The organism is Phaeobacter sp. CECT 5382, assembly GCF_001457775.1.
Lineage (GTDB): Bacteria > Pseudomonadota > Alphaproteobacteria > Rhodobacterales > Rhodobacteraceae > Pseudophaeobacter.
In genome coordinates, this window is the sequence record NZ_CYSG01000003.1 from 55,860 (window position 1) to 111,649 (window position 55,790).

Below are 55,790 nucleotides of genomic sequence, written 5' to 3' on the forward strand. Positions count from 1 at the left end.
GGCATCCCGCCGCGCGCCATACACGCGTCGTAGCTTAGCGACATGGCTATCAAAGCAGTGTTCCGCCACCTGATGCACTGCGATCTGGTTGATCGTCGCCGAATGCAGATCCGCTGCTTGCTTCATCAAAACCATCTGGGCGATCACCGGCTTGGCCGCCACCACCCAACCCACGCGCAGCCCCGGCGACAGAGTCTTTGAAAAGGACCCGCAGTATATCGTCCGGCAGCCCTCGATACTGCCGCGTCGCTGGATCTCCAGAGCCAGAATTGGCGCAACCGGTTCGCCGTCATATCGCAGCGCCTGATAGGCACCATCTTCGATCAGGGCACAGTCGAGATCCTCGACCAGATCCAACAGCCCTTGGCGCTGCGGCAACCCAAGGGTTTCGCCGGTGGGGTTGGCAAAATCTGCCGACAGATAGGCAAATTTCACTTGGCTATCCGCCGTTTGAGCCGCCTCCGCATAGCTGCCAGCCGTTCGATTGCCACCAGCGTTCAGCTGATCATAACGCGGCTCATAGGCGTTGAATGCCGCCAGTGCGCCCAGATAAGTCGGCCAGCCTACCAGTGCCGTGTCCCCGGGGGACAAAAACAGTTTGCCCAGATAGTCGAGCGCCTGCTGCGAGCCGGAGGTGATCAAGATATTGTCCACTTCGCAGGGCACACCGATGCGCGCCATCTCAACCTGGATCCACTCGCGTAGCGGCATGTAGCCTTCGCTGACGGAATATTGCAGGGCCTGTGCCTGATGCTCTGGCGTCAGCGCCTGCTGAAAGGCTTGCGCAAACTCCGCAGCCGGGAACAGTGCTGGATCAGGAATTCCGCCAGCAAAGGATAGCAGCCCCGGGCGATCCAACAGCTTGAGCAGTTCCCGAATTTCCGAAGCCTTCATCCGTAAGGACCGGCTGGCAAAGATCTGTTGCAGCGACATAGAGGCCTCCTTTGAACTGTTGAATGTGGCAGCGCGTATATTAACTTATGAAAATTCCAAATAGAGTCAACATTACTGACCTTTTATTTCTACGATCGTGAACTGTTTTTGCACTTATTGCGCGCGCCTTGCAGCCTTGCGCCGGGCGTGGTCATATGTTTTGACCAATTAGAGCGAGGCTCCCCAGCCTCTGTTTTCAAGCCCTGACAGCACAAAGGCGTCTAAATGCCGTTTCAGAAAGTCCAGCCCGAGAAACTCTCCGCCTCTGTGGTGCGCCAGATTGAGGAGTTGATTCTGCGCGGTATCCTGTCCCCCGGAGAGCGGCTGCCCTCCGAGAGAGAGCTGGCAGATCGTTTGGGGGTGTCACGCCCCTCACTGCGCGACGCCATCGCCGAACTGCAGGAAAGCGGGTTGCTAAGCGCCAAAGCCGGATCAGGGGTGTTTGTGGCCGATGTTCTGGGATCAGCCTTTTCGCCCGCTCTGATCCGGCTGTTTGCCAGCCATGATGAAGCAGTGTTCGACTACCTCAGCTTTCGCCGCGACATGGAAGGCCTGGCTGCCGAACGTGCCGCCAAGTTCGGATCCGACGCCGACCTGAAAGTGATCCAGAGGACATTTGACAAGATGGTGGCAGCAGGTGATCCGGCGCTATCGGATGCGGCCGCCAGTCTGGACGCACAGTTTCATTCGGCGATCATGGATGCCAGCCACAATGTGGTAATGCTGCATATGATGCGGTCGATGTTTGATCTGCTGCACGAAGGCGTCTTTTACAACCGTCGTATCATGTTCAGTCGTCACACCACCTATGAAGCCCTGCTCGCCCAGCACAGTGCCATCAACGCCGCCTTGCAGGCCCGCGACCCCGAAGGTGCCCGTGCCGCTGTCGAGGCGCATCTGGACTATGTGAAACAATCACTGATCGACCACCAACGCGCAGAGCGCAACGCCGAGATCGCCCAGCAAAGGTTGGAGCATGAGAGCGCCAAAAGGTAAATCAGTGTTCTTGCCAAAGCAGGCAGGCTTCAACGCTGCAGCGCAAGTCCGGTTTGAGCCCAGACTGCGTGATGCTGCGATGCGCACGAATGTCGGCTGCAAATTCAATGTGTCCAAAGGTGTTTCCGGTTCACCTTAGGTTTTACAAAAGGTTTTTGCGCGGAAATTCCTAAAGGTTTTGTCGGTCGAACGACCGATGACCAAGACGTCATTTGCCTTTGAGTGACAAAGCCCACAAGCGAGCGATCACGTATAAATTATGAATCATGATATCGCCAATGAAGCCAATGAAGCCAATGAAGCCAATTGTTGACTCAGCAACTACATTCACTAGTGTGAATATTTGAATAACCAACGATAGGTCAGTCGTGCCGATTGCAAAAGCCGAAAACGAACGGTGCTATTCTAATTGGGCGGGATCAATGGCCCTTGGCTTGATCCTCACATTTCCCGCCGCTGGAGCCTGTGCAGGCGAAATCGGCGACCCCGAAAACGGTGCCAAGGTCTTTCGCAAATGTTCGGCCTGCCACCAAATCGGTGATGGCGCGGTAAACAGGGTAGGCCCGCATTTGAACGGTGTCTTTGGTCGATTGGCTGGATCAGTAGAGGGGTTCAGGTATTCTGAATCGATGGATCGTGCCGGGTCTGACGGCGTCGTCTGGACCCGAGAGACGCTGGACGCGTTCTTGGAGAACCCAAAATCGCTGGTGTCCCGATCCCGAATGAATTTCAGAGGCTTGCCAGCCGCCGAAGACCGAGATGATCTCTTGGCTTATCTCAGAATTTTTTCCGATGACCCCGCCAATATTCCAGAGGCAGAGCCAACGGCTCAGGCAACGGATCACGGCCTTGATCCTGAAATTCTGGCGCTACAGGGCGACCCGGAATACGGTGAATACTTATCGACCGAATGCACCACCTGCCATCAAATTGATGGTAGCAACGATGGCATCCCGGCGATCACCCAATGGCCCCAAGAGGACTTTGTGATCGCAATGCATGCCTACAAACGCAAACTGCGTCCGCATCCTGTGATGCAAATGATGGCCGGACGCTTATCAGACGACGAAATCGCGGCCCTTGCGGAGTATTTCAGTGAACTAAAATAAAAAATCTTAGGGAGGAAGACCAAATGAAACTAGATAGACGTACCTTTTTGGGCACGGCCACTGCGGCGACTGCAGCTCTGTCGGCGCCAATGGCATTTGCGGCTGGTCACGGGAAACCAAACGTCGTGGTCGTAGGTGGCGGCGCAGGAGGCGCAACAGCCGCACGTTATATAGCCAAGGACAGCGCGGGTGAAATCAACGTCACACTGATCGAGCCGAGCCGGGCATATTACACCTGCTTTTTTTCCAACCTCTATATCGGCGGTTTCCGCAACATCGATGACATCGGCCACACTTATGGCACTTTGGCGTCCACTGGCGTGAACGTCCTGCATGACTGGGCCGTTGGCGTTGATCGCGACGCCAAGACCGTTTCTTTGGCTGGCGGCGGCTCTGTCCCTTATGACAAGCTGATCCTTAGCCCCGGCATCGACTTTGTTGATGGCGCAGTAGAAGGTTGGGACATGAGCGCCCAGAACGCTATGCCCCATGCGTATAAGGCGGGATCCCAGACCGAGCTTTTGAAATCTCAGATCATGGCCATGCCTGCGGGCGGCACCTTTGCAATGGTCGCGCCGCCCAACCCCTATCGCTGCCCTCCTGGTCCGTATGAGCGGGTCTCTATGGTGGCGCATCTGTTAAAGGCTCACAATCCGACGGCAAAGATTATCGTCGCTGATCCAAAAGAGAAATTCTCTAAGATGGCCTTGTTCCAAGAAGGTTGGGCAGACCACTACGGCGGCATGATCGACTGGATCGGGTCGGGCTTTGGGGGCGGCGAGGTTTCGGTAGACCCCAGCGCAATGACCCTTACAATCGATGGCGAAGTCACGAAGGTGGACGTCTGCAATGTTATCCCGGCAATGAAGGCGGGGCAGATTGCTCATTCGGCGGGTGTCACTGACGGAAATTGGGCGCCAGTCAATGCCGCGGACATGAGCAGCAAAGCGGACGCAGATATCTATGTCCTTGGCGATTCCAGCCAGCAAGGCGACATGCCCAAATCGGGCTTTTCGGCCAACAGCCAGGCCAAGGTCTGTGCAAACGCTGTTCGGGGTGCTCTGACCGGCTCAAAGGTCTTCCCGGCCAAATTCTCCAATACATGTTGGTCGCTGATCGACACCGACAATGGGGTCAAAGTTGGGGCAACCTATGAGGCAACTGAGGCCAAAATCGCCAAAGTTGACGGTTTCATTTCACAAACCGGAGAGAGCGCCGAAGTCCGAAAGGCGACCTACGAGGAATCCGAGGGCTGGTATGCGGGTATAACCGCAGACATGTTTGGCTGATAAATTGGCGGGGCTGGTCTCAGGACCGGCCCCGATCCAATTCGGGGAAATAGGCGCCAACAGATTTTGGTTTCGACCCGACGATTCAGGCGCTGAGATACCAATCAAATGGATACGACAATCAACAAGACGCGCTTTCGTAGTTTGCCAAAGCCGTCTTTGGTTCAGCTGTAGCGAATTGGCGCTTCGTCCGCTCAGCCGACCTTTAACCTCAGATACCAAAGCGCGCATTATGGAACGTCACGTTTCAGACCAAAACAAAAAACCCGGCCACGAAGGCCGGGTTTCTTAACAGTCAGATACAATGATCTGGTTGGATCAGTGCAGCTTATCGTTGACGTCGGTGATAGCCGCGTCGATCAGCTTGTTGGCTTCAGTTGCGGTCATCTGCTTGGCGATCACTTGATCGGCGGCAGCAACAGCAATCGAAATCGCTTGATCACGAACTTCCTTCACAGCCGAAGCTTCAGCAGAAGCAATCTGCTCTTCTGCGGCGGCCAGACGGCGGGCGATGGAAACTTCCAGCTCCGCCTTGGCGTCTTCGGCGGCAGCAGCAGCATCGTCACGGGCCGCAGCCACGATACGATCTGCCTGCGCCTGAACTTCCTGCTGCTTACGCTCGTAGGACGCCAGAATGGTCTGAGCTTCGTCACGCAGGGCGCGTGCCTCGTCCAGTTCTTTCTGGATACCTTCAGCGCGGGCGTCCAGCTGCCCACCCAACAGGCTGGGGACTTTGACGAAGAGCAGGATGCCGACAAACAAAAGGAAGCCGAGCAGAACAACAAAGTTGGTGTTGCTCATCGACAGGAACGGACCAGAGGCTGCGAAGGCCGGGCTGGTGGCCCCAAGGGTGAGGGCAATTGCCAGAACTGTGCGCATGTCCTTATCCTTTCATCCGGTCAGCAACCGCGGCAGCGACTGCTTTTGTATCTGCTTTGCCACCAAGTGCTGCAACCAGTGCTTCGGCGGTATCGGCGGCCACAACTTTTACGCTTTCCAGCGCACCAGCTTTGATCTCACCGATGGCTTTTTCAGATTCAGCCGCTTTGGCCGAAATCTGTACGTCTGCCTTGGCAATCGCTTCGTCCAGACCAACCTGGATTTCAGCGCGCGCCTCAGCCGCGATACGCTGTGCCTCGGCGCGGGCGTCTGCCAGGGCCTTGTTATAAGCGTCTTCGGCCTCAACTGCCTTGGCTTTCAGATCTTCAGCCGCGGCGAGGTCGTTTGTGATGGTCCCCTGACGCTCTGCCAGAACCGCAGCAATGCGGGGCAGCGCGACACGCGACAGAATGAGATAGATCGCGACGAGCGCGATTGCCAGCCAGAAAATCTGGTTCCCGAAGGTCGAGAAATCCAGCTGCGGCATGCCCGGAGCAGAGCCGTGCGCGGCCTCGGCGGCGCCGTGAGCTGCGTCTTGCGTATTAGATGCCATGTCGTCCTCCTAGGGAACTTGCCGTTACATCGGGCGGCAGGGTTTGGGCCTACCGCCCGACCGTAAGGATAAAGTGTCCTAAGGTCTTAGACTGCGAACATCAGCAGCAGAGCAACCAGGAACGAGAAGATGCCCAGGGCTTCTGCAAAGGCGATGCCGATGAAGAGAGTAGCTGTCTGGCCGGCTGCTGCCGAAGGGTTGCGCAGTGCGCCTGCCAGGAAGTTGCCGGCTACGTGGCCAACACCGATCGCGGCTGCGCCGGAACCGATTGCTGCGAGGCCTGCGCCGATGAACTGACCGAGTTGTGCGATATCGCCTTCCATGGGTATTCTCCTTACGATGGAATGTGGTGATTTGGGATCCGGATGACCCAGGAACGGGCCCTCCGGTAACTTGTTGGATCTAGACCTTAGTGGCTCGGATGCAGGGCATCTTTCAGATACACGCAGGTCAGGATGGTAAAGACATAGGCCTGGATAAAGGCCACCAGAACTTCGAGAGCGTAGACTGCGGTGATGGCAAAGATCGGCAGGAAGCTGAACAGGCCCAATGCGCCTGCGAAACCTGCGAACACCTTCAGAACCGCGTGGCCCGCCATGACGTTGCCAGCCAGACGAATGCTGTGGCTCACGGGGCGTACGAAGTAGGAAATGAGTTCAATGATGGCCAGGATGGGGCGCAGGGCCAGAGGCGCGCTGGAAACCCAGAATAGGCCAAGGAAGCCAACACCGTTTTTGACAAAGCCAACGATGGTAACGGTAAAGAACACCAGACCTGCAAGGATCGCGGTAACGGCGATATGCGAGGTGGTGGTGAAGGACATCGGGATCAGGCCGAGGAAGTTGGCCATCAGGATGAACATGAACAGGGTCATGATGTAGGGGAAGAACTTGACGCCATCTTTACCGGCGACGTCTTCGACCATTTTGTAGATGAAACCGTAGGTCAGTTCCGCGATCGACTGAGCCCGGCCAGGCACGATGGCGCGGCGTGAAGAACCGACGACCATCAACAGGAAGACACAGATCACGGCCAAGGCAAGCCACAGAGTGACATTGGTAATTGCGAAAGTGCTAACTGCGCCGCCAGTCAGGGAGGCCACGTTGAACTGATCCATCGGGTGGATCGCCAGAGCTGCGTGCTCAGGTGCAAAAAGCACGCCAGACACTACCACCAGCGCCAATGCTACGTAAAAGAACAGCTTGCCCATCGTTCCGCTTCTCCTGTCGTCGGGTGTTGATCCTGCGATCAGTCCCGAGCCTTTGCATTTTCATCGGCCTCTTCGGCCAGTTTCTTTTCCTGGATCTCCTGCGCGGTGCGAAGCATCACCTTCACGCCAGCGGCAAGTCCCAGCATTATAAACAGCACCATAAAGATAGGCAGGGTCCCAAAGAGCAGGTCCAACCCGTATCCGATGCCAAAGCCGATCCCTAGACCGACCACCAATTCTATCACCATCCGCCAAGCCTGATTGGCCAGAGAGTAGTGTTCATCCGCGCGCGGCTTGGGCGCTTGCGCCTTACGCGCCGCTGCCAGTTTGGCCTCCAGCTGCGCCATGCGCTGCTTTTGGTCGTCATCTGTCACCGGCGCCATCCTCACGCGAATTCTTGACAGTGTGCTAAGGCGCTGGGGCTTCAGAGTCAATTGTTCAAGCGTCGCAGGGAGAAATACCTCAAGCACATGAAATTAAACCACTATTTTTGATGCGAATATGGCAAAGTTCGTGTCCCGGCAGACGGCACTCCGGGTTTCAGGCGATTTTCACATATTCAACCGATTGGTTGATTTTGAAATTGGCCGACTATTCTGCTCACCATACGCCGAAAACGGCTACATCTGAGAAGACACCCCTTGCCCCGGGATATCTGCCCGGAAGGCCCTTTGGAGATAACGATGAACGAATACGCCTGCGCGCTCATTATAGACCATGGACGATTGCTGCTCGGCAGACGTGCGCCCTACCGTAAAAGCTATGCGTCAAAGTGGGACCTCATCGGAGGTCGCATTGAAACAGGGGAAACCCAGTTGGAAGCCCTGACAAGAGAGCTGCAGGAGGAGATTGCGATCATCCCGCAGACCCCAGCCTATTTCGACTCCCTGCCAGACCCGCATGTTGCGCCGCAGGAGCCACCGCTCTATCACTTTTTCCGCGTTGAGACATGGTCCGGCACGCCCTGCATCAACAACCATGAACACACGGAACTGGCCTGGGTCCCGCTGAGCCGAGCCGGGACTTGGCCCGATCTGGCGCTCCAAGAATACTCTGACCTCTTTCGTCGGCTTGCCGCCTTTTATTCAGTGCCATAGCAGGTTAGGATCTCTCCTGATGTCCAGCGAACTTGATACCGTCTTTGCCGCCCTGGCCGATCCAACCCGTCGGGCGATCCTGACGATGTTGCTGGAAGACGACATGGCCGTGACCGACGTGGCAGAGCCGTTTGAGATGTCATTGGCTGCAATTTCCAAACATCTAACCATCCTCACCCGCGCCGGCCTGATCGCGCAGGAAAAGCGCGGCCGGGTGAAATGGTGCAAGCTGCAACCCGATGCCCTGCGCGCGACCTCGGTCTGGATGCAGGGGTTTGGTCAGTTTGAGCCGGTGAACCTGGACGCTTTTGAACGCTTTCTGGAAAGCGAGCTCGGTGACAGCACTGCCCTGCCCACTCAGAAAGCTTAGGTCTTTCGGCTCAGGACTTGGCCCGCTGTGGTTTGGCAGCATCCTCCAGTAGCAGCACCAGCGCCACCACCGTGAGGCAGATACCTACCAGGATCAGCCCTGTTGGTGCTGGATTGCCCAGCGCCATTTGCCAAACGATCACCCAGCTGGGCGTCAGATAGGTATAGGCCATCACCTTGGCCGATGGCAGATGCAGCGTGGCAAACTGCAACAACACAAAGGTCATAGCACTGGCAAAAATGGCCACATAGAACAGACCGATCCATACCAGCGGCGACAGGTTGCTCCACTCGGTCGCCTGAATATCGCGCCACCCGACCACCAGCAGCACCAGCGCCCCAGCAACCAGCGTGCCAAAGGTAAAGGCAATCGCAGGCTCGCCCCGGTTCAGTTTGCGCACCACGGGCGTATAGATGGCATGGGCGACACAGCCCAAGAAATAGATCATCTCTCCGCGCCCGATATCAAAGGCGCGCAGAGCCGCCAGATCGGCGCGAAAAATCACCCACAGGGCCCCCGCTGCGCCGATCGCCAGCGCTAGCGCCATGCGCGGCGTCATGATCTGGCGCAGCAGCAGATAGCCAAAGATCGCGCTCAATACCGGCGTCAGGGTGAAAACAGCTGCCGCGCTAACGGGGGCGGCGGTCTGCAACCCGTAAAACATCAGGACGAAATAGCTGGAAAACAGCGCCCCCATCACCAGATAGCGCCAGGAAGCGGTGAAATAGCTGCGCCGCAGCTGGCCCTGCACTCCGGCAACCGCACCAATCAGCACGGCTGCAATGACAAAGCGCGCCGCATTCAGCGCCATCGGAGCTATGTCGTTGGCAATCAGTGAGCCCAAAGAGAACGAGCCCGCCACCAGCATGGAAAACAGCAACATCGCCGCATGGGCACGTTGTATCGCGCTCATGCGCTCCACTCTTTCGCGCGGTCTTTCAGAAAGCTGAGGAAGCTTTGCACCTTGTTGGTGCGATGCAGATCCACGTGAGTCACCAGCCAGATGCTGCCCTCCCACTCCACCTGCGAGTCCATCATCTTGACAAGGCCGGGGCGCCGTGCGGCCTCCCACATCGACATGAAACCAATGCCAGCCCCTGCCATGATCGCCTCTTGCATGGCCACCCCGTCAGAACAGCGAAAGACGATGGTCTCTTCGGTGGTATGTTCGCGCAGCCACTTGTTGAAGGGCGCCCGGCTGTTTTCATTATCGGTGCCGACGAACTGGTGGTTGGGCAAATCCTGCGTGCCCTTCAACATACCGTGCCGATCCACATAGCTTTGTGCCGCAAAAAGACCAATCCGCTGCTTCAGGAAGGGCTGCACCACATTGTCCGGCTGATCCGGCGCATTGCCGGCCCGCAGCGCCACATGGGCCTCGCCATATTCCAGCCGGAACAGGCGCTCGCCGGTCAGGTACCGGATGACCAGCCCCGGATGCATCTGCTGAAATTCAGTCAGCACCGGCACCAAAAGATGTGACATCGAGGACAGTGATGTCACCACCAGCTCGCCCGAGACCTCATCACCCTGGCCTTTGAGGCGTCCAACCAGCTGACTGAACTGGTCATCCGTGGCCTGCGCCACCCGCAGCAAGTCCTGCCCCGACTCTGTCGGTGTATAGCCGCGTGCATGGCGCTGAAACAGCTTCACTCCCAGACGAGCCTCTATCGCATCGATATGGCGGATCACGGTGGCATGGTGCACGCCCAGCACCTCGGCGGCGCCACTGACGGTTCCCATGCGGGCCACCTGATAGGCGGTACGAACCTCGTCCCAGTTTTCCATCTCAAATCTCCACTCAAAAAGCGACACAGATTTTGCGGCCCGACAAATATGCACAGAACCTGTGCCAAAACCACAATTGCGTTCATAATTGCAATAACCCAATTGTGAAGCAGACGAAACACACAAATGGGAATTTAGATCATGACCTCCACCGTCTTGCATATCGACTCTTCCGCCCGCAGCGAAAACTCTGTCACCCGCGGATTGAGTGCCGAAATCACGGCACGCCTGAATGCTGATCACGTTATCCGCCGCGATCTCGCAACACCTCTGCCACTGCTGGACGAGGCCTGGGTTGGCGCCAACTTCACCCCTGCTGATCAGCGCACCGATGATCAAAAGGCACTGCTGGCCCAGTCTGACGCACTCATTGCCGAGCTGAAACAGGCCGACACAATCGTCATCGGCACGCCAATTTACAACTTCTCGGTCCCCTCGACCCTGAAGGCCTGGATTGATCTGGTTGCCCGTGTCGGTGTCACCTTCAGCTACACTGACAACGGCCCCATTGGCCTGCTGGAGGGCAAGCGTGCCATTATCGCCGTAGCCTCCGGTGGCACCCAGGCCGGGTCGGACATTGATTTTGCCACCACCTACCTGCGCCACGTACTTGGCTTTATCGGTATCACCGAGGTCGAACTGGTTGCCGCCGACCAGCTGTCGATGGATGCTGATGGCTCCATGGCGCGGGCCAAATCTGCGATTGCCGCCCTCGCCGCCTAAGGCCCCGTTCAGAAACAACACTGCAAAACACCGTCCCGCCTGTCCGGCTGGCGGTGTTTTCAGTTCTATTTGACAGCTCGGAAGCAAGCAGGAGCGTCTGTTGTTAAATCCAGACGACAGCGCAGCCGATGCGCTCCAGGAACTTCAGAAAATCCTCCCGCGTTATCACCACGGTGCGGTCATTGACCAGCGGATGCATATTGATCACGTCAACCTCCTGAGCCGCAGCATCCATATAGAATGCCACCCCTTTGGGCACGCCGTTGATCATCGCCAATGGGCTGACAGATCCGGGCAGAATGCCAAGGTTCTGCATCAGGCGATCACTGGAGCCAAAGCTGAGCCCCGCAGCACCGATCTCCTTGCCCAGCGCTTTGAGATCCATCACCCTGTCCTGCTCAACCGAAATCAGATAGTTGCGCTTCTTGCGATCCCGCAGATAGAGGTTCTTGATCTTCAGGCTGGACACGCCGGGCTGCTGCATCTCTGCCTCGACCTTTTTGGCTTCTTCGACCGTGCGCAGAGGCACGTGTTCGTGCAACTGGTAAGGCAGCCCCCAGTCAGTCAGCTGCGCCAAAAGCGCATCCGAGCTGAGCGGCAGGCTGTCTTGCGAGCTGGGGGGCGAGCTGGGGGCAGCGTCCATCTGAAATCTCCGGGCCGGTCTGTTTGCGATCCTCCGTAATTCGCTCAGAAATCCCTATGGATGCAAGGGGCAAACCGCCCCCATCCCAACGGACCACCGCATAGCTTTCACATCATCAATCATGCCTCACGCTGGCTCAAAATCACCGCGCCGGGCCTCTTGATAGTGATCAAAACCCGTCTCGAACCAAGCCGTCCCCCGCGTGGCACTTGCCAGGGCATGACAAAGATCATCCTGCGCCGCCAACGGCAGCAGGGTTTCAAAGACATCCCAGCCCGAGGCGCCCTCTTCGGCGGCGAACCCCAGAATCTGCCCCTTCATGCCACTGACCACCGGCACCAGGCCGCCGGTAAAAACAGATGGCACATGAATTGCCACCTTCATGATGGGCTGCAAAAGCACCAGACCTGCCTCCTCGAGCGCCTTGCGCACGGCATTCTTGCCTGCTGTTCGAAAGGCGTAGTCTGAACTGTCCACCGCGTGATGTTTGCCATCCTTGAGAGTCACGGAAAGGTCAACCACCGGATGGCCATTGCTGCCCTGTGCTAGTGCTTCACGCACCCCGGCCTCGACTGAAGGGATATAGTTCTTGGGTACAGCCCCGCCCTTGACCGTGTCAGAAAACTGGAACCCTGCGGCGCGGGGCAATGGGGCAATCTCAATCACCACATCGGCGAACTGCCCGGCACCACCGGATTGCTTGCGATGACGATGCAGAACCTCCACCGGTTTGGTGATCGTCTCGCACAATGCCGGTGGCACTTGTTCGCCGATTGCGTCAACGCCAAATTCACTATCCAGCGTCGCAAGGACCCGGCGCAGGTGCAGCGGCCCCTGAAGATGCAGCAAAGCCCGCCCTGAAGCAGTGTCCTGTTCAATACCCAGCGCCGGATCAATTTCCGACAGACGTTCCAACGCTGTCGACAGCCTGGTTTCATCGCGTTCATGCACCGGGCTGACCACCCTGCGATAATTTGACGGATGCGGCTGCGCCCAGGCGGGCAATGCGACACTGCCATCCACCGAATAGCTGTAGCCCAGCTTAAGGTGATCGGATTTCACCGCCTGCCCCAAGCCCCCGGCAGCAATCCCGCCGCCGTTTACCTCCGGTGCCAGGTCCGTCAGGTTGCCCAATGCCCTGCCTGCAATGGGTGCTCCATTGGCAAGCCCACCATCCAGCGCCCGCAACAGAACCGATTTCCCCAGATGTTTGACCTGATCTGCCATGCAGCCGACCGCAACAACATCCCGCGCAAGCGCGTCACTTGCGGCGCCCAATCGTGCCTGTGTGGCACCGACCTGAGGCACCTCGTGACGCAGGCTCTTCATCAATCGCAAAATCCCGTTGCTATGCTCTGCCGATCCCAGCAGCGCCGGAAACAGATCGGTGTGCTGCAGCACCCGGGTTGCGATCTCATAGGCTTCTTCGGGCAGCACCTTCTGATCCTCGATCAGCTCTTCCATCAGGTGGTCGTCATAATCCGCCAGCGCCTCGAGCATTTCGGTGCGGGCCTGCTGTTCGCGCCCCAGCATCGCATCCGGCAGCTCTATCAGGGCCGAGGGCTGGCCTTCGATGTATTTCCAGGCCCGTTCGGAAATCAGATCCACAGCCCCGACCACCTGACCCGCTTCGCGGATCGGCACCTGGCGCAGCACAATGCTGTGGTTGCAATAGGTCTGAAGCGCCGCCACGATATCAGCCACCCGACCTGCGGCCTGATCCATACGATTGATGAACAGGAATGCGGGGATGCCCGCCTCTTCGATTTTGCGCAGATAGGGCGCTGCCAGCACTGCGGCTTCCGCATCTGCGGGCACGCAAAGCACCGCCGCATCACTCGCCGCCAGAGCAGGGCCCGCCTGCGCCAGGTTTTCCGACCCACCGGCGAGATCAATGGCCGCCCAGTGCTCTGACATAAAAGAAAACGGCTGCATCGCTGCAACCGTAGCCGTTTCCTGCCGTTTACCTGTGACCCCTTCAAGGCCGACCAGCGCCTGTGTCAGCGTCGTTTTGCCAGAATGCGACGGCCCTAGAATGGTGAATACGCGCATGTCTCCTGTTCCTCCTTCAGCTGAGTGGCTGCCCGGAGAAGGAAGCGGCGCAAACATCGCACCGCATGACTTGCCAGAAGGGCCAGCCAGACCGGCCAGCCGGAGAACGCCCTGCCTCAAAAAGCGTCGGCGCCGACCGGTCCCACAGAAGGCAGAAGAAAAAGACTCACCTCATGAGGCGACCGGCCGATGTCTCCTGATCATCGCCATGCGCACCAAGATCTGTCAAGCAACCGGCCTCAAACGGGCCAATAGCCGCTGTATCCCGCGACAAGTCAGGGCTTTCCGGGGCTTTGCCCTATATAGCGTTGACTCGCGCGTTCAATCGTCGTAACGCAGGGCCATATCCGGAAGCTCTGTCATGTCTTCCGGTCCCTGACTTGTCAGGGATCGCCCTCCACCAGCGTGTTACGCCCGTGGGGGCAAAGCCGTTTGGCTTGCCCTCACGACTGACATCAGGACTGAGGGGGCAATTGTGCATGGGCGTCCCGCTCACTACATTGGGGCTGTCTGGTTTTGAAGTCGGCGAAGGAGGCCGTAAGCCATGTTTGAAAATCTATCCGAACGGCTTTCCGGGGTCTTTGACCGGCTGACGAAACAGGGCGCGCTCTCTGAAGAAGATGTAAAAACCGCCCTGCGCGAAGTGCGTGTTGCCCTGCTTGAGGCCGACGTCTCGCTGCCCGTGGCGCGTGACTTTGTCAAAAAGGTTCAGGAACAGGCCACTGGCCAATCGGTGACCAAATCGGTAACGCCTGGCCAGCAGGTCGTGAAGATCGTCCATGATGCGCTGGTTGACGTGCTCCGCGGTGACGAAGATCTCGGTGCGCTGAAAGTGGACAGCCCACCAGCCCCGATCCTGATGGTGGGTCTGCAGGGCTCTGGTAAGACCACCACAACCGGGAAATTGGCCAAGCGCCTGAAAGAAAAAGAGGGCAAACGCGTCCTCATGGCCTCGCTCGACATCTATCGCCCTGCGGCGATGGAACAGCTGGCCGTGCTTGGCACCCAGATCGGTGTCGACACGCTGCCGATCGTGCCCGGCCAGACCCCCGTCGATATTGCCAAACGCGCCAAACAGCAGGCCGCCCTGGGTGGCTATGATGTCTACATGCTGGATACAGCAGGCCGGTTGCATATCGACGAGACCCTCATGCAAGAGGTCGAAGACGTCCGCAACGTGGTCTCGCCGCGTGAGACCCTGCTGGTGGTCGATGGCCTGACCGGTCAGGTCGCGGTTGAGGTTGCCGAAGAATTCGACGCCAAGATCGGCATTTCCGGCGTGGTGCTCACCCGGATGGATGGCGACGGCCGCGGCGGTGCAGCCCTGTCGATGCGCGCTGTGACCGGCAAGCCAATCCGCTTTGTCGGTCTGGGCGAAAAGATGGACGCCATCGAGACCTTCGAGCCCGAGCGGGTCGCTGGTCGTATCCTTGGCATGGGCGACATTGTAGCCCTGGTTGAAAAGGCCCAGGAAACCATCGAGGCCGAACAGGCCGAGCGCATGATGAAGCGCATGATGAAGGGTCATTTCAATATGAATGACCTGAAGATGCAGCTGGAGCAGATGCTGCAGATGGGCGGCATGGAGGGCATGATGTCGATGATGCCCGGCATGGGCAAAATGGCCAAGCAGGTGCAGGACTCCGGCATGGACGACAAGGTGCTCAAACGCCAGATCGCCATGATCCAATCGATGACCAAAAAAGAACGCGCCAACCCAGCCCTGCTGCAGGCCAGCCGCAAAAAGCGCATCGCTGCAGGTGCCGGCCAGCAGGTTTCCGAGCTGAACAAGCTTCTGAAGATGCACCGTCAGATGTCGGACATGATGAAGAAGATGGGCAAGATGGGCAAAGGCAAGATGCTGAAGCAGGCCATGAAAGGCATGCTCGGCAAGGGCGGCGGCATGGGCGATATGGCGGGCATGGATCCTAGCCAGATGGACCCCAAAGCGCTGGAAGCCGCAGCCAAGGCGATGGGTCAGGCCAAAGGCATGCCTGGTGGTCTGCCAGGCCTAGGTGGCATGGGCGGCATGGGCCTGCCCGGCGGTCTCTCCGGTTTTGGCAAAAAGAAGTAGCATGTTCCAGGTTCCCACCATAGAAACCCAGCGCCTTGTGATGCGCATGCCTGCGTTGAGAGATTTCGAGCCGCTCTGCGCCTTCTATGCGTCACCACGTGCGGACTTTGTTGGTGGACAGATGGAGCGTGACAAGGTCTGGCGTCACTTGGCGCTGGAAATCGGCCATTGGCAGATGCTGGGCTATGGCCGCTGGACGCTTGTGGAAAAAGACACCGGCAAGCCCGCAGGCATCATCGGATTGTGGAACCCCGAAGGCTGGCCCGAGCCCGAAATCGGCTGGGACCTGTTTGAGGGCTTTGGCGGCAAGGGCTACGCCACCGAGGCCGCAACAGCAGCACGCTCTCATGCCTATGGCACCCTCGGCTGGACAACAGCAATCAGCCTGGTCGCACCAGAAAACCACGCATCACGCGCAGTTGCGCAGCGGCTTGGCGCACAGCGCGACGGTGATTTCACCCATGTGCGGATGGGCACTCTGGAAGTCTGGCGCCACATGAGCCCCGAGGATCTTTCCGCTGGCGGCATGGAGGCCTACGCATGACCACCATGACCCTGTCTATTCCAGTGATCGAGACCGCGCGTCTGACCCTGCGTGCGCCGCAGCTGGATGATCTGAAGCCCATGGCCGCATTTTTTGAGACAGAGCGCAGCCATATGGTTGGCGGTCCCCGCGACGCCATGGGCAGCTATACCTCGCTGGTCTCACGCCTTGGACATTGGGTGCTCAATGGCTATGGGCTGTGGCACATCGTTGAAAAAGCCAGCGGCGCCTTTATTGGCTGGACCGGCATGATCTTTGCCCCGGCATGGTCGGAGCCGGAACTGGGCTGGACCCTCTTTGAGATGGCCGAAGGCAAGGGCTATGGATTTGAAGCAGCAACAGCGGCGCGGCGCCATGCAGCACGGCATCAGAGCCTCAATGGGGTGATCAGCTATATCGCCCCTGCCAACATCCGTTCAATGGCACTGGCCGAACGTCTGGGTGCGCAGTTTGAAAGCGAGGCTGAACTGCTGGGCAAGCCCTGCCAGGTCTGGCGTCACCCCAAACTGGAGATCGCAGCATGAGCAGCCACAGCATCCCAGTGATCGAAACCAAACGCCTGATCCTGCGCGGCCCCGAAGCCGAGGACTATCCTGATTTTGAGGCGACGTTTTCGTCGTATCGCGCGCGCTTCATGGGTGGGCCTTTGAACACCTATGAAGCCTGGATGCTTTATGCTGCCGAAATCGGCCACTGGCAGATCCATGGCTTTGGCATGTGGATGATCCACGACAAAGTGACAGATGAAACCTACGGCATGGCCGGTGGCTGGATGCCCGCAGGCTGGCCCGAGCGCGAGATCGCCTGGATCATCTGGCCCGATGCGGCCGGGCACGGCTACGCGCTCGAGGCGACCAATGCAGCGCGCGCCTATTTCTACGAAACCCTGGGCTGGGACACTGCTGTCAGCTATATCGACCCAAAGAATTTGGATTCGATCCGCCTGGCGGAACGTCTGGGGGCCGTCAAGGACCACGACGCAGCCACAATCGACGGCAATGATGCGGTCTATCGCCATCCCAGCGCTGAGGGCCTAAAGGGCAGCCAGCTGGCACATGGCATCGAGATGGAAATCAGCCATTACGCCGACCCCCTGTTCAAACCAAAAGGATGGGCTCTTGACTGATACTGTGAACACACCCGAGGTTGATCAAAACGATGTGGCCCGCGCCGCAGAGATCCTTATGGGGCACCGCGAGAGCATCGACCGGCTAGATGCCATCCTCGTCTACACATTGGGCGAGCGGTTCAAACACACACAGGCCGTGGGCCAGCTAAAGGCTGAACACGACCTGCCGCCCTCCGATCCTGCCCGCGAGGCAAAACAGATCGCGCGGCTCGAAGATTTGGCGAAACGGGCCAACCTGGACCCCGATTTTGCCAAGGCTTTCCTGAATTTCATCATTCAGGAAGTCATCAGACACCACAAGAAACACCAGGAATAACAGGGACCTCCCTGTAAACGCCATCAAAGGAGACTTGACTCATGGCTATTAAACTTCGCTTGGCCCGTGGCGGCTCGAAAAAACGCCCCTTCTACCGCATCGTGGCTGCTGACAGCCGTATGCCCCGTGACGGCCGTTTCGTAGAAAAGCTCGGCACCTATAACCCGCTGCTGCCCAAAGACAGCGAAGAGCGCGTGAAAATGGACATGGAGCGCGTTCAGTACTGGCTGGGCCAGGGCGCACAGGTCACCGACCGTATCGCCCGTATGCTCGAAGCCGCTGGCGTTCGTGAAAAAGCAGAGCGCGCCAACCCTAAAAAGGGTACCCCTGGCAAGAAAGCCCAGGAACGCGCCGAAGAAAAAGCAGCCAAGGCTGCCGAAGCTGCTGACGCGGAATAAGCACATGGGATCGCGGGACCTGCCCCAAATGGGGCCGGAGGAAGACATCCTCTCAGGGGCTTTCCCCGATGGGTTCCGCACCCAGCTTGATCTTTTGATGCGTCTGCGCCGCGATGTGCGCCGCTTTCGCAGGGATCCGGTTGATGAGGCAGTGCTCACGCGCTGCCTCAACGCCATCCAGCACGCCCCGTCCGTGGGGCTGAGCGAACCCTGGCGCATTCTGCGTATCAACAGCGATGCCGCACGTGATGCCGCCCTGAAGAATTTTGAACAAGCCAATGCTGCCGCTCTTGCCGGATATTCCGGCGATCAGGCTGAACTCTACGCCAACCTGAAACTTTCAGGCATGCGCGAGGCCCCTGTGCAGCTGGCAATCTACTGCGATGATGAAACCACCCAGGGCCACGGCCTGGGTGCCGCCACCATGCCGGAAATGCGGCGCTATTCAGTGGTTGCCGCCATCACCCTGTTCTGGCTGTCTCTGCGCGCCGAAGGATTGGGGCTGGGCTGGGTATCGGTGCTGGATCCGGATCAGCTGAACCGGGATCTAGCCGCGCCTGATGGCTGGCAACTTATCGGCTATTTCTGCATCGGCACCCCCGAAGCAACCTCGGGCACGCCTGAGCTGGAAAGCAAAGGCTGGGAAAGTCGGCAGCACGCCCTGCTGATCGAAGCCCGGTGAAACAGGCATTGCAATCATGGGACGTCTGATCCGCCTTGTGTTTTTTGTCGGGATCGCCTTTACCTCAGGCATTCTATTCGAGCGCAGCCATCAAAAGGACCTATGCGCACAGTCTGGCGGCCAATGGATGCGCGCCGGATTCTGCGCCGGAGAGTGACCCCCATGAGTGCCACAAACGATAGTGCCCCTTTGAACGATCTGATCTGCCTAGGCGCCGTGTCCGGCTCTTACGGCGTGCGCGGCGAAATTCGCCTCAAAAGCTTTTGCGCCATCCCCGAAGAGATCGAGAGCTATTCTCCGCTGACCAATGAAGACGGCAGCCAGAGCTACACGCTGACCCTGACCCGCGCCATCAAAGGCGGCTTCACCGGTCATCTTGGCGGAGTTGAGACCAAGGAACAGGCGGATGCCGTCAAAGGATTGCGGCTCTTTGCACCGCGCGAACGCCTGCCAAGTCTTCCCAACGATGAATACTACTACACCGATCTTGTCGGGCTGGAGGTCTATGACACTGGTGGCGCATTGCTGGGCACGGTGAAGTCGGTGCAGAACCATGGTGCCAGCGATCTGCTGGAGTTGACGGGCGCAGAGCTGAAAGGCACGGTGTTTCTGCCCTTTACCCTCGCAGCGGTGCCCACGGTCGATCTGGAACAGGGTCGCATCATCGCAGATCCGCCAGAAGGGCTGTTGTAACCCTACAGGTCAGTCAGCTTCGTCTGCAAGCAATGCATCCAGAACTTGGACAACCGAAACCGCCACCAGTGAGCTTCGCTGCAGCTCCGGCAGTTTTCGACCCAGGCTGACCCAGAACCTGAACAGGCGCCAGGCAAACAGGAACCGAAAAACCGGGTCATCTGTCAGCTTGGCACCGTAGCCCTCTTCGAAAGCCGCCCAATCCGCCTGAGCGACCAACCCGAACCCGGGAATGTGGCCATCAGAGGCAAGGTGCTCTGGGCAGTTTGCCAGCCAGATATCGGCAATGTCGCGCTGTGGAAAAATGGCGTCATGATTCAGAAAATCAATAAACGAAACCTCCTTTTCCGACATGATGATATTGCGCAGATGCAAATCACCATGGGCCAAAGCACTGCGGAACTCGGTCCCGCGCGCAAACCGGGCAGCCCGGTGCAAATGCGCACACAATCCCAGAAACCTGTTAGGTTTGGGCAGCCAAAGCCGTCCTTCGCGCACCGCCAGTGCCCGGTCAGAGACCATGTTCAGAAACGGTTTTGGCCAAAACTGCCTGACCCCAGCATCCGATACCCGGTGCAGTTCCGCCACAGCCTGGCCAATCCGTCGCAAAACATCTTCTCTGACACCCAAGCCATAATCCGTCAGGGCTAATGTACGATAGGCCGTATCGCCCTGGACAAAGCCCATCAATGCATAGGGGTGCTGCGGATCCTGCCACAACAATTCCGGAGCCGACACCCCAGGCACTGGCTTCAGGCCTTCGGCGGCCTTCCTTTGCCGCTCAAGCTCCCGGATCAACGCCGCTGGCTTCGCCGTATCAAAATCAGCCCGCAACACAAAGCTCTGCCCATCTGCTGTCTTGACCTCCAGCACGCAGCGGCGATGCTCAAGCAAACGATTGGAGCGCAGCCTGCGAAAAACGGCCCCTTCTTGGGCCAGGCCGGCAGCAAATGCCGCACGGGGCCAAAGCGCCTGAGTGCGAGCCTGAACCTCTACAAGGGCCGCATCGGGATCGAGGCTTGCTGCATTGGGCCGCATTTCTGAATTCATCCAAACACCAATGCTTTCTATTGCGCAAAAACCTGATTGCACTAAACAGCAACTTTATGACTACACCAAACAAATCCCATGGCCGCAAGGCCATCCGCCAGACCCTGAAGCCGCGTGAGCTGATGACGCCCACGCCGGAACTGGTTGGTGTGTGGAAGGCCAAGATCCTGACGCTGTTCCCGACCGCCTTTCCCGGCGTGCTGGGCGAAAGCCTGACGGGCAAGGCCCTACAGGAAGGGCTATGGCAGTTGGAGACGGTGGATCTGCGCGAATTTGGCGTCGGCAAACACCGCAACGTCGATGACACCCCCGCGGGCGGCGGGGCCGGCATGGTATTGCGTCCCGATGTGCTGGGCAATGCGATTGAACACGCCATGGAGGGCACCACTGCTCCGCAGGGCGGCAACTGGCCGCTGATCTACCTCACACCGCGCGGGCGTCCCATGGATCAGGCGATGATGCAAAACCTGGCGCGCTGTGATGGCATAACCCTGCTGTGTGGCCGCTTTGAAGGCGTCGATGAACGGGTACTGGAACACTACAACATCCAGGAAGTCTCTTTGGGTGATTTTGTCATGACTGGCGGGGAGCTGGCCGCGCAGGCGTTGATCGATGCCACCGTGCGGCTAATCCCCGGTGTGCTGGGCAATCAGGCCTCGACTGAAGAAGAGAGCTTTTCCTCCGGCCTGCTGGAGCATCCGCAATATACCCGCCCCGCCGAATGGCAGGGCCGCAAGATCCCCGATGTGCTGATGTCCGGCCACCACGGCAAGGTGGCTGAATGGCGCCAGGAAATGTCAGAGGAAATAACCAAAGCCCGCCGCCCGGATCTGTGGCACGCCTATGAGGCCAGCCGCCCCGCACCAAAGCCCAAGCGCAAAAAGAAGTGACGCCTAGTCAACCACGACAGACGCCAACCTCCCGTGCATCATGCGCAGCAAAGCATAAGACACAAACGCTATAACAGGACCCGGTATGCGCACATGATCGCGACCGGTCCGCGGGGAGATATTTGATGAAACGCATTTTTCTGCGCATTCTGGCCGGGCTGGCCTTGCTGATCGGCGCCCTCGTTGCGGTGCTCGGCGTAAATACCCTGCGCTATGCGCCTGATCCCGTTCGCGAGGATACCGAGGTTTTCGACCTGGGCGCGGATACAGAACAGGCGACAGCAGATCTGTCACGTGCGGTGCAGTTCAAAACCATTTCCACCGACATGCAACATCCGGATTTCGAGGCTTTCCTCACCTTTTTGCAACAGACATATCCAGCCGTACATGACACCATGTCGCGCGAGGTTCTGGCCCGCAAAACACCGCTCTATAAATGGCAGGGCAGCGAGCCTGATCTGGCGCCAATCCTGCTGGCGGCCCATTACGACGTGGTGCCAATTGCTCCCGGCTCGCTCGATCTGTGGGACCATGAGCCCTTTGCGGGCACCATTGCCGATGGCTTTGTCTGGGGGCGAGGCACACTGGATGACAAAGGCGCAGCTATCGCCATGCTCACCGCTGCTGAACATATGATCACCCAGGGGTTCACCCCGAAACGCACGGTCTATTTCAGCTTTGGCGGCGACGAAGAGGTCGGCGGTCTCGGTGCTATCGCCGTGACCCTGCACCTGAACGAGCAGGGCGTCGAGCTGGACTGGATGCTGGACGAAGGCTCCTTTGTGCTCGACAAGATCATTCCGGGATTGGAGCAGCCCGTGGCCAGCATCAACCTGTCTGAGAAGGGCTATGTCACACTAGAGCTGGTAGCCAAGGCCGAGGGTGGCCATTCATCGATGCCGCCGCGCGTCACAGCCGTAGGCCGTATCGCCCGCGCGGTGGAACGTCTGCAGGCCAATCCGGTCCCCGGCGGGCTGAGCGGCATTTCGGAAGAGTTCTTTGACGCGCTTGGGCGCCATTTCCCGCTGGGGCAGCGCATTGTCTTTGCCAATCGCTGGCTGTTCAATCCGCTGATCGAAAACCTGCTGGCGGGCTCTCCCTCGACCGATGCGATGCTGCGCACCACCACTGCTCCCACCATGCTGACAGGATCAAGCAAGGACAATGTGCTGGCCGCAGAGGCGTCGGCCAAGATCAATTTCCGCATCCATCCACGCGACAGTATCGAAGACATCGTCGCCCATGTGCGCACCACCATTGACGACCCCAAGGTCGAGATCCGCTATGATGCTGCAGCCTCAAACCCGGCGTCGCCGGTGTCTTCTGCTGCGTCCGAGGGCTACGCCCAGATCAAAACGTCGATCCTGGATGCCTTTGGGCCCTTGGCCACCGTCCCCGGTCTGACAATCGCCGCAACGGATGCGCGCCACTATGGCAAAGCAGCCAAAGACGCCTATCGCATCAACCCCTTCAAGATTACCGGATCAGACCTGCCGCGGATCCATGGCACCAATGAACGCCTGTCGATCGAGAACCTGGAACGCGGCATCAATTTCTTTGGCGCCCTGCTGCAAAAGCAATAAACAAAGACTCCAGATGCGCGCCAGCTCTTGATCCGGGCGTGCATTTCCCCTACAGACCGCCTACTTGGATTCGCTTTTGCGTATCCGGGGCGTTTGGTATTGCGCAGCACATATCTGCCCGGTCTTCTTCGGCCACCGCAGAGCAGCGCAAACCAGCAACCAAGGAACGGACGATCTGATCTCTGGCGGGCTGCGCATGCAGGACCCGGTGAAGGCCAAGAGCTCTCGGGACGCGCAAATCTTCGTGGAACAAACCACGAGCACAATTTAGGAGACCTGCGATGGACCTGATCGCACAGCTCGAGGCGGAGCAAGTTGCCGCCCTGGCGAAAGACATTCCCGACTTTAAAGCCGGTGACACCATCCGTGTTGGCTACAAAGTGACCGAAGGCTCGCGTTCGCGGGTTCAGAACTACGAAGGCGTTTGCATCAGCCGTAAAAACGGCTCCGGCATTGCCGGGTCGTTCACTGTTCGCAAAATTTCCTTTGGCGAAGGCGTGGAACGTGTGTTCCCACTGCACTCGACCAATATCGACAGCATCACCGTCGTGCGTCGTGGCCGCGTTCGTCGCGCCAAACTGTACTATCTGCGCGCCCGTCGCGGTAAGTCCGCACGTATCGCTGAAGATACACACTACAAAGCCAAAAAAGCCTGAGGAGCGGTATCATGAAAAAAGATATTCACCCCGATTACCACTTCATCGACGTCAAAATGACCGATGGCACCATCCTGAAAATGCGTTCCACTTGGGGCAAAGAAGGCGACCAGCTGGCGCTGGACATCGACCCCACAGTGCACCCTGCCTGGACCGGTGGTAACACCCGTCTCATGGATGCCGGCGGTCGTGTTTCCAAGTTCAAAAAGAAATACGAAGGCCTGGGCTTCTAAGCTCTGCTCCTTTGCAGTTTCGAAAAGCCGCACCTTCGGGGGCGGCTTTTTTCGTTGGTGCCTCCGCGATCCCCTCCCCCGTCTTTGACCAGACTTTGACCCGAAGGAATGCTCGCCTGACTACCGGCCATACTACCGGCCTAAAGACCCGCCTGAATACCGGTGGCATTCTCCTCAATTCAGGCCCTAACACGGGCGGTTTACGCAATTTGCCCGCTTTTCATTGATTCGCGCCGGTCCTATAGTCACGCCAACACAAAGCCGCGCGGCGCGGCGAACCAAAGGGACCAATAGATGGCGCATATCATAGTCGTCGGCAACGAAAAGGGCGGCGCGGGGAAATCCACCGTCTCGATGCATGTGGCCACCACCCTGGCCCGGATGGGCCACAAGGTGGCAGCACTGGATCTGGACCTGCGGCAGCGCTCTCTCGGGCGCTATCTGGAAAACCGCAAAGAGTTCATGGCCAAGGCGGCACTGGATCTGCCCATCGTGGACTTGCACGAGCTGCCCGAAATCGATGCTGACAGCCTGCAGCCTGGTGAAAACATCTATGACCACCGGCTTTCGGCGGCGGTATCCAGCCTGGAACCTGACAATGATTTCATCCTGATCGACTGCCCCGGCTCCCATACCCGGCTCAGCCAGGTGGCGCATTCGCTCGCTGATACCCTAATCACGCCGCTGAACGACAGTTTTGTTGATTTCGACCTGCTGGCGCATACCGACCAGAAGGGTGAAAAGATCACCGGGCCGTCGGTCTATTCCGAAATGGTCTGGAACGCCCGCCAGCTGCGGGCGCAGGCGGGGCTGAAACCCATCGACTGGGTGGTAATCCGCAACCGCGTCGGCACCCAGCGCATGGTCAACAAGGAAAAGATGGAACGCGCCATCAACATGCTGTCCAAGCGTATCGGCTTTCGCGTCGCACCCGGTTTTTCCGAGCGGGTGATTTTCCGTGAATTGTTCCCGCGCGGCCTGACCCTGCTGGATCTCAAGGACATCGGCATCAAGCAGCTGAATATTTCGAATGTCGCCGCCCGCCAGGAGCTGCGCGACATGATGAAGGCAGTGAACCTGCCCGGCGTTGAGATCGACATCTAATCTCCAAGAGCATAGTCCACTGGGAAAACAAGTGGAGGCAGAGGATCACTCTGCCTCGTGGCAACAGATGCAGATTTTGTTGTTGTCCAGATCCCGAAAATACGCGCCGTAGTAATCTGGGTGGTAGTGCGGACGCAACCCCGGCTTGCCCTCATCGGTAGCCCCCATAGCAAGCGCAATCGCATGACATTGGTCGACCTGTTGGCGGTTCTGCGACTGCAACGCCAGCATTTGACCATTTCCTGAGGACTGTGTGCCACCATCCAGCGGCACCCCAACCAAAAACATAGGACGCGGGTTATCTCTGTGCTGCCATCCTGCCCAACCCTTCTCTGGTTGGAAAAATTTCTGCTCTATTCCAAGAGGCTTGAGGACGGCATCAAAAAACGCAACTGCCCGCGCAAGGTCTTCGGTTCCCAAATTCACGTGAGAAAACATCTGGCTCTCCTCTACCGCTGGTCATGTCGGTGTAAAGCTTAGAAAAGCAAGGGGAGCAGCGCTAGTCTTCCACATAAGGCACCAGCTCTGGCATCGTGCCTTGCGGACGGTAGATGGTATAAAGCTCCATCGGGGTGGCAACACCGCGTAGCATGTAACGCCCCAATGAAACCATGTCATGTTCGGCTTCTGGGACTGCCTGCTGCACTACCTGGGAAAAGATCAGGTTCTGCCCGACAGAGCGGTGCATCCCGGCAATGCGCGCCGTCTGGTTCACAGCCGGGCCGATCACGGTGAAATCCAGCCGGTTCTCGGCACCGATATTGCCATAAAGGATATGACCAGCGTGCAGCGCCAGGGTCCAGTCCGTTGTTGACAACCCCTCGGCAAGGCGCTCCTGATTTCTGGCACTGATCACGCGACACATCTCGGCGGCGGCATCAAGCGCGGCCCGGGCGTCTTTTTCGATCGAGCCCAGATTGAACATGATCAGCATGCCATCGCCGAGAAATTTCAGGATATTGCCACCGTGAGCCTGCGTCGCAGCTACCGCAATACCGAAGTAATCATTGATCATATTGATCAGCTCCGGGCCCGGCAAATCGCCGGCAAGGCTGGTAAATCCCTTGAGATCAAACATGCCGATCACCGCGTCGATCTCGGTGGATGAGCCGCGCTGGAACTCCCCGGACAAGACCCGCTGGCCGGGATCCCGCCCCAGATAGATCTGCAACAGATCGCTGGCCATCTGCCGGTTCGACATCGATTTCAGCGCCAACCCCAGCACCGGGTAGACCGCCCGCAACAGCGCAATATCGGCCTCCGAAAAACCGTCGGCACTGTCCGAAGTCCACGAGGCCAATACCCCTTCGGAGGGCGCGTTGGGATCAATCGGGACATCGTCCTCGGTGAAGCGCAGCGTGAGCGCAAAATAATCCGTCGCCCCGCGCGTCTTGAGTTCACCAAGCAAGGGAAAGCGGCTGCGATCATCAGCAGCCAGATCCGAGCGAAAGAACTCGAGCTCAGTTTCTAGCATCAGATAGAACGGGCTTTTGAGCCAGGCCTCTCGCGGGGTCTCACGACGTTCATAGTGTTCGTGCGAGATCCCATCCGACCGGGTCCAGCTATAGCCAATGCCACCGAATTTCGGATGAAAGGCCCGCTGCGCCAGATGAAACCGCCAAAGCGGCAGCCCCAGGTCAACCAGTTTTTCGCAGAAGGTATTCAGCAGATCCTGGCGGCCACTGCTACGCAGCCCCTGATCGATCATCCAGGGGATCAGCGACGACGCTCTTTCGTCCAAGCACTCCATTCCAGCCCTGCCTTTCCTACATCTGCGCCCCTACTTAAGCATCTGCGCCCCCGGAGCTTCATCAGGCCGACGCTGGCCTTAACCCTGCTCCCAACTCTGGGCAAAGGGTTCTTCGATCCCAGCCAGCTTCCGTAACATGCTCCGCAGCAGGGCAACTTCGTCCGGGGTAAAGCGCGCTGCCAGTTCCGCATCGTAGCTTTCAGCCTGCGATCGCAAATCACGATACGCCGCTTCGCCCGCTGGTGTAAGCCGCAAATGTTCCGACCGCCGGTCCTTTTCATCACGGCTGCGCGATACGAATCGCCGCTCTGCCAGTTTGGCCACTGCCCGGCTGATCTTGGTCTTGTGGATCTTGGCGCGCTGACCAATGTCCTTGGCCGTCATCTGTCCGTAGGTGCCCAGATGGAACAGCACCCGCCATTCATTGCGCAGCATACCATAGCGATTCTTGTAGTGGCTCTGAAATTCCAGCGAAGAATCCTCGGCGGCGCGGTTTAGTAAAAAGGGCAGAAAATCCTGCAGCGAGAAATCATCTTTTTGCGTCATGGCACTCTCCTTACCCTTGTTAGTTACAAAAACAACTATTAGGTCCGCAAGCAGAAAAGGAGCGCGCGATTATGAACAAAGCTGTTGATCCCCATGAGATGATCCAGGCCCCATCGCTTGCCGGCCCGCACGAAGGCTATATGCCGGGCTTTGGCAATGACTTTGAATCAGAGGTTCTGCCAGGTGCCATGCCGCAAGGCATGAACAGCCCGCAAAAATGCAACTACGGCCTCTATGGTGAACAGCTTTCGGGTACCGCTTTTACAGCCGATCCGCCCGAACGGACCTGGTGCTATCGCATCCGCCCCTCGGTGAAGCATTCGCATCGCTACACAAAGATCGACCTGCCCTATTGGAAATCGGCGCCTTGCGTTGATCCTGATGTGGCCAGCCTGGGCCAGTATCGCTGGGATCCCGTGGCGCATGACGGACAGTCCCTGACCTGGCTGACAGGCATGAAAACCATGACCACCGCCGGGGATGTGAACACTCAGGTCGGCATGGCAAGCCACGTCTATCTGGTCACCGAAAGCATGCAGGACGCCTATTTCTTTTCCGCCGACAGCGAGCTGCTGGTGGTGCCTCAAGAAGGACGCCTGCGTTTCGCGACCGAGCTGGGCATCATTGATCTTGAACCACAGGAAATCGCTATCATCCCGCGCGGCCTGGTCTACCGGGTTGAAGTTCTCGAAGGGCCTGCGCGCGGCTTTGTCTGTGAAAACTACGGTCAGAAGTTTGAGCTGCCGGGTCGTGGCCCCATCGGTGCCAACTGCATGGCCAATCCGCGTGATTTCAAAGCCCCGGTTGCGGCCTATGAGGACCGCGAAGTGCCCTCGACCGTTACCGTGAAATGGTGCGGGCAGTTCCATGAGACACAGATTGACCAGTCGCCACTGGATGTGGTCGCCTGGCATGGCAACTACGCGCCCTATAAATACGACCTGAAAACCTACTGCCCGGTTGGCGCTATTCTGTTTGACCACCCGGACCCGTCGATCTTTACCGTGCTGACCGCCCCGTCGGGCGTGCCCGGGACGGCCAATATCGACTTTGTGCTGTTCCGGGATCGCTGGATGGTGGCAGAAAACACCTTCCGCCCGCCATGGTATCACAAGAACATCATGTCCGAGCTGATGGGCAATATCTACGGCCAGTACGATGCCAAACCCAAAGGGTTCATTCCCGGCGGCATGTCGCTGCACAACATGATGATCCCACATGGTCCCGACAAAAACGCCTTTGAAGGGGCGTCAAACTCCAACCTCGGCCCCGAAAAGCTGGAGAACACCATGTCCTTCATGTTTGAGACTCGCTTTCCGCAGCATCTGACAGAGTTTGCTGCCAAGGAAGCGCCGTTGCAGGATGACTACATCGACTGCTGGAGTGATATCGAAAAGAAATTCGACGGCACGCCAGGCTTGAAGTAAGCCAATAGGTATCCCGTCCCCGCACCGGGGTTGCCCCGGTGCCTGACACTTTAGATACAGGAGACGACATGTCCCTTTTGAAATCCTGGGTGACTTCGGCAAATGACGCCAGCCACCCTTTCCCGCTGAACAACCTGCCCTATGGCGTCTTCTCCACTGCCGACAGTGATCCGCGTTGTGGTGTGGCCATTGGCGATATGATCTTCGACTGTCAGGCCGCCGAAGAAGCAGGCGTGTTGCAGCTGGCGGATTATCCGCTGTTCGAAGTTCCCTTCTGGAACGAGATGATGGAAGAGGGCCCCGCCGTTTGGGCCGCCCTGCGCGACCGGCTGACCGCGCTGCTGAGCGAAGGCTCAGCCGAACAAGCCAAGGTGGAACCGCTGCTGGTTGCCCAAGCTGAGGCCGAGCTGCACATGCCGATGGCTGTTGCCGAATACACCGATTTTTATGCCGGCATGCAGCACGCCAAAAACATGGGGGCTATTCTGCGTGGATCCCCTGATCTGCCCGCCAACTGGCTGCATATCCCGATCGGCTACAACGGTCGCGCGTCCTCTGTTGTGGTGTCCGGCACCGAAATCCACCGCCCCAATGGCCAGACCAAGGCACCGGACGCCGAAACCCCGTCGTTTGGTCCCACCAAACGTTTGGATATCGAGCTGGAAATGGGCGCCATCGTTGGCACCGGATCTGAATTCGGCCAGCCCATCACAGTAGACGAAGCCGATGCAATGATCTTTGGCTATGTGCTGCTGAACGACTGGTCTGCCCGCGACATTCAGGGCTGGGAATATCAGCCACTGGGGCCGTTTCAGGGCAAGGCCTTTGGCACCTCGATCTCTCCGTGGATCGTGACAGCCGCCGCGCTTGAGAGCTTCCGCGCGCCAACCCCTGCGCGTGAAAAGGAACTGCTGCCCTATCTGGATGGCAGCAAAGACGGCTTGTATAATATCGAGCTGGAAGTCCTGATGCAGCCCGAAGGAGCGGCAACGGCCACGTCGATCTCCAAGACCAACTACAACCGGATGTATTATTCTGCAGCCGAACAGCTGTGCCATCACGCCATTGGTGGCTGCGAGATGAACACCGGTGATTTGCTGGGCTCGGGTACCATTTCCGGCGCTGAGCGCTCCGAATATGGCTCCCTGATGGAGCTGAGCTGGGCCGGGCGCGAACCCTTCACGCTCGACACCGGCGAGAGCCGTGGTTTCATCGAGGACGGTGACACACTGACCCTCCGTGGCAATGCCCGTGGCAATGGTTTCACCATCGGATTTGGCGACTGTTCAGGCAAGATCCTGCCCGCCAAGAGCTGGCCCGCAGCCGACTGACGGAACAGCCTCACACAGACAGATTGGCAGCGGCGGATCTCTCCGCCCCTGCCCCCCGACAAAAGGATAAAGACATGGCCAAGGCATTTGCGTCCCAAGGGGACATGAGCGAAAAGAAAATCACCTTTAGCGAAGTGGGCAAAGACATCTATGCCTTCACCGCTGAGGGCGATCCCAACTCTGGCGTTATCATCGGCGACGATAGCGTGATGATCATCGAAGCCCAGGCCACCCCGCGTCTGGCCAACAAGGTGATCGAATGCGTGCGCTCGGTTACCGACAAGCCGATCTCCCACGTTGTTCTGACCCATTATCACGCGGTCCGCGTGCTGGGGGCCTCTGCCTTTGGCGCCAACCAGGTGATCATGGGCGACGCCGCCCGGGCTATGGTTGTCGAACGCGGTCAGGAAGATTGGGACAGCGAATTCCAGCGCTTTCCCCGTCTATTCGAAGGCTATGAGAGCATTCCAGGCCTGACCTACCCGACGACAACCTTCAACGAAGACATGACCGTTTATCTCGGCAACCGCCGTATTGACCTGATGCACCTCGGTCGCGCCCACACGGCGGGTGATATCGTGATCCATGTGCCGGATGAAAACGTGATGTTCACTGGCGATATCGTCGAGTACCACTCTGCCTGCTATTGCGGCGATGGTCACTTCTCTGACTGGGGTGATACGCTGGATGCAATCAAATCCTTTGACGTTGACGCCATTGCCCCCGGTCGCGGTGACGCGCTGGTTGGCAAGGAAATGGTCGAAGCGGCGATTGAAAACACCCGCGACTTCGTTGAGTCAACCTACCGCCCTGCCGCCCGCGTGGCTGCCCGCAACGGCACCCTGAAAGAAGCCTGGGACGCCGTGCGCGCAGAATGCGACCCCAAGTTCGCAGACTACGCTATCTACGAGCACTGCCTGCCCTTCAACGTCGCGCGCGCCTATGACGAAGCCCGCGGCATCGACACCCCACGCATCTGGACAGCCGAACGCGATCTGGAAATGTGGGCTGCCCTGCAAGGCTAAACGCCACTGAAAGCCTCCGAAACAATCGGGGGCTTTCGGACCTGGCAGGCTTGTCCGGCCAGATCACAGGATACCGGGGCGCTTTGATCCAGATCGTGCCGCCCCGGATGAACATATGACACGATATCGATACCCTCCCGGCATTGGCTTGCCGGGAAACAGAGAAGATGTGCCGTTCAGGACCCCCCGTTTGGCACCCCGATTTGGCCCGATATGGGAGGAGACCAGATGAACAAGATCTTTGAAGTCCCGATGTATCCTTATGCCCGCCACGCGGATGAGGACGCAGCGACCCCGGTGCGCCGCAAGGTGGTGATCATCGGCGCCGGCCCCATTGGCCTGGCTGCCGCCATTGAGCTGGCACAACAGGGCATCGAGGCCATCGTGCTGGATGAAAATGACAAGGTGAGCTTTGGATCCCGCGCCATCTGTTTTGCCAAACGCCCGCTGGAGATCCTCGACCGGCTTGGCTGTGGTCAGCCTATGGTCGACAAGGGCGTGTTGTGGAACGTTGGCAAAGTCTTCTTTGATGACCGGCAAGTCTATGACTTCAACCTGCTGCCCGAGGAGGGCCACGAGCGCCCCGCCTTTATCAATCTGCAGCAGTATTATTTCGAAGAATACCTAGTCAATCGCGTCCGCGAACTGCAGGACCAAGGCGCCCCGATCGAAATCCGTGGCCGCAACAAGGTGTCTGCCATTGGCACCCACCCCGATCATGTCACGCTCGAGGTAGACACGCCTGAGGGCTCGTATAACCTCGAAGCGGACTGGATGATCGCCTGCGATGGGGCGGGTTCGCCCACCCGCCGCATGCTGGGTCTGGATTTTGTCGGCCGCGTTTTTGAAGACAACTTCCTGATCGCCGATGTGGTGATGGAGGCAGATTTCCCGACCGAACGCTGGTTCTGGTTTGATCCGCCCTTTAACAAAGGCCAGTCGGCGCTGCTGCACAAGCAGCCCGATGGTGTCTGGCGCATTGATCTGCAACTGGGCTGGGACATCGACAAGGAGCGCGAAAAGCGCCCCGAAAATGTCATCCCGCGCCTGAAAGAGATGCTTGGCGATGATGTGGAGTTTGAGCTCGAATGGGTGTCGATCTACACCTTCCAGTGCCGCCGGATGGAAAAATTCCGCCATGGTCGCGTGCTGTTTGCAGGGGACGCCGCGCATCAGGTCTCGCCCTTTGGCGCACGCGGTGCCAACTCCGGCCTGCAGGACACAGACAACCTGTGCTGGAAGTTGAAACTGGTGATGGAGGGCAGTGCGCCCGAAAGCCTGCTCGACAGCTATGACATGGAACGGGTGCATGGCGCCGATGAGAATATCCTCAACTCCAGCCGCTCCACCGATTTCATCACGCCCAAATCAGAGATGTCGCGCGTGTTGCGGGATGCGGTTCTGGACCTCAGCGAACAGCATGAATTTGCCCGCCCGCTGGTGAATTCCGGTCGCCTCTCGGTGCCCTGCACCTATGATGGCTCGCCGCTGAACTCGGCGGATGCCCTGCTGGATGGCCCGGCGCGCACCCGTCCCGGCTCCTCTTGTCCTGATGCGCCACTGGGCGATGACTTCCTGCTGCGCAAGCTGGGTGACAAATTCATCCTGCTGACAATCGATGCCGAGGCCCCCGATGTTGTCGAGGAAGCAGGCATCACCGTCGAACGGCTGGCGCTGTCGGTCAAGGATGACAAATCCCTGGCCCTGAAAGAGCGCTATCTGGGTGATCACGACAGTGGCGTCTACCTGATCCGCCCCGATCAGCACGTCGCCGCGCGCCGCCCTTCTTATGACGAGACCCAGTTCCGCGCCGCCATCCGCCGCGCAGTGGGCAAGGAGTAAACCAGATGTCCAATCCCCATACAGAGACCCTGATCCTGACCCCGAACATCAACGGTGCCGATGATTTCTATGCAGATCTTCTGGCCGCCCATGACGGCCGCGACAAAGCCGACAGCGACGCGTTCAACGCCCGTCTGCTGCTGGTTCTGGCCAACCACATTGGAGACCGCGCGATCCTGAAACAGGCGCTGGCTGCCGCCGCGCTGACGCAAGAGGAGGACCTCACGTGAAAATCGAACAAATCCACCACGTCGCCTATCGCTGCAAGGACGCGAAGCAGACGGTTGAATGGTACAACAAGATGCTGAAGATGGATTTCGTGCTCGCCATCGCCGAAGACCACGTGCCATCAACCCATGAGCCCGACCCCTACATGCATGTCTTCATGGATGCGGGAAACGGCAATGTACTGGCGTTTTTTGAGCTGCCAACCAAGCCGGAAATGGGCCGCGATCCTAACACGCCGATCTGGGTGCAGCACATCGCCTTTAAGGTCAAAGACCGCGATACCCTGATCGAGTTCAAAGAGCATCTTGAAGCCAATGGCGTCGAAGTCCTGGGTGTGACCGATCACTCGATCTTCCACTCGATCTACTTCTTTGATCCCAACGGCCACCGGGTTGAACTGGCTTGCCCCGATCCAAAAGAAGAGGCGCTGCTGGAAAAACTCGACGCGGTGAAATGGCAGATGCTGGAAGAATGGTCCAAGACCAAGAAAGCCCCGAAACACGCCGACTGGCTGCACGCCAAAGAGCTGAACGACGTCTGAGCACTTGACCTGAATTGACATCAACAGGGCAACCGGAGACCCTTCGGTTGCCCTTCCATTTTGATAGGAAAGACCTGTGATGCACGACACCGTTCTTTTTGACTACTGGCGCTCTTCTGCCAGCTACCGCCTTCGCATTGCTCTCAATCTGGCAGGCATTGACTACCGCTCCGTCACCGTCGATCTGGTCAAGGGCGAGCACAAGACCCCTGAACACATGGCCCGCAACCCGCAGGGCTTTGTGCCGGTGCTGGAAATCGACGGGCTGCGTCTGACGCAATCGCTGGCCATTCTCGACTATCTCGACCAGACCCGTGACCTTGGCCTGTTGCCCAAGGACCCAGCCGAACGCGCCCAGGCGCAGGCACTGGCGCATTCCATTGCGGTGGACCTCCACCCGGTCTGCAATCTGCAGGTCGCCAAATATGCCACCCAGATTTCAGGCGGCGCCAAAGGCATGCCCGGTGACTGGATGGTGCATTTCATCCGCCCTGGCCTCGCGGCCTTTGAAAGACTGCTCACCGGGTTTGAGAAGGCCTCCTATTGCTGCGGAGAGAAGCCAGGATTGGCTGACATTTGCCTGATGCCGCAGCTCTATAATGCGCGGCGCTGGGGGGCGGATTTCTCCGACATGCCCCGTATCACCGCCATCGAAGAGGCCTGCGCCGCCCACCCGGCCTTTGCCGCAGCACACCCGGATGCAGTGAACGCTGCCAGCTGACCCGTCGCGCCTCAGCGCAACCCTTGCCGCTTGCCCAGAACGGCCCTGGGCAGGCGGCCATCCGTCACCACCAGTCCCAGACCGATGATCACAAAGCCCAGCATAGCCTCGCGTCCCAACTGTTCCCCCAGCAGGCCTGCGCCCAGCGCCACCGCCACCGGCGGGATCAACAGGGTGACCAGCATCAGGTTGGCTGACCCGGCCCGGCGCAGGATCTCAAAATACATCAGATAAGCCAGAGCTGTGGACAGTACCGCGATCCCCAGCAAGGCACCCCAGACTGGAAGCGACAGATCAAAACGCGGCATACCGTCGGAAAACAGCGCCACCGGCAGCATCAGCACCGTACTGCCTGCGACCATGCCCAGCGCATTCATCAGCGGCGGCTGTCCGGCAAGAAAACTTTTGCCCCAGACGCTGGCCAGTGCGTAGGAAAACGCCGCCGCCAGTACAGCGATCTGCGCCAGATTGCGCGGATCCAGACTGGTCAGCGCCGCAGGCCCCATGATCACCGCAACCCCAACAAACCCTAGAGCTGCGCCAATCAGTTTTTGCGGGGTGAGCGGTTCATCCTTCAGCAGCAGCCCCGCCACGACCGCGCCAAACATCGCTGTGGTCCCGTTCAGGATCGAGGCCAGTCCACTTTCGATCTGGGTTTGCCCCCAAAAGATCAACGAAAAGGGAATAGCGTTGTTCAAGGCCCCCATGCCAAGATAGGCGCCCCAAATCCGGAGGCCACGCGGGAGAGCAATTCCCTTCAGTCGTACCACCAGAAACAACACCGGCAAGGCCAGTGCGACGCGAAACAGGGTGATGGTCAGTGGCGGGACTTCTCGCAGGGCGATTTCGGCAAAAAAGAACGACCCACCCCAGACCAGGGCCAACGCTGTAAGCAACAGGCCCGCGCCAAGATCGATGGTGGTACCGGGGGTTTGTGACGACATGCGAGGCTCCTGTGAGTTTGCCCCTAGCTAACCGAGACCTGCATCCCAGTGCGACCCGTTTCCTGCGCATAGCCTCCGGATTTGACAAATCATCCCCCAAGGCGCCAGCATGAAGTTCTTCTTGCGGCTAGGCCGAAAGCGCAGACAGGGGCATCTCGACATCACGTCCTGCAATGCCGAACACGCCATCCTTCTCCAGCCGCCTGATCAATCGCGACATGGTTTCCGGTTGCACCCCGATGAGATCTGCCAGATCCATCCGCGACAAAGGCAGGCGCATCGTGATCATCTCCCTGTTTCGTCTCCCATGCAGAACCATCAAACGTCGCAGCAGTTCGGCAAGCCGCTCTTTGTTGGAACATGTAGCCGTTGAGATGATCCGCTGGTGGCTGCGGTCAATCTCGCGGATGCAGCGCTGTGCCAAGCGTTCCATTGCGCCCGAATTCTGCGCCACCACACCTGCCGCAACCCGATGAGTTACTGTGCAGATCCGCGATGGCAACAGAGCGCGGGCCTCGGTTTGATGGGGCTGTTTGCCTAGAAATGACCGATAGCCAATGATCTCGCCGGGGTAGGCCAGGCGCATCAACGTCGAGGCGCCATCGACATGATGACTGCGCAGGGCAACAAGCCCAGACGAGACGCAAAAGACACCGCGATTGTCCTCGCCCTGTTTGAACAGGACCTGTCCGGCCTCCAACTCCTTGCGGGAAAATCCACGCCTCAGCACCGGCAGGGCATCACCGGCGACCGGTTGCCAGACACTGCCCCCATAAAAGGCGCAATGGGCGCAGGGATGTGTCACATCTGCTGCGCGTGTCGCTTTACAATCCAGCATTTTGGCCTCGATCTATTTTCCCAAAGGCATCGTTAAAAGTTGCCAGCCAGGTCACATCTTCTCCTGAGTGTTGCTTGTGCATCGATTCCGACCCGGCCGACCTTGTTCCAAGACAACCTCGATGTTTTTTTTCGGGGATGCAGGCCTTTTCCCAACGAGAAAGAGCGAAACACCACCGGCTCCATTTTCAGAGCCTAACTATGGCAAAAACAGAGGGCCTGGCAGAGGTTCTGACCACTCATCAGGCAGCCAGAGACCCTCGCTTGATCGCAGCCTGACACCAGGTTAAAATCGCATCAGCCTCATCTGGCAAAGCTTCGGCAAGTTCCCCGGCAAAAGCATCAAAGCTGTCACTGGACGCCAGACCAACCCCAACCAGAACCGGGATATCCTGTTCAAGCGCCGCTGCGATAACTGAACAGAAGCCACGACCTGCGCTCTCTTCCGGACCAAACTTGTTGAGGATAAACAGATCCACCCCCTCCAGAGGGGCGCCTTCGACACAGCAAACTGCTTCGGTGAGGGCACCGGGGTCCAGGCGACAGGCATCCGATCCCGTACCAAGATCCTGCGTAATCTGGATGACGGGGCCCGTCGGCAGAACGCGTACCTTCATGTCGCAGCCATTGGCGGCCTGGCCAGCGTAACTCTGTTCCTTGATGATCCCGGCAAGCTGGTGCCCCCCGGTTTGCAGCTTGGCCGCAATATCCGACAGCAATCGATCCGTTTCCCCCCGCTTCGAAGAGCTGACCCGTGCTATTTTCATTTCACTATCCTTTGCTCAATTCGGCTCTAATCAAAGAGTTTTGACGCATTCTGATGCCGCTTACCGCTGAGAACCGGGCGGATGATTGGCCCCCGCAACGCAGGAAAGAACCCAACGACAAAAGCCAGCCAGCCCAAGCACCACACTCCTGCTGCCAGACTGATAAGCATCGCACCATGATCTGGAACAACTCCAACCATGAGCCGCAGCCACGTGCAGATCCATATCAGGCCAAAGCCTATTCTAAATCCCAGGGTTGCTCGCATTTCACCACTGTGGTGATGCGCTGCTGCACGCCCGGAAATGGCCATGATCATTCCGGCCATAGCGCCGATTGTTAGACTGTGCAGTGCATCTCCGGGCGGCATCCACAGCTCACCCGTCTGGGCACCCCACAGCCCGTTTGCTCCCAGCAGCATCAGCCCCAGCGGCAGCCATAGATAGCCAAGGTGTAAAGCCGCCAGCAGTGGATTGCGCAGGGCCAGGGTGCACTGCCAATGTCGCATCTGCCACAATAGAATGACCGACAAGATCAGGCAGGCTCCGTAGGCAAGACTGTCCCACCCGACCAGCGCTGACAGAACGGCCCCCACCAGCAGCCCTGCCGTCAGCAGCCCCAATGCCAGACCACCAACCTGCAGATGTACTGCGATCCTCTCAGCTCGCCCAGACTGCGCCAGCCAGTTGTTTGTAAAGGCGGGAACGGCACGACTGCCAACCACGAAAATCAAAAGGCAAAAACCGCAGAGCCCACCACGGAGCAGGGCATGGCTGACCGCGGTCGCCCCGGTTAGCGCTGAGATCAGGAATAGCTGGTTTCCCCCACCCAACGCCAGAACAAGGATCGCAAACCCCAGCTTGCGATAGGCTTTGGCGCGCAGAATTTCGCGCAGCAGCAACAGCGAAAGACACAGAAAATAGCCGCCACCCCCTAACAAAACCACCCCCAGAGGCAGGAGCTCTGCACAGGCGACCACTGCCCGCTCCCCAGCCCAGGCGACCACCAGAAGCTTCAACGGCCACCCCGCCAACAGGGCTCCGCCCGTCCAGCTCGGCAGTGCTGTCAAAAGGTAGCCACCAAGAGCGGCACCGGCAAAGCCGAACAGCAACTCATGCGCATGCCACAGCCCGTAGGAAACAAACAGAGGTGCGGGCAGAGACACGGGAAGGGATACAGACAGGTCAATCGCTTCAGCCAGCGTCCACCAGGCCACCGTGCACAAGGCACACAGGTAGCTCAGCAAGAACAGCGGCCGGTGCGGGGCCTGCCAAAATGTGGAATATCTCTGATTTAGAGACTGAAACTTGCCTACTTTGGCCATGGTATTCTCAGCCCCAATCCTTCCCAGCCCCAGTCTTTGCCTGTCCCCGGTCTTTGCCTGGCTTTCAACCGCCCTGACACTGTTGCGGCGCGGCAGCACTGATCTAGCGACTGGTTCCTGACCAATCCGCGCCGCTCTCTCCGGTCAGAAAACCATCGCTAAGACGCAATCCGGGGGCCTTGTGTTGCAGCCGCTGTGCCAGCTCACCCATGGCCAGGCGCCCCTCAATCCGGTCCCGGTAGAGGCCACATAGGTCAGGAAATCCGCTCGACTGAGGGGACAGTCGCAGGGCAGACACGCCTGCCCCCTGTAAGGTTTCGATCTGATAGTCGGCACAGGCGTAGCGATCAGACAGGGTCTGCACCCCATTCATGGTCAAAAACGGCTGGTCCTCCAGGGTGCGCACTTCGAGACCATCGGCATCCTCTTCGCAGGCAAACTGACAATTATCCTTGGTGCGCCCGTGCAGGCGTGCGTGATAGCAGCGCCCGGAAATCGCCAAAGGCACCCGCCCATGCCCCCAGACTTCCACTGCGACACCACAGTCAGCTCCCGCACGGGCCAACACCGCGACCGAAGCAAGCGGCAGCTCGGGGGGCAGGCTGATCCGGGTCGCACCGCGCGCGGCCAGCCAGCGCAGCGTGCTTTCGTTGTAGACATTGACCAAAGGTCCCACCGAAAAGGCCAAGTCCCGGGGCAGCTGTGCCAGCGCCGTCAGGTCATTGACCTCGACCTCCAGCCCCAGATCCGCCAGCTGCGCCGTGAGCTTTCGCTCCCGTTTGAGCGTCACAAGCGCCAGGCTGGTCAGGACAACCTGTTTGCCTGCGGCCTGAAGGCTCTCAATCACTTTTGGGATACGATCCTGATAAAACGGCAGGCGTTTGGAGCAGACCAGTTCCCCCAGTACGACCCGCTCTACCGGTGCCGCTGTCAGATCCTGATACAAGGCTTCCCAATCATCGGCGGCCCAGAAAAACGGGTTGGGGGCAACGGTCAGTTCCATGGGCTATCTCCAGGTTTTCTTGTAGGCACCGGTGGTTGTCGCCTGGCCTTCCGAGAGCCGCGCCAACATACCCACAGGCAGGGGCTGCCCCGCCTCCAGCGCATCCACCGCAGCGCGGAAGTTGCGCACCACCTGCGCCACATAAGAGCGCGACCGCTGGCGGCCCTCGATTTTCAAGGCCGTGACGCCGGCCCTTTGCAACTGTGGGATCAGCTGCTCAGCGTTGAGGCTGACAGGGTCCTCAAACAGATGGCCCTGCTTGCCAGACGCGCTGAAACAGCCCTTGCAGAGAGTCGGATAGGGGGCAGGTTCGTCCTTGCCAACCTGATGAATTGTATAGCCACCCAGGCGCGCATCCAAGACGCCACCAGTATCGCGATATTCCACATGGCTGGCCGGCGAACAGACCCCATTCATGTTTGGCGAAAGCCCGGTGGCATAAGACGACAGGGAACAGCGCCCCTCAGCCATCACACACAAACCGCCAAAGACGAAGACTTCGGTTTCAACCTCGGTCTCGGCATTGATGGCCGCGATCTCGGGCACCGACAGGACACGTGGCAGCACCACCCGCTTAACGCCAAAGGTCTCGGCATAGAAATTGATCACATCGGCATTGGCCGCAGCTGCCTGTACCGACAGGTGCCGCCGGATCTGTGGATGGTTTCGCGCGGCATAGTCCAACAGCCCCGGATCAGCCAGAATCACCGCATCCGCCCCGGCTGCGGCCGCATCCGCCACGGCACGCTGCCAAATGTCTTCGGCACCCGCGCGCGGAAAGGTATTGATCGCTACCAGCACCTTGGCGCCATGCGCATGGGCAAAGGCCACCCCTTCACGCATTTCGGCGCGATCAAAGTTCAGACCCGGAAAGTTGCGCGCGTTTGTGACATCATTAAACCCACAATAGACTGTATGTGCACCAGCTTTGACCGCCGCCCGCAGCGAGGCCGGCGTTCCCGCCGGGCAGACGATTTCCATTACCATGTCATGAGCTCCTCGGGGCGGCTGAGATGCACACCTGTGCGTGTCTCGGCAAATTTGAAAATCCGCTGGACATAGGGCGCCCATAGACCGGACAGCGTCGACAGCTCAGCTGTCAGATCCAACTCGGCATCATCCACCGCATTGCGCAACGCCAGTGCCGCAGCCGTGTCTCCCTCGATCACCAGATCACGCGAAAAGAACAGCGCATCGCCATCATAAGCACCGTGAACCAACCCCAGAAGTGCAGCGAGCGGCCCGGCGATGCGTGCTACCCCTTCGCCCCGGCCCCGAACCACCGTAACACGCGGATGCCCCCCGCCTGGTGCGAGACATATGACAAACGGCAGGTCGGTGGGATCCAGCACAAAGCGCGACTGGGCATGATCACCGAGGCGGCGAAACAAACCGGGATGGCACTTGGCAATGCGCTGCGCGTAGGCCGTCAGCGCAAGCGACAGCGGCACCAGCGGCAGCGGTGCCATCCCCCGCGCCAGCAGTGTTGGGAAAACCGGGATCGACGCAGCTGCCTCTGCCAGGCCGTCTGCCGGGCCAACATCTGCAAGAAACACATCTGCCGGGGCAGCAAAGCTGGGATGGCTCACGATCAAAGGTCCTTTCACATGCCTCACAAACCACCGCAGGGCGACAGATCGAAAACTGACCGGGGGGGTGGCTCTCTGCCTAGATCGGAGCCGCCGACAAAAAATTGACCATCGTCAATTCAGGCAGGGGTTTTCGCTGATAGGAGCCCGGGACACTTTTCGAAAGCCCCCTCTATGCGTCAGCTCCCTCCCTTCCGCAGTTTGCGCAGTTTTCTGGACTGGTGTCAGGCGCAAGGCCAGCTGACAGAGGTGACGGATCCCGTCGCCATCCGACATCAAATGACGGCTGTACACCGGCAGGTTCTCGAGGCGGCAGGACCGGTTTTGAAGTTCAATAGCCCCTTATTAGAGACAAATGATATGGCCCGAATGCCCGTGGTCACCAATCTGTTTGGCACCCCAGAACGGGTGGCTGCTGGTTTGGGGGTCAGACCGCAGGGATTGGATGATCTGGGACGGTTTCTTGCTGCGCTGAAATCACCAACCCCACCGAATGGGCTGCGGGATGCGCTGTCGCGCTGGCCCATGCTGCAAGCAGCCCTTGCCGCCCGCCCCAAGCTGGTCAAATCCGCGCCCGTGCAGGAGATCCAACTGGAAGGTACAGCAGTGGATCTTGGCCAGATACCGGTACAGACACATTGGCTAAATGATGCCGGGCCACTTCTGACCTGGCCCGTGGTGGTAACCCGGCCGCATGGGTCAGTCGTCGAAGAAACCAGCACCTATAACGCCGGGATATACCGGGCACAGGTTTTGGGGCGGGACCGGTTGATCATGCGCTGGTTGCCACATCGGGGCGGCGCGGCGCACCATCGCAGCTGGGCCGCCAAGGGCGAGAAAACACCCGTAGCCATCGCGCTTGGTGCCGATCCGGCGACCCTGCTGTCTGCAGCACTCCCGTTGCCGGAAACCGTCTCTGAGCTGACCTTTGCCGGGGCCTTGAACGGCGCACGTGCGCGACTGGTGCCTGCCAGAACCGTGCCCCTGCTGGTCCCTGCCGAGGCCGAGATCGTGCTGGAGGGCTGGGTTTCACCGACAGAGACTGCTCCTGAAGGTCCCTTTGGCGACCACACCGGCTACTACAATCGCGCCGAGCCTTTTCCCGTGGTGCAGATAACCGCAATCACCCACCGCTGCGATCCGATCTACCTGTCGACCTATACCGGACGCCCGCCCGATGAGCCCGCGATCATTGGTGAGGTGTTCAACCAGCTGGCCCTGCCCACCATTCGCGCCCAGATTCCCGAGATCCGCGATCTATGGCTACCGCCTGCCGCCTGTTCCTATCGCATGGCGGTTGTTGCGATCGACAAACGATATCCCGGACAGGCGCGCCGGGTGATGATGGCGCTTTGGGGCATGCTGCCGCAGTTCAGCTATACCAAGATGGTCATAGTGGTGGACGACGATATTGATCCGCACAATTGGGATGACATCGCCTGGACGCTGGCAACCCGTATGGATCCCGGTCGCGATGTGATGCTGCTGGAAAACACGCCGATGGACTATCTCGACTTTGCCTCGCCCGAGCCGGGGTTGGCCGGGAAGATGGGCATTGATGCGACCATAAAGATCGACAGCGAAACCCGTCGCGACTGGGGCGCGGTGATGCAGACAGATCCAAAGGACGCCGCATTTGCCGCCGACCTGCTGGCGCGGGTAATGCCCGGAATGACGCCATGAGTGACGTCATGAGTAGCGCGCGCGTTGTGCTTGGAGTCGCCGGCGCTTCTGGGGCTGCGCTGGGTCTGTCAGTGGCGCGACAACTAAACAGTCTGGATGTCGAGATTGACCTGGTTGCCAGCGCCGCCGCCCGCCGCACCCTCGAAGAGGAATGCGGCCCCGATGCCTTTGACCAACTGCAAGACCTGTGCACCCGGCATCATGACAATGGCAATATCGGCGCCAGCATTGCTTCTGGTTCTGTGCCGGTGACAGGCATGATCGTGGCCCCTTGTTCGATGCGTTCTCTCGCCGCTATCGCCCATGGGCTGGATGACAATCTGCTAACCCGTGCGGCAGGTGTCCAGCTCAAGGAACGTCGCGCCTTGGTATTGCTGCCACGTGAAGCCCCGCTGACGCTGGCACATCTGAAAAACATGAAGGCGGCCACCGAATTGGGCGCCATCCTGCTGCCGCCGATGCCTGCCTTCTATCTGCGCCCGAAAAGTGTTCAGGAGATCGTGGACCAGATCGCGGCCCGCGCCATTGATCTGCTGCATCTGGCGCCTCCCATCTCCAAGGCCTGGATCGAATAAACGCAAGAGCGCTTCTCGCTTGCGAGTATCAGATTTGTCAGCGAAAGTCTGGCCTGCGAGCCGATCCACTCAAATGCAGGAGACCACTGGAATGAGCCATTTCCCCTATCGCCTTACCGGCCCGATCGGCTCTGCCGCCACGCTTGGTCTCATTGCGCTGCAGGTGGATGAGACAATCGAACAGGATTTTCGTCGCCTCTTTCCCGGCCGTGATGTGGCGCTCTATGTCAATCGAATCCCATCCGGCGCAGAGCTAACGCCAGACAGCATTGCCCAGATGGGACGCGATCTGCCGACTGCCGCGGCCCTGTTGCCGCAGGCCGCAAAATTTGACGCGGTTGCCTATGGCTGCACCTCGGGCACCACATTGATCGGCGTGGATCGGGTGCGCGACTTGGTGCAGGGCGCCGTTCAAACCCGCCATGTGGCCCAGCCGCTGACGGCAACGCTGACCGCTTTTTCCGCTCTGGAGATTTCTTCGATTGGCCTGGTTTCCCCTTATATAGACTCTGTTTCTGGCCCAATGCAGAAGACATTCGAAGCAGCAGGCTACCGCGTGCCCGCCATGGTGTCCTTTGGCGAAGAAGTAGAGGCCAATGTCGCCCGGATTGATCCCGCATCAATCCATGCAGCGGCTCTCGAGGTTGGAAAAAACCCTGAGATCGAGACGGTTTTCCTGAGCTGCACCAATCTGCGCACGCTGGATATTATCGAAGATCTGGAGCAGCGTCTGGGCAAACCAGTGGTCAGCAGCAATCAGGCGCTGGCCTGGCATATGGCGCACCTCTCTGGTGCCCCCCTGGCGGTGGACGCACCGGGTGTTTTGTTCCAGAAACCTCTGCCAGAGAACCCATCCTGACGGTTCATCGCCGCAACGACCGCAAAGGTCAGGAAACAGAAAACCCCGCCCAGCAGTGCTGCCGGGCGGGGTCTGTTTTGTTACAGGTTCAGATCTGAAGGATCAGTTTCCAGACCCCTCGCTCCCCTCTTCGCCGCTCAGCGTATTCGGAGCAAAAGCGCCACCGAACCCGGAGTTGTTGCCTTCCGGCTTGCCCGCGTCTTCTTCGGCATCTCCCGACAGGGTGCTGGGGGCAAAAACATTGCCGAAACCGGAATCATTGCCCGCAGGTTTGGACTGAGCCGGGGCGGCACTGCTGCCCTGCTCTGCTTCTTGCTGCTGACGACGCAGCTCACGCTGGCGCTGCAACTCCTGAATGCGCAGCTCTGTTTCCAGACGCTTTTGCTCCTGCACATCAGCGATACACTGCTGCGGACTGTAGACCGTTGCCGTTCCCACTACGACCACCGTGGCACAGGCCACGATGACCAGCCCGACAGCTGCCCAGTTGGAGCTGAGAAAGCCCGGCATCTTGAACTTACCGGTACTGAGTTCCTCGACCGTGGCCTCTTTGCGGGCCAGGGCCACCAGTTCCTTGCGACGAATATTCGCCTCGTTGAACAGAGCCGCAAAAACCGTGAGCAAGACGATGATGAAGGCCAGGGCCGAAATCGCCGGAGTGATGCCATAGCGGACCTTTTGCGCCAACTCGATGGTCAGGGTTGGGTATTCACCAAAGGTGAACGTCGTGGTGTTGTAGTTCTCGAAACTCGCCAGGAAGGCCAGCACCGCAGCCGAGGCAATGGCGGGCTTCATGAAGGGCAACAGAACCTTGCGAAAGGCCTGCGCATGGGTGGCACCCAGGTCCAGTGCCGCCTCAGTCAGGGCCATGTCATAGCGCTGCAGACGCGCCACCAGCACCAGCATGCAGTAGCTGGCGATGAAGGTGGACTGACCGATCACTGTCAGGAACAACCCGTTGGACAGAAAGCTGTCAGCCTCCAACCCCAGCATCCGGTTGATCCGGTCCCAGAACACCAGTGTCGAGATACCAATCACCACACCGGGCACCAAAATGGGCGCGATGATGATGGTGTAGTAGGTCGCACGCAGCTTGGGCCAGATCTGTGTCAGCATCAAAGCCCCCGCAAGCCCCATGGCCACCGACAAAACGACGGTGCCAAAGCCAACCAGGATCGAGTTCTTGATCCCGTTCAGGATGCGTTCGTCCTGAAACAATGCCGAGAACCATTCAAAGGTCAGGCACTCCCAAGGGGTAGCGCGCGGAAACTCGGGCGAGTTGAAGGCGGTGATCGACATGATCACCAGCGGCCCTAACAGATAGGCAAAAAAGATCGCCAGATAGGCCCAGATGCTGAGGCGCATAAGAGAGAGGTTCTTCATTTGCCGATATCCCCCATGTTCACCTTGAACACCCGCATCAAAGCGAGCACCAGAAGGATACAGGTGACCAGCAGCACCACGGCATAGGCCGCGCCCTGTGGCCAGTCAGAGTTGTCGTTGAATTGCTGATAGATCAGCTGGGTGAACCACAGCGACGATGGTCCGCCCAGGATCTGTGGTGCCGCAAGCGCCCCGGCCGAGAGCATGAACACCATGGTGCAGCCCGAGCTGATACCCGGTTTGGCATAGGGAATAACCACCCGGCGGTGGATCATCGGCCAGCTGGCCCCCATGTCACGCGCCGCCTCGATCTGGTTGCGATCCAGGCTTTCAATCACGTTGTAGATCGGAAAGATCATCAGCAGGATATAGGCATAGCCAAGACCAGCATAGAGGGCGATATCATTGCGGACAAAATCAAACGGGGTATCAAAGATGCCGGCCGCCACCAGCAGATTGTTCAGCACGCCGGTCTCGCCAAAGATGATGCGCAGTGCAAAGGCCCGCAGGATCTCGTTGATCCAGTAGGGGATGATCAGCATCAGCGCAAAAATGCGGATGTGATTGCCCTTGGTCTGAGCCAGATAGTAGGCGATCGGATAGCACAGGATCAGGTTAAAGATGGTGACAAAGATCGCCGCGATCAGGGTGCGGTAGAACACCTTCAGATCGACCGCATTGTAGCTCTGGCTGCCACCTTCGGGGCCAAAGACCAGATAGCGGTAGTTTTCCATCGTGTAGACGTCTTTGGGACCGCCGATTTCAGGCGGCGGCAGGTTCGGCCGGAAAGAGAAGTCCAGCATCGACAGTTGTGGCAGGATGATCAGGCCAATGGTCCAAAACAGGACCAGCCCCAACATCAAGGAACCAATTCCCAAGCCGTTACGATCAAAGAATTCTTTTAGGAAGCGGGGCATATCACAAGGCTCCTCATTCCGCGGCCAATTCACCCGCTGGAACGACGACGGCATTCTGCGCCTCGTATTCCAGGGTGATCGACTGACCGGTGTGATCTTCAAATGACTGACCCAGATTGGGAATCGCGACTTTCAACTCTTTGCCGCCTTCGCCTTCCATGAAGATGTTGAAAGTATTGCCTTCGAATTCTTCGTGATTGACGCGAGCAGTCACAAAATGATCGCCGGATGCGCCATCTGGTGCCAGCGCAAAGGCTTCAGGGCGGATGAACATCATCGCCGCGTCGCCTTCTTTCAGGCGGCCCTGATTGGCAGAGGAAATCCGCGCGACCAGATCACCAGAGCGGTTGGTCTCAATGAGGGCCTCACTGCCCATCATCCGCTTGACCTTGCCGCGAAACACGTTGTTTTCGCCGACAAAAGAAGCCGCAAAAGCGGTGGCAGGATCGTTGTAGATCGCCTTGCCGTTGCCGATCTGGTCAATCACGCCTGCGCGCATCACGGCAATATTGTCCGACATCGTCAGCGCCTCACCCTGGTCGTGGGTGATGTAGATGAAGGTGATGCCAACTCGCTTTTGAATTTCGCGCAGCTCGGTGCGCATGTGCTGACGCAGCTTGAGGTCAAGCGCCGAAAGCGGCTCATCCAGCAAGAGCACATCCGGTTCCGCGCAGAGCGCGCGCGCGATGGCGACACGCTGACGCTGACCGCCAGACAGCTCTGAGGGTAGCTTGTCGCCCTGCCCTGGCAGCGCAATCATGTCCAAAAGCTCATCCGCACGTTTGCGGCGTTCCTTGGCCGAAGCACCTTTGATTTCCATCGAAAAGGTGATGTTTTCCCAGACCTTCATCAGTGGAAACAGCGCCAGGTTCTGGAAGATCAGGGCGGTGGGGCGTTTGTTGGGGCCGATGCCCTTCATATCGTTGCCGCCGATCAGCACCCGCCCATCGCTGGGGTCCAGAAAGCCGGAAACCGCCCTCAGAATCGTCGTCTTGCCGCAGCCCGAGGGGCCGAGGAAAGAAAAGAAGTCGCCTCCGTTGATGTTCACATTTGCGTCGCGCACGGCGACAAAATCTCCAAAGCGGATCCAGAGGTTCTCAAGATCTACGCCGACCCCAGCACTCATGTGGTCTCTCCTCAGCTCGCAACTCTCGTGCCCGGTGGAGGATACCCCCGGTGCAAACAGGCTGCTTCTGTTCATTCAGATGTGTTTGATGCGCCCCATGGCATGTGGCATGGGGCGTGGCTGGCTCCCTGACAGTCCGGGAGCCAGTTTCAGGTCAAAAGCGGATCAGGCGCTTTTGAACTTGTTGACGAACTCGGTGCGCACCTCGGCATACCAGGGGGCTTCGGCAGGCCAGGGGTTCAGGTTGGCAAGGCTGTCACCGGGATAGGCTTCGGCAAAGTTCTTTTTGTAGACATCACCGGAATAAGTATCCGCGCCCAGAACTGGCGAGTTATAGCCATGGCTGTCGATAGCGACGCCTGCAGCTTCCTGACCGAAGGCATAGTCGATGAAGGCATAGACTTGCTCTTCGTTCTGTGCCCCAACGGGCATGGACATGCCATCAACCCAGGCCATCGCACCCTCGACAGGGGCTTGATAGTGCACGGGCTCACCGGCGGCTTTCAGGGCCAGTGGCGGGCCATCCCAAGTTTGACCGACCACAACGCCTTCGTTCAGCAGGCCGTTTTTCTGGGTGTCGGCGTCGTTCCAGATCAGCTTGATCCGGTCTTTGCGCGCCATGCACCAATCGGTGATCTTACCCCAGACTTCGCGCATGGTGTCTTCGTCACCATAGGCAGCCCAGACCGAGCCCTGATCCATTTCGCCAGAGGCTTCCATGTAGAGACCCGCACCCAGCATCATGGAATGTGCACGGCCCATGGTTTTTCCGGCGTTTTCTTCCGACCAGACGTCGCCGTAGGAAGGCGCGTCACCCGCAGGCAGCCATTTGTCGGTGCGGTAGGCAATACCTTCGGTGCCCCAGATATGTGGCAGCCAATGCACGCCGGCACCTTCGAAGTTCCACGCCGATGTACCGATTTTGGCCATTGCCGGGTTCACCGCGTCGATATTGACTTTGTTCATGTCAAAAGGCTTCAGCAGCTCCAGCGGGCCCCACTGGAGTGAGCGGTTGTTGGTCGGAGAGACAATGTCGAAACCCTGGCCTTTGGTGGCCTTCATCTTGTTGATGATTTCTTCGTTGGAGCCAATACCGGTGTAGTTCACCTTGATACCGGTCTTGGCCTCAAATCCTTCAATAAAGGAGGGTGGCAGATAATCCGACCACATCAGGATGTTTACTTCACCTGACGACGCCAGCGCGCTTTTGGAATAGAGCGGTGCAGCGAGAGCAGCCGCACCGGCGCTTTTCAGCAGGGTCCGGCGAGTGACGCTAGATTTGGTAGTCATATTCAAATTACTCCCTAGTGGGTTGTTGATTTTCTTTATTATTGTTTTTGGTCTTCAAAAGAGTGCGGGGCATTGCGTCCAACAAACAGTGACAGTTTCAAAAATTGATAAGGCCAAAATGTCGCAGCTCTGCGATAGCATGGCACCCTTTTTGAACAAACCGCCCAAACTTACCTCAATGCAGGCACTATAAGCCGGTGTTGCAACAACAGTTTGCGCGTCAAACAGCATTCCGTCAACGCTGATCGCAGAGCCAGAGCACCCAGGCGAGGCAAGTGCCCATCAAACAGACAGACCAATCAGGGCAACGCCAAAGGCCATCAGCGCAGCCGCCCCAAGGCGGCGCAGCCAGTTGCCCTCTTTCAGCAGTACAAACCCGATGAGCGCGGCAAAAATCACCGAGGTTTCGCGTAGGGCAGAGACCGCCCCCAAGGGTGCAAAGTTTTTGGCAAACAGCACCAACCCATAGGCCGTCATCGAGACAAACCCACCGGCAATACCAATAGCCCAGCTGCGCAGCGGAATCCGGGGCAGTTCAGGACCTTTACGGACCCCAATGAACCCCGCGATAAAGAGATGCCCAAACGCGCCCCAGGCCCAATAGCTGAGCGTATTGCCCGACAGCCGCACCCCAAGCCCGTCCACCAACGAATAAAGCGAGATGCAAAACCCGGTGCCCAGCGCGTAGCCAAGGGCCGTCCGTCCGACCCCGGAGCGCAGCGCGGTCCAGCTGCTCAACTGGATACCACAGGCGATGACGGCGATCCCGATCCAGGCCTGAAGCGGCAGGAACTCACCCGCAAAGATCATCGCCCAAAGCGCCACCAATGCCGGTACGATTCCCCGGGCAATCGGGTAGACCACGCTTAGGTCGCCATGTTTATAAGCCTGCCCCAGCATGTAGAAATAGCCAAAATGGATCACCGTCGACAGGGCCACATAGATCAGGCTTTCCGGCTCTGGCAGTGGCAAAACAGCGACCATGACCACCCCCGGGATCACATGCCCCAAGGCCACCAGTCCCAGCGTTGTGGTCCGATCGGCTGCGGTTTTCACAATCGCGTTCCACACCGCGTGCAGCAATGCCGCCGCAAGGATGATCGAGACGACAAAGCCAGTCATGCCCCAGTCTCCGCGCCAATCTCAGCACGTGACTCTGCTCGGGCCTCCGCGTCGGCAGGCTGCATGTCCTCGATCAGGCGGGTCTCCAGCAACTGACCGTTCTGATATAGCACTGGGTAAGAGACTGCTGCCACATGGCTGTTGAACTCCCGCAAAGCGCGCAGGGTTTCCAGGTGGATATCGGAGCTGTCGAAACTGTGACGCTCATTGCGTTGCAACCGCTTTAGATGACGTTTGCGACTGTCGCGCTCCATACGCTTCAATTCTGTCTTTTCCAGGTTTAGAAGGCGCGCGCTTTCCAGATCATTCGAGATCAGCACATTCGAGGCCAATCGCAGGTTCGCCATGATCGCCTCATGCATGCGCAGAATTTCCCCCCAGCCCTCGGATGAAAACCGCAGGTTCTTTTTGTGCAGATCCCCAGCCAGTACCGCCAGACGCCGCGCAGCTACATCGCCAGCCGTTTCCAGTCGGATGGCATATTCCACCATCTCGCGCGCCTGCTTCAACTCTGTTGGCGTAAAGTTGGCCGCGGGGATATCAGCCACGTAGGACCGAATACCGGAGAGGCAGCTGTTCACCTCGGGGTCCAGCGCCTTCAGGGCCTTGATCCGATCCTGGTCACCGGTCTGGTAAAGCTCCGCCAAAGGGCGGAACATGATTTCAACCAGATCACACATATGCAGCAATTCACGCTTGAGATTGGCCAGAACCTGCGCCGGAGGACCATAAACGCCCGACTCCAAAGCGCTAACGGGTCGCCCACTGAGGCCCGGCTCAACTGTTGCAGGCTCTGGCATCATCTGCACCATCAACGGTTCAATACGGGAACAGATCGGCAAGGCCAGCAGTAGAAGTGACCCATTAAAGGCCAGATGGGCATAGACCAACATCTGCCCGCCCGGGGCCTCCCCGAGCAGGCCCACTGCCAGCGGGGAATTCACCGCAAACAAGCAGATCACCGCCCAGCTGCCGCGCAGTCCAAGATTGGCAACAGGGATGCGGCGCGCGCTTTGACACATGCCGCGGCTCAGCCAGACCGGAATGAACCCTGAACCAAAATTAGCGCCCAGCACTAGCGACAACCCTGCCTCAAACGGGATTGCGCCGATCTGCACTAGGGTCACACACATCAAAATCGCCGCCACCGAAGAATGCATCACAAAGGCAAGCGCTGCGCCAACCAGAAAGGCGGTGATATAATCATGTGCCAGATAGCCAGCCAACGCAGGCAGAAAGGCACTGTCGCGAATAGGATCCATCGCCTCGCGCAAAAAGCGCAGCGAAATCAGGATAAAGGCAATCCCCATCAGGATACGTCCGGCCTGCCGGGTCTTCTTGCCTTCGGTTTTGACAAAGAGATAGCCGCCCACCGCCAAAAGCGCGGGCACCAGCCAGTCCAGTTCAAACGACAGGATCTGAATAATCAGCGCCGAGCCAAGATCCCCGCCCAGCACGATGGCCAGCCCCGTGGGAAAGCCCAGAAAACCGCCTGCGGCAAAGCCGGTTGTCAATAGTGTCACCGCAGCCGAGCTCTGCAAGACCAGCGCCAGACCAATGCCGACGCCGCCCGCCTGCAACTGACTGCCCGTCCCCGTCAGCAACCGCTGAAACGAGGCCCCATAGCTGCGCTCGATGCCCGTGCGCACCATGCGCACAGCAAACAGCAGGAACATCGTCGCCCCCGCCAAACTGATGAGAAAGGTCAGAATTGCCATCTGGTAACCCCTACGTCTGCGGAAGTTCGGCCCGTGGTCGGCCCAGCTGCCCAAGGATCTGCACGAAACCTTTGCATCTAATCTGTCCGCACTGGCGGCAGGGCCACCTCAGCTTCGGCAGCTAACTCAAAGGAAACTCCCCAGTCCGTCAGCGCACGCGACAGTTTCTTACCCGGTTCCCGGTCACTGATCAGCAGGCTCAATTGTTGTGGGGCCGGACCGCGATGCGGCGCGGTTTCGGAGAACTTGGAATGGGTCGTGACCACGCAAACTCGCTCTGCCACACCGGTGACCGCCATGGTCAGCTGCGCTTCGCTGGCGTTGTGAAACAGCAACCCGTGTTTCGGTGAAATTGCATCCGCCGACAGGATGGCCAGATCAAAAACGAACCGTGCGGCCTGCTGTTCCGTCACCGGGCCAAAGGTGCCCCGATCATCGCTGCGCATCTCACCGCCCAACAAGTGCAGGTGGTTGCCATTATGATTGGCCAGCACCTGCGCCACGCCGATGGAATTGGTCACGACCGTCAGCTCACGACGGGCACGCAGGGCTTCGGCCACGTAAGACGTCGTCGAGCCCACGTCGAGAAACACCGTCATGGCATCTTTGATCTGCGCCACTGCCACTGCGGCGATGCGCTTTTTCTCCTGCGGGTTCTCTCCCATGCGGCGGAAAAAACTCGGCCCTGGTTGCGACCCGCTACGCGGACCTGTCAAATAGGCCCCGCCATGCACCCGCTCCACCGCACCGGCCTTGGCCAGGGCCTTGATGGTGCGCCTCACGGTTTCCTCAGAGACATCCAACATGACTGCAAGCTCAGCACTGCGCCCGGATCCCCCCAGGCGTTGCAACGCTTCCAAAAGCGCCAATTCACGATGCGAAAGGCTGGATGAGACAGACAACGGGCAAAACTCCACAAATCAATAAGAGTAGCCACAGAAACTGGCAGTTCGGCAGGTGCATTGCAAGACAATACCCACAAACTACCACACAAACGGTCATTCACCATCACGTGATCCAGAAAAACCCTTCCCAAATCACATCCGGCAGGATTATCTGGCCGCAAAACCTCTCCCGCATTTTTCGCCAAGGAGCCCAAGATGGCCCAAGACATGCCACCAAAGAAGAACGTGCTTTTCATTCTGATTGATCAGCTGCGGGCCGACTGTCTGACGGGGGCCTTGGCGGAACATGTCGCCCTGCCGCATATGCGCGCATTGATGGCCGAGGCGGTGACCTTTGAGAACAACTACACCGTGGTGAACCCCTGTGGGCCGTCGCGCGCCTCGATCCTGACCGGACAATATGCGATGAACCATCGCTCGGTGCGCAATGGCACGCCCCTGCGCCACGACACGCCGACCCTGCCCGGCGAGATGCGCAAAGCAGGATATCTGCCGATGCTCTTTGGCTATACCGACACCTCGCAGGATCCGCGCGTTCATCACCCAAATGATCCGGCCATCCGCACCTACGAACAACACATGAACGGCTTTCAGGAGATGTTGGAGATGCGCCTCGAAATGTCCTATCCGTGGCGGTCTGACCTGCTGAGCAAGGGCTACAGCTTTGACACCTACTGGGATCTTTACCGCCCCGTTGCTGTCGGTGGTGGCAAGCCTGCCCTGAATGACCCTGCCCCCTACCGGGCCGAAGACAGCGACACCGCCTTTTTGACCAACCGTTTTTTGGCCACCATGCCAGCCTATAGCGATAAGGGCTGGTTTGCCCATCTGACCTATATTCGCCCGCACCCCCCCCTGGTGGCCCCTGCCCCCTACAACCGCATGTATGAGCCGGCCAAACTGCCCCTGCCCACGCGTCTGCCAAGCGAAAGCGATGAACAGGCCCTGCACCCATTTTTCACAGCCGCGACACGCAACAGCACACCAGCTTCGGCGGTTCTGGGCTTTGACGATCTGGAACCCACGGATGAAAACGTCCAGTGCCTGCGCGCCATCTATCTGGGGCTTGCCAGTGAAGTGGACGCCCACATCGGTCGGGTGATGCAATTTCTCAGGGACAACGGCCAGGAGGACAACACACTGGTCGTGCTCAGCGCCGATCATGGCGAGATGCTCGGCGACCGCCACAGCTGGGGGAAATTCTCGGTCTATGATGCCGCTTACAAGACGCCCCTGATCATCCGCATGCCCGGCAACCAGGCACAGGCGGGCACCCGACGTCAGGAGATCACCGAATCCATCGACCTTACCCCGACCATTCTGGACTGGGTGGGACAGGACATCCCCAATGCCATGGATGGCGCATCACTTTTGCCGCTGCTGCGTGCAGAGGTGCCAACCGACTGGCGCCAGTATTCCTTCTCGGAGCTCGATTTCGGCGATCCCGAAGCGCCCAGCCTTTGGCAACAGCTGCTTGGCACAGCGCTGTCCGAGTCGAATCTTTCGATCCTGCGCGACCACCGCTTTAGTCTTGTTGAATTTGCCGCCGACCTGCCGCCACTGCTGTTTGACCATCACGGGACAGGCGAGATGGAGGATGTATCGCAAAAGCCAGAGCTTCAGGGCGACCTTGCCCGGCTTGGCCGTCAAATGCTGCGCCACCGGATGCGCAACATGGACCACACCCTGTCGCTGCATTCGATCACCGCCGATGGCCCGTGCAGGCAAACCCGGCAACGCCTGGGAAACTGAGCCCTGCCGAAGCGCTTGACCATGGGGGCAAAATTCAGGCAAAAGCCCTCATGTTTAGCGGTAACAGTGTCGCATGGAGTTCCCGTACCAAGATCCGCTGCATAAAGCTGCATAAACAAGACAGGCCGCCATGACATCTCTTCGCCAAGACGCCAGAACTCTCTTTGAAGTTGCAGTAGAACGGGCCGATCCGGCGCAGGCTTTGCGCGCGGCACTGCAGGATCAGCCCCTGTCGCCCCTGTCGCCAGAGGGGCAGACATATATCATCGCGATTGGCAAAGCGGCTGTGCCGATGATGCGCGAAGCGCTGACCCTGATCCCTGCCCCCCATCAGGCTTTGGTCGTGACCAATCCGGAAAACTGCTGCGAGATCCCCGGCGCCCGCGTTCTTGCCGGATCCCACCCGGTCCCGGATCAGGCCAGCGCCGAGGCCGGTCAGGCTGTGATGGACCTACTTGCGCAGACAAGTGCACAGGACCGGGTTGTCGCGCTGATCTCGGGCGGCGGATCGGCACTGATGGTGGCCCCAGCCGCAGGCCTTAGCCTCGCAGACAAGACTGCGGTCAATCGTGCCCTTCTGGCCTCTGGGCTGGAAATCAACGAGATGAATCTGATCCGCCAGCAGCTTTCTCAACTCAAAGGCGGCGGCTTGCTGCAACAGGCTGCGCCTGCTGCGGTGCAAGCCTTTATCCTGTCTGATGTGATTGGCGATGATCTGCGCGCCATTGCTTCCGGTCCGACCGTTTCTGCGCTGGGCAGCCGGGCAGAGGCACAAAGCCTGCTTAAAAACTGTGGGATCTGGCAAGATATGCCCGAGACGGTAAAAACCCACTTCGCAACCGAAGCGCCAAAGCCTGTGCTACCCGCAGCGCAAAACTGCCTCATCGGGTCCAACCGGCACAGCCTTGATGCCATGGTGCAGGCAGCGCGCGCCGCCGGGTGGCAGACCACCCTCGCAAGCGATCACCTGACAGGCGATGTCAGCGCCGCTGTCGAAGAAATCCTGCAGGCAGCAAAGGCTGCCCCCAAAGACTGCCCCATCGCGCTGATCTTCGGTGGAGAAACCACCGTGCGCCTTGTGGGTGACGGGCGGGGCGGGCGAAATCAGGAACTGGCACTGCGACTGGCGCAACGGGGCGCGACAGAACTGACCGGTGACTGGCTGTTTCTGTCGGGCGGCACCGATGGCCGCGATGGCCCCACAGATGCGGCGGGCGGCATCGCCACGCCCAAAACATGGGCTGCCATTGCGGAAGCTGGCGCAGATCCGGCAGCGCTGCTGGCCAATAATGACAGCTACGCCGCCCTCAAAGCTGCCGACGCCCTGCTGATGACCGGTGGCACCGGCACAAATGTTGCGGATGTTCAGGTATTTTTGCGCCGCCCTGACTGACCCGTCAGATCAGCGACTTCAGAGCTCGATCTTGTCGAGATCATTGAGCAGGTCCAGCAAGGCTTCATATCGCTCTTCGCCCATCTTTTCGCGGGTGCGGGCTACCAGTTCCAGACTGGCGGCGATATTGGCCTCGATGATCTCTTCGCCTGCAGGGGTGATCTTGATCACCTGACGCCGCCGGTCAACGGTATCGCGGG

61 protein-coding genes (2 of these 61 cut by a window edge) are annotated in these 55,790 nt (G+C 58.8%); 32 read left to right on the forward strand and 29 right to left on the reverse strand.

Annotated features, from left to right (window positions below):
- Positions 1-933 carry the 5' portion of an aminotransferase-like domain-containing protein gene (locus PH5382_RS04025; protein WP_058333081.1) on the reverse strand. It extends 276 nt beyond the left edge of the window, so 933 of the gene's 1,209 nt are visible here — the first part of the coding sequence; its start codon is at positions 931-933; the stop codon falls past the left edge of the window.
- Positions 934-1,158: 225 nt separating this feature from the next.
- Here PH5382_RS04025 and PH5382_RS04030 point away from each other — a divergent pair, with 225 nt between their 5' ends.
- The 3 genes from PH5382_RS04030 (at position 1,159) to PH5382_RS04040 (ending at position 4,327) form a co-directional block, all read left to right on the forward strand.
- Complete coding sequence (locus PH5382_RS04030) at positions 1,159-1,929, forward strand: FCD domain-containing protein (RefSeq protein ID WP_058333082.1); 771 nt, start codon at positions 1,159-1,161, stop codon at positions 1,927-1,929.
- Between the two features lie 422 nt (positions 1,930-2,351).
- Complete coding sequence (locus PH5382_RS04035) at positions 2,352-3,038, forward strand: c-type cytochrome (protein WP_058333083.1); 687 nt, start codon at positions 2,352-2,354, stop codon at positions 3,036-3,038.
- Between the two features lie 23 nt (positions 3,039-3,061).
- A complete protein-coding gene (locus PH5382_RS04040; protein ID WP_058333084.1) occupies positions 3,062-4,327 on the forward strand; it encodes an NAD(P)/FAD-dependent oxidoreductase in 1,266 nt (421 codons plus the stop codon).
- A 318-nt stretch (positions 4,328-4,645) separates the two neighbouring features.
- Here the strand turns inward: PH5382_RS04040 and PH5382_RS04045 are convergent, their stop codons facing one another.
- The 5 genes from PH5382_RS04045 to PH5382_RS04065 form a co-directional block, all read right to left on the reverse strand.
- Positions 4,646-5,206: a F0F1 ATP synthase subunit B gene (locus PH5382_RS04045; RefSeq protein ID WP_058333085.1), complete on the reverse strand. Its 561-nt coding sequence runs from the start codon at positions 5,204-5,206 to the stop codon at positions 4,646-4,648.
- Positions 5,207-5,210: 4 nt separating this feature from the next.
- Entirely contained in the window at positions 5,211-5,759 is a 549-nt protein-coding gene (locus PH5382_RS04050) for a F0F1 ATP synthase subunit B' (RefSeq protein WP_058333086.1), read from the reverse strand.
- An 86-nt stretch (positions 5,760-5,845) separates the two neighbouring features.
- The gene (locus PH5382_RS04055) at positions 5,846-6,082 is read right to left on the reverse strand and encodes a F0F1 ATP synthase subunit C (RefSeq protein WP_008205040.1); all 237 of its coding nucleotides are present in this window, start codon (positions 6,080-6,082) and stop codon (positions 5,846-5,848) included.
- An 86-nt stretch (positions 6,083-6,168) separates the two neighbouring features.
- The gene (locus PH5382_RS04060) at positions 6,169-6,969 is read right to left on the reverse strand and encodes a F0F1 ATP synthase subunit A (protein ID WP_058333087.1); all 801 of its coding nucleotides are present in this window, start codon (positions 6,967-6,969) and stop codon (positions 6,169-6,171) included.
- Between the two features lie 38 nt (positions 6,970-7,007).
- Positions 7,008-7,352, reverse strand: a complete 345-nt coding sequence (locus PH5382_RS04065; RefSeq protein WP_197409992.1) for an AtpZ/AtpI family protein — start codon at positions 7,350-7,352, stop codon at positions 7,008-7,010.
- A gap of 300 nt (positions 7,353-7,652) precedes the next feature.
- On the opposite strand from PH5382_RS04065, the gene PH5382_RS04070 reads away from it, so the two are divergent.
- Entirely contained in the window at positions 7,653-8,066 is a 414-nt protein-coding gene (locus tag PH5382_RS04070; protein ID WP_058333088.1) for an NUDIX domain-containing protein, read from the forward strand.
- A 19-nt stretch (positions 8,067-8,085) separates the two neighbouring features.
- A complete protein-coding gene (locus tag PH5382_RS04075) occupies positions 8,086-8,436 on the forward strand; it encodes an ArsR/SmtB family transcription factor (RefSeq protein ID WP_058333089.1) in 351 nt (116 codons plus the stop codon).
- Between the two features lie 10 nt (positions 8,437-8,446).
- On the opposite strand, the gene PH5382_RS04080 is transcribed toward PH5382_RS04075, so the two are convergent.
- Positions 8,447-9,349, reverse strand: a complete 903-nt coding sequence (locus PH5382_RS04080) for a DMT family transporter (protein ID WP_058333090.1) — start codon at positions 9,347-9,349, stop codon at positions 8,447-8,449.
- Positions 9,346-10,224: a LysR family transcriptional regulator gene (locus tag PH5382_RS04085; RefSeq protein ID WP_058333091.1), complete on the reverse strand. Its 879-nt coding sequence runs from the start codon at positions 10,222-10,224 to the stop codon at positions 9,346-9,348. Before PH5382_RS04085 ends, PH5382_RS04080 begins: the two co-directional genes overlap by 4 nt.
- A 141-nt stretch (positions 10,225-10,365) precedes the next feature.
- Between PH5382_RS04085 and PH5382_RS04090 the strand changes: the two genes are divergently transcribed.
- Positions 10,366-10,947, forward strand: a complete 582-nt coding sequence (locus PH5382_RS04090; protein WP_058333092.1) for an FMN-dependent NADH-azoreductase — start codon at positions 10,366-10,368, stop codon at positions 10,945-10,947.
- A 103-nt stretch (positions 10,948-11,050) separates the two neighbouring features.
- Here PH5382_RS04090 and PH5382_RS04095 read toward each other — a convergent pair whose 3' ends face one another.
- Together PH5382_RS04095 and PH5382_RS04100 are read right to left on the reverse strand one after the other, a co-directional pair.
- A complete protein-coding gene (locus PH5382_RS04095) occupies positions 11,051-11,590 on the reverse strand; it encodes a prolyl-tRNA synthetase associated domain-containing protein (RefSeq protein WP_058333093.1) in 540 nt (179 codons plus the stop codon).
- 126 nt (positions 11,591-11,716) lie between these two features.
- Positions 11,717-13,642, reverse strand: a complete 1,926-nt coding sequence (locus PH5382_RS04100; RefSeq protein ID WP_058333094.1) for an elongation factor G — start codon at positions 13,640-13,642, stop codon at positions 11,717-11,719.
- 544 nt (positions 13,643-14,186) lie between these two features.
- Between PH5382_RS04100 and ffh the strand changes: the two genes are divergently transcribed.
- The 9 genes from ffh to rimM are packed head-to-tail and all read left to right on the forward strand — an operon-like array spanning position 14,187 to position 19,478.
- A complete protein-coding gene (ffh, locus tag PH5382_RS04105; RefSeq protein ID WP_058333095.1) occupies positions 14,187-15,716 on the forward strand; it encodes a signal recognition particle protein in 1,530 nt (509 codons plus the stop codon).
- Position 15,717: 1 nt separating this feature from the next.
- Positions 15,718-16,260, forward strand: coding sequence for a GNAT family N-acetyltransferase (locus PH5382_RS04110; protein WP_058333096.1), 543 nt, complete (start codon positions 15,718-15,720; stop codon positions 16,258-16,260).
- The gene (locus PH5382_RS04115; protein WP_058333097.1) at positions 16,257-16,784 is read left to right on the forward strand and encodes a GNAT family N-acetyltransferase; all 528 of its coding nucleotides are present in this window, start codon (positions 16,257-16,259) and stop codon (positions 16,782-16,784) included. Before PH5382_RS04110 ends, PH5382_RS04115 begins: the two co-directional genes overlap by 4 nt.
- Entirely contained in the window at positions 16,781-17,386 is a 606-nt protein-coding gene (locus PH5382_RS04120; RefSeq protein ID WP_058333098.1) for a GNAT family N-acetyltransferase, read from the forward strand. Before PH5382_RS04115 ends, PH5382_RS04120 begins: the two co-directional genes overlap by 4 nt.
- A complete protein-coding gene (locus PH5382_RS04125) occupies positions 17,379-17,705 on the forward strand; it encodes a chorismate mutase (RefSeq protein WP_058333099.1) in 327 nt (108 codons plus the stop codon). Before PH5382_RS04120 ends, PH5382_RS04125 begins: the two co-directional genes overlap by 8 nt.
- Before the next feature lie 41 nt (positions 17,706-17,746).
- Positions 17,747-18,103 carry a 30S ribosomal protein S16 gene (rpsP, locus tag PH5382_RS04130; RefSeq protein WP_058333100.1) on the forward strand — a complete coding sequence of 119 codons (357 nt, stop codon included), beginning with the start codon at positions 17,747-17,749 and terminating at the stop codon, positions 18,101-18,103.
- A gap of 28 nt (positions 18,104-18,131) precedes the next feature.
- Complete coding sequence (gene bluB, locus PH5382_RS04135) at positions 18,132-18,785, forward strand: 5,6-dimethylbenzimidazole synthase (protein WP_058333321.1); 654 nt, start codon at positions 18,132-18,134, stop codon at positions 18,783-18,785.
- 16 nt (positions 18,786-18,801) lie between these two features.
- Positions 18,802-18,942, forward strand: a complete 141-nt coding sequence (locus PH5382_RS19935; protein WP_197409994.1) for a hypothetical protein — start codon at positions 18,802-18,804, stop codon at positions 18,940-18,942.
- A 32-nt stretch (positions 18,943-18,974) separates the two neighbouring features.
- The gene (gene rimM, locus PH5382_RS04140; protein WP_058333322.1) at positions 18,975-19,478 is read left to right on the forward strand and encodes a ribosome maturation factor RimM; all 504 of its coding nucleotides are present in this window, start codon (positions 18,975-18,977) and stop codon (positions 19,476-19,478) included.
- Between the two features lie 9 nt (positions 19,479-19,487).
- Here rimM and PH5382_RS04145 read toward each other — a convergent pair whose 3' ends face one another.
- A complete protein-coding gene (locus PH5382_RS04145; protein ID WP_082645556.1) occupies positions 19,488-20,528 on the reverse strand; it encodes an aminoglycoside phosphotransferase family protein in 1,041 nt (346 codons plus the stop codon).
- 56 nt (positions 20,529-20,584) lie between these two features.
- Between PH5382_RS04145 and trmD the strand changes: the two genes are divergently transcribed.
- The 5 genes from trmD to PH5382_RS04170 all read left to right on the forward strand — a co-directional run bounded on the left by trmD (position 20,585) and on the right by PH5382_RS04170 (position 24,994).
- The gene (gene trmD, locus PH5382_RS04150) at positions 20,585-21,418 is read left to right on the forward strand and encodes a tRNA (guanosine(37)-N1)-methyltransferase TrmD (RefSeq protein WP_058333324.1); all 834 of its coding nucleotides are present in this window, start codon (positions 20,585-20,587) and stop codon (positions 21,416-21,418) included.
- A gap of 125 nt (positions 21,419-21,543) precedes the next feature.
- Entirely contained in the window at positions 21,544-23,001 is a 1,458-nt protein-coding gene (locus tag PH5382_RS04155; RefSeq protein ID WP_058333101.1) for a M20 family peptidase, read from the forward strand.
- 281 nt (positions 23,002-23,282) lie between these two features.
- On the forward strand, positions 23,283-23,657 hold the full coding sequence (rplS, locus tag PH5382_RS04160; RefSeq protein ID WP_058333102.1) for a 50S ribosomal protein L19: 375 nt from the start codon (positions 23,283-23,285) through the stop codon (positions 23,655-23,657).
- A gap of 11 nt (positions 23,658-23,668) precedes the next feature.
- On the forward strand, positions 23,669-23,890 hold the full coding sequence (gene rpmE, locus PH5382_RS04165) for a 50S ribosomal protein L31 (RefSeq protein ID WP_058333103.1): 222 nt from the start codon (positions 23,669-23,671) through the stop codon (positions 23,888-23,890).
- A gap of 294 nt (positions 23,891-24,184) precedes the next feature.
- The gene (locus PH5382_RS04170; RefSeq protein WP_058333104.1) at positions 24,185-24,994 is read left to right on the forward strand and encodes a division plane positioning ATPase MipZ; all 810 of its coding nucleotides are present in this window, start codon (positions 24,185-24,187) and stop codon (positions 24,992-24,994) included.
- Between the two features lie 45 nt (positions 24,995-25,039).
- On the opposite strand, the gene PH5382_RS04175 is transcribed toward PH5382_RS04170, so the two are convergent.
- From PH5382_RS04175 to PH5382_RS04185, 3 genes are all read right to left on the reverse strand, one after another.
- Positions 25,040-25,432: a VOC family protein gene (locus PH5382_RS04175; protein WP_058333105.1), complete on the reverse strand. Its 393-nt coding sequence runs from the start codon at positions 25,430-25,432 to the stop codon at positions 25,040-25,042.
- 61 nt (positions 25,433-25,493) lie between these two features.
- A complete protein-coding gene (locus PH5382_RS04180; protein WP_058333106.1) occupies positions 25,494-26,744 on the reverse strand; it encodes an adenylate/guanylate cyclase domain-containing protein in 1,251 nt (416 codons plus the stop codon).
- A gap of 78 nt (positions 26,745-26,822) precedes the next feature.
- Complete coding sequence (locus PH5382_RS04185; RefSeq protein ID WP_058333107.1) at positions 26,823-27,290, reverse strand: MarR family winged helix-turn-helix transcriptional regulator; 468 nt, start codon at positions 27,288-27,290, stop codon at positions 26,823-26,825.
- Between the two features lie 71 nt (positions 27,291-27,361).
- Between PH5382_RS04185 and hmgA the strand changes: the two genes are divergently transcribed.
- From hmgA to maiA, 7 genes are all read left to right on the forward strand, one after another.
- Complete coding sequence (gene hmgA, locus PH5382_RS04190) at positions 27,362-28,717, forward strand: homogentisate 1,2-dioxygenase (RefSeq protein ID WP_058333108.1); 1,356 nt, start codon at positions 27,362-27,364, stop codon at positions 28,715-28,717.
- A gap of 68 nt (positions 28,718-28,785) precedes the next feature.
- Entirely contained in the window at positions 28,786-30,048 is a 1,263-nt protein-coding gene (fahA, locus tag PH5382_RS04195; protein ID WP_058333109.1) for a fumarylacetoacetase, read from the forward strand.
- A 74-nt stretch (positions 30,049-30,122) separates the two neighbouring features.
- Positions 30,123-31,073 carry an MBL fold metallo-hydrolase gene (locus tag PH5382_RS04200; RefSeq protein ID WP_058333110.1) on the forward strand — a complete coding sequence of 317 codons (951 nt, stop codon included), beginning with the start codon at positions 30,123-30,125 and terminating at the stop codon, positions 31,071-31,073.
- A 228-nt stretch (positions 31,074-31,301) separates the two neighbouring features.
- Entirely contained in the window at positions 31,302-32,915 is a 1,614-nt protein-coding gene (locus tag PH5382_RS04205) for an FAD-dependent oxidoreductase (RefSeq protein WP_058333111.1), read from the forward strand.
- 5 nt (positions 32,916-32,920) lie between these two features.
- Positions 32,921-33,145 (forward strand): DUF2783 domain-containing protein, encoded by a 225-nt coding sequence (locus tag PH5382_RS04210; RefSeq protein ID WP_058333112.1) that lies wholly within the window; start codon positions 32,921-32,923, stop codon positions 33,143-33,145.
- The gene (locus PH5382_RS04215) at positions 33,142-33,684 is read left to right on the forward strand and encodes a VOC family protein (protein WP_058333113.1); all 543 of its coding nucleotides are present in this window, start codon (positions 33,142-33,144) and stop codon (positions 33,682-33,684) included. The genes PH5382_RS04210 and PH5382_RS04215 overlap by 4 nt, the downstream gene beginning before the upstream one ends.
- 79 nt (positions 33,685-33,763) lie before the next feature.
- Positions 33,764-34,405, forward strand: a complete 642-nt coding sequence (maiA, locus tag PH5382_RS04220) for a maleylacetoacetate isomerase (RefSeq protein ID WP_058333114.1) — start codon at positions 33,764-33,766, stop codon at positions 34,403-34,405.
- Between the two features lie 11 nt (positions 34,406-34,416).
- On the opposite strand, the gene PH5382_RS04225 is transcribed toward maiA, so the two are convergent.
- From PH5382_RS04225 to PH5382_RS04255, 7 genes are all read right to left on the reverse strand, one after another.
- Positions 34,417-35,349 (reverse strand): DMT family transporter, encoded by a 933-nt coding sequence (locus tag PH5382_RS04225; protein ID WP_058333115.1) that lies wholly within the window; start codon positions 35,347-35,349, stop codon positions 34,417-34,419.
- Between the two features lie 127 nt (positions 35,350-35,476).
- Entirely contained in the window at positions 35,477-36,187 is a 711-nt protein-coding gene (locus tag PH5382_RS04230) for a Crp/Fnr family transcriptional regulator (protein ID WP_058333116.1), read from the reverse strand.
- A gap of 241 nt (positions 36,188-36,428) precedes the next feature.
- A complete protein-coding gene (locus tag PH5382_RS04235; RefSeq protein ID WP_082645557.1) occupies positions 36,429-36,953 on the reverse strand; it encodes a DUF2478 domain-containing protein in 525 nt (174 codons plus the stop codon).
- A 26-nt stretch (positions 36,954-36,979) separates the two neighbouring features.
- Entirely contained in the window at positions 36,980-38,275 is a 1,296-nt protein-coding gene (locus tag PH5382_RS04240; protein WP_058333118.1) for an NnrS family protein, read from the reverse strand.
- Positions 38,276-38,378: 103 nt separating this feature from the next.
- A complete protein-coding gene (locus PH5382_RS04245; protein ID WP_058333119.1) occupies positions 38,379-39,278 on the reverse strand; it encodes a ubiquinone anaerobic biosynthesis protein UbiV in 900 nt (299 codons plus the stop codon).
- Between the two features lie 3 nt (positions 39,279-39,281).
- Positions 39,282-40,259 (reverse strand): ubiquinone anaerobic biosynthesis protein UbiU, encoded by a 978-nt coding sequence (locus tag PH5382_RS04250; RefSeq protein ID WP_058333120.1) that lies wholly within the window; start codon positions 40,257-40,259, stop codon positions 39,282-39,284.
- Entirely contained in the window at positions 40,259-40,867 is a 609-nt protein-coding gene (locus PH5382_RS04255) for a ubiquinone anaerobic biosynthesis accessory factor UbiT (protein WP_231751789.1), read from the reverse strand. The genes PH5382_RS04250 and PH5382_RS04255 overlap by 1 nt, the downstream gene beginning before the upstream one ends.
- 174 nt (positions 40,868-41,041) lie before the next feature.
- Between PH5382_RS04255 and PH5382_RS04260 the strand changes: the two genes are divergently transcribed.
- From PH5382_RS04260 to PH5382_RS04270, 3 genes are all read left to right on the forward strand, one after another.
- Positions 41,042-42,550 carry a UbiD family decarboxylase gene (locus PH5382_RS04260; protein ID WP_058333121.1) on the forward strand — a complete coding sequence of 503 codons (1,509 nt, stop codon included), beginning with the start codon at positions 41,042-41,044 and terminating at the stop codon, positions 42,548-42,550.
- Positions 42,551-42,558: 8 nt separating this feature from the next.
- Positions 42,559-43,125 carry a UbiX family flavin prenyltransferase gene (locus PH5382_RS04265; RefSeq protein WP_058333122.1) on the forward strand — a complete coding sequence of 189 codons (567 nt, stop codon included), beginning with the start codon at positions 42,559-42,561 and terminating at the stop codon, positions 43,123-43,125.
- Between the two features lie 91 nt (positions 43,126-43,216).
- A complete protein-coding gene (locus tag PH5382_RS04270; protein WP_058333123.1) occupies positions 43,217-43,984 on the forward strand; it encodes a maleate cis-trans isomerase family protein in 768 nt (255 codons plus the stop codon).
- A 102-nt stretch (positions 43,985-44,086) separates the two neighbouring features.
- On the opposite strand, the gene PH5382_RS04275 is transcribed toward PH5382_RS04270, so the two are convergent.
- The 7 genes from PH5382_RS04275 to PH5382_RS04305 all read right to left on the reverse strand — a co-directional run bounded on the left by PH5382_RS04275 (position 44,087) and on the right by PH5382_RS04305 (position 52,442).
- Positions 44,087-45,367, reverse strand: coding sequence for an ABC transporter permease (locus PH5382_RS04275; protein ID WP_058333124.1), 1,281 nt, complete (start codon positions 45,365-45,367; stop codon positions 44,087-44,089).
- Positions 45,364-46,284, reverse strand: coding sequence for an ABC transporter permease (locus PH5382_RS04280; RefSeq protein WP_058333125.1), 921 nt, complete (start codon positions 46,282-46,284; stop codon positions 45,364-45,366). The genes PH5382_RS04275 and PH5382_RS04280 overlap by 4 nt, the downstream gene beginning before the upstream one ends.
- 13 nt (positions 46,285-46,297) lie before the next feature.
- Positions 46,298-47,410: an ABC transporter ATP-binding protein gene (locus tag PH5382_RS04285; RefSeq protein ID WP_058333126.1), complete on the reverse strand. Its 1,113-nt coding sequence runs from the start codon at positions 47,408-47,410 to the stop codon at positions 46,298-46,300.
- A 165-nt stretch (positions 47,411-47,575) separates the two neighbouring features.
- Positions 47,576-48,700: an extracellular solute-binding protein gene (locus tag PH5382_RS04290; protein ID WP_058333127.1), complete on the reverse strand. Its 1,125-nt coding sequence runs from the start codon at positions 48,698-48,700 to the stop codon at positions 47,576-47,578.
- 282 nt (positions 48,701-48,982) lie between these two features.
- Complete coding sequence (locus PH5382_RS04295; protein ID WP_058333128.1) at positions 48,983-49,822, reverse strand: EamA family transporter; 840 nt, start codon at positions 49,820-49,822, stop codon at positions 48,983-48,985.
- A complete protein-coding gene (locus tag PH5382_RS04300) occupies positions 49,819-51,540 on the reverse strand; it encodes a Na/Pi cotransporter family protein (protein ID WP_058333129.1) in 1,722 nt (573 codons plus the stop codon). The genes PH5382_RS04295 and PH5382_RS04300 overlap by 4 nt, the downstream gene beginning before the upstream one ends.
- A 77-nt stretch (positions 51,541-51,617) precedes the next feature.
- Complete coding sequence (locus PH5382_RS04305) at positions 51,618-52,442, reverse strand: DeoR/GlpR family DNA-binding transcription regulator (RefSeq protein WP_058333130.1); 825 nt, start codon at positions 52,440-52,442, stop codon at positions 51,618-51,620.
- A 198-nt stretch (positions 52,443-52,640) separates the two neighbouring features.
- Between PH5382_RS04305 and PH5382_RS04310 the strand changes: the two genes are divergently transcribed.
- Positions 52,641-54,197, forward strand: a complete 1,557-nt coding sequence (locus tag PH5382_RS04310; RefSeq protein ID WP_231751790.1) for a sulfatase-like hydrolase/transferase — start codon at positions 52,641-52,643, stop codon at positions 54,195-54,197.
- Between the two features lie 130 nt (positions 54,198-54,327).
- A complete protein-coding gene (locus tag PH5382_RS04315) occupies positions 54,328-55,590 on the forward strand; it encodes a glycerate kinase type-2 family protein (RefSeq protein ID WP_058333131.1) in 1,263 nt (420 codons plus the stop codon).
- A gap of 18 nt (positions 55,591-55,608) precedes the next feature.
- Here PH5382_RS04315 and hpaR read toward each other — a convergent pair whose 3' ends face one another.
- Positions 55,609-55,790, reverse strand: partial view of a homoprotocatechuate degradation operon regulator HpaR gene (hpaR, locus tag PH5382_RS04320; RefSeq protein WP_058333132.1) — the end only. 253 nt of this gene lie beyond the right edge of the window; 182 of the gene's 435 nt are visible here — the last part of the coding sequence; the start codon falls outside the window, past its right edge — the gene reads right to left on this strand; its stop codon occupies positions 55,609-55,611.

Coding starts and splice junctions, on each gene's coding strand:
- fahA (WP_058333109.1), top strand. CDS start 28,786: ATGTCCCTTTTGAAATCCTGGGTGACTTCGGCAAATGACGCCAGCCAC.
- PH5382_RS04180 (WP_058333106.1), bottom strand. CDS start 26,744: ATGGAGTGCTTGGACGAAAGAGCGTCGTCGCTGATCCCCTGGATGATC.
- PH5382_RS04310 (WP_231751790.1), top strand. CDS start 52,641: ATGGCCCAAGACATGCCACCAAAGAAGAACGTGCTTTTCATTCTGATT.
- PH5382_RS04170 (WP_058333104.1), top strand. CDS start 24,185: ATGGCGCATATCATAGTCGTCGGCAACGAAAAGGGCGGCGCGGGGAAA.
- PH5382_RS04045 (WP_058333085.1), bottom strand. CDS start 5,206: ATGCGCACAGTTCTGGCAATTGCCCTCACCCTTGGGGCCACCAGCCCG.
- maiA (WP_058333114.1), top strand. CDS start 33,764: ATGCACGACACCGTTCTTTTTGACTACTGGCGCTCTTCTGCCAGCTAC.
- PH5382_RS04250 (WP_058333120.1), bottom strand. CDS start 40,259: ATGGAAATCGTCTGCCCGGCGGGAACGCCGGCCTCGCTGCGGGCGGCG.
- PH5382_RS04115 (WP_058333097.1), top strand. CDS start 16,257: ATGACCACCATGACCCTGTCTATTCCAGTGATCGAGACCGCGCGTCTG.
- PH5382_RS04100 (WP_058333094.1), bottom strand. CDS start 13,642: ATGCGCGTATTCACCATTCTAGGGCCGTCGCATTCTGGCAAAACGACG.
- PH5382_RS04060 (WP_058333087.1), bottom strand. CDS start 6,969: ATGGGCAAGCTGTTCTTTTACGTAGCATTGGCGCTGGTGGTAGTGTCT.
- PH5382_RS04090 (WP_058333092.1), top strand. CDS start 10,366: ATGACCTCCACCGTCTTGCATATCGACTCTTCCGCCCGCAGCGAAAAC.
- PH5382_RS04070 (WP_058333088.1), top strand. CDS start 7,653: ATGAACGAATACGCCTGCGCGCTCATTATAGACCATGGACGATTGCTG.
- PH5382_RS04065 (WP_197409992.1), bottom strand. CDS start 7,352: ATGGCGCCGGTGACAGATGACGACCAAAAGCAGCGCATGGCGCAGCTG.
- PH5382_RS04050 (WP_058333086.1), bottom strand. CDS start 5,759: ATGGCATCTAATACGCAAGACGCAGCTCACGGCGCCGCCGAGGCCGCG.
- PH5382_RS04210 (WP_058333112.1), top strand. CDS start 32,921: ATGTCCAATCCCCATACAGAGACCCTGATCCTGACCCCGAACATCAAC.
- PH5382_RS04300 (WP_058333129.1), bottom strand. CDS start 51,540: ATGGCAATTCTGACCTTTCTCATCAGTTTGGCGGGGGCGACGATGTTC.
- PH5382_RS04120 (WP_058333098.1), top strand. CDS start 16,781: ATGAGCAGCCACAGCATCCCAGTGATCGAAACCAAACGCCTGATCCTG.
- PH5382_RS04200 (WP_058333110.1), top strand. CDS start 30,123: ATGGCCAAGGCATTTGCGTCCCAAGGGGACATGAGCGAAAAGAAAATC.
- PH5382_RS04175 (WP_058333105.1), bottom strand. CDS start 25,432: ATGTTTTCTCACGTGAATTTGGGAACCGAAGACCTTGCGCGGGCAGTT.
- PH5382_RS04275 (WP_058333124.1), bottom strand. CDS start 45,367: ATGAAGAACCTCTCTCTTATGCGCCTCAGCATCTGGGCCTATCTGGCG.
- PH5382_RS04110 (WP_058333096.1), top strand. CDS start 15,718: ATGTTCCAGGTTCCCACCATAGAAACCCAGCGCCTTGTGATGCGCATG.
- PH5382_RS04315 (WP_058333131.1), top strand. CDS start 54,328: ATGACATCTCTTCGCCAAGACGCCAGAACTCTCTTTGAAGTTGCAGTA.
- PH5382_RS04085 (WP_058333091.1), bottom strand. CDS start 10,224: ATGGAAAACTGGGACGAGGTTCGTACCGCCTATCAGGTGGCCCGCATG.
- PH5382_RS04185 (WP_058333107.1), bottom strand. CDS start 27,290: ATGACGCAAAAAGATGATTTCTCGCTGCAGGATTTTCTGCCCTTTTTA.
- PH5382_RS04280 (WP_058333125.1), bottom strand. CDS start 46,284: ATGCCCCGCTTCCTAAAAGAATTCTTTGATCGTAACGGCTTGGGAATT.
- PH5382_RS04040 (WP_058333084.1), top strand. CDS start 3,062: ATGAAACTAGATAGACGTACCTTTTTGGGCACGGCCACTGCGGCGACT.
- PH5382_RS04285 (WP_058333126.1), bottom strand. CDS start 47,410: ATGAGTGCTGGGGTCGGCGTAGATCTTGAGAACCTCTGGATCCGCTTT.
- hmgA (WP_058333108.1), top strand. CDS start 27,362: ATGAACAAAGCTGTTGATCCCCATGAGATGATCCAGGCCCCATCGCTT.
- rplS (WP_058333102.1), top strand. CDS start 23,283: ATGGACCTGATCGCACAGCTCGAGGCGGAGCAAGTTGCCGCCCTGGCG.
- PH5382_RS04030 (WP_058333082.1), top strand. CDS start 1,159: ATGCCGTTTCAGAAAGTCCAGCCCGAGAAACTCTCCGCCTCTGTGGTG.
- PH5382_RS04235 (WP_082645557.1), bottom strand. CDS start 36,953: ATGAAAATAGCACGGGTCAGCTCTTCGAAGCGGGGGGAAACGGATCGA.
- ffh (WP_058333095.1), top strand. CDS start 14,187: ATGTTTGAAAATCTATCCGAACGGCTTTCCGGGGTCTTTGACCGGCTG.
- PH5382_RS04230 (WP_058333116.1), bottom strand. CDS start 36,187: ATGCTGGATTGTAAAGCGACACGCGCAGCAGATGTGACACATCCCTGC.
- trmD (WP_058333324.1), top strand. CDS start 20,585: ATGACTACACCAAACAAATCCCATGGCCGCAAGGCCATCCGCCAGACC.
- rpmE (WP_058333103.1), top strand. CDS start 23,669: ATGAAAAAAGATATTCACCCCGATTACCACTTCATCGACGTCAAAATG.
- PH5382_RS04290 (WP_058333127.1), bottom strand. CDS start 48,700: ATGACTACCAAATCTAGCGTCACTCGCCGGACCCTGCTGAAAAGCGCC.
- PH5382_RS04260 (WP_058333121.1), top strand. CDS start 41,042: ATGCGTCAGCTCCCTCCCTTCCGCAGTTTGCGCAGTTTTCTGGACTGG.
- PH5382_RS04075 (WP_058333089.1), top strand. CDS start 8,086: ATGTCCAGCGAACTTGATACCGTCTTTGCCGCCCTGGCCGATCCAACC.
- PH5382_RS04055 (WP_008205040.1), bottom strand. CDS start 6,082: ATGGAAGGCGATATCGCACAACTCGGTCAGTTCATCGGCGCAGGCCTC.
- PH5382_RS04265 (WP_058333122.1), top strand. CDS start 42,559: ATGAGTAGCGCGCGCGTTGTGCTTGGAGTCGCCGGCGCTTCTGGGGCT.
- PH5382_RS04270 (WP_058333123.1), top strand. CDS start 43,217: ATGAGCCATTTCCCCTATCGCCTTACCGGCCCGATCGGCTCTGCCGCC.
- PH5382_RS19935 (WP_197409994.1), top strand. CDS start 18,802: ATGGGACGTCTGATCCGCCTTGTGTTTTTTGTCGGGATCGCCTTTACC.
- PH5382_RS04035 (WP_058333083.1), top strand. CDS start 2,352: ATGGCCCTTGGCTTGATCCTCACATTTCCCGCCGCTGGAGCCTGTGCA.
- PH5382_RS04240 (WP_058333118.1), bottom strand. CDS start 38,275: ATGGCCAAAGTAGGCAAGTTTCAGTCTCTAAATCAGAGATATTCCACA.
- PH5382_RS04155 (WP_058333101.1), top strand. CDS start 21,544: ATGAAACGCATTTTTCTGCGCATTCTGGCCGGGCTGGCCTTGCTGATC.
- rpsP (WP_058333100.1), top strand. CDS start 17,747: ATGGCTATTAAACTTCGCTTGGCCCGTGGCGGCTCGAAAAAACGCCCC.
- PH5382_RS04225 (WP_058333115.1), bottom strand. CDS start 35,349: ATGTCGTCACAAACCCCCGGTACCACCATCGATCTTGGCGCGGGCCTG.
- PH5382_RS04205 (WP_058333111.1), top strand. CDS start 31,302: ATGAACAAGATCTTTGAAGTCCCGATGTATCCTTATGCCCGCCACGCG.
- PH5382_RS04095 (WP_058333093.1), bottom strand. CDS start 11,590: ATGGACGCTGCCCCCAGCTCGCCCCCCAGCTCGCAAGACAGCCTGCCG.
- PH5382_RS04145 (WP_082645556.1), bottom strand. CDS start 20,528: ATGAATTCAGAAATGCGGCCCAATGCAGCAAGCCTCGATCCCGATGCG.
- bluB (WP_058333321.1), top strand. CDS start 18,132: ATGGGGCCGGAGGAAGACATCCTCTCAGGGGCTTTCCCCGATGGGTTC.
- PH5382_RS04295 (WP_058333128.1), bottom strand. CDS start 49,822: ATGACTGGCTTTGTCGTCTCGATCATCCTTGCGGCGGCATTGCTGCAC.
- PH5382_RS04245 (WP_058333119.1), bottom strand. CDS start 39,278: ATGGAACTGACCGTTGCCCCCAACCCGTTTTTCTGGGCCGCCGATGAT.
- PH5382_RS04080 (WP_058333090.1), bottom strand. CDS start 9,349: ATGAGCGCGATACAACGTGCCCATGCGGCGATGTTGCTGTTTTCCATG.